Below are 56,839 nucleotides of genomic sequence, written 5' to 3' on the forward strand. Positions count from 1 at the left end.
TCGCCCATGACCCATATCGCCGTGCTCGGCAGCACGAACATGGACCTCGTCGCGTATGTCGCCAAGGCCCCGCAGCGCGGAGAGACCGTGACGGGACGGGAGTTCCGTACGATCCCCGGCGGCAAGGGCGCGAACCAGGCGGTGGCCGCCGCGCACGCGGGCGCCGACGTCTCCCTGGTCGGTGCGGTGGGCGCCGATTCCTTCGGCAGCCAACTCCGTTCCACGCTGGAGCACTTCGGCGTGAACACCGACCATCTGCGTACCACCGAGGGCCCCTCCGGCACCGCGCACATCGTGGTGGACGACGAGGGCGGCAACGCGATCGTCGTCATCCCCGGCGCCAACGGCACCGTCACCTCCCTCGCCCCCGGCGACGAGGGCCTCATCGCCAGCGCCGACGCGCTTCTCCTGCAGCTCGAGATCCCGCTCGAAGCCGTGCTCGCCGGCGCGGAGGCCGCCCGCAGACACGGCGTCCGGACGATCCTGACCCCGGCCCCCGCGCAGTTCCTGCCGCCCGAACTGCTCGCCGCCATCGACGTACTGGTGCCCAACCAGCACGAGGCCGCCGCGCTCACCGGCTTCACCGACCCGCGTGGAGCCGCCGCGGCACTGCTGGAACAGGTCCCGGAGGTCGTCGTCACCCTGGGCGCCGAGGGCAGCCTGTACGCGGCCCGGGGCGCCGATCCCATCACGGTGCCCGCGCCCAGGGTGACCGCCGTCGACTCCACCGGAGCGGGCGACACCTTCGTCGGCACCCTGGCGGTGGCGCTCGCCGAGGGCCGGGAGATGTCGGAGGCGATGGTGTGGGCGTCGGCCGCCGCCTCGGTGTCGGTGCAGCGGCACGGGGCGACCTCCTCGATGCCGTACCGCTCCGAGATCGACACCCGGGCCGGCGCGTGAACGGGCCCGGTGAGGGCGGCCCCCTCGACGGCCTGCGCGTCCTCGACCTCGCGACCCTGTTCGCCGGGCCGCTCGCCGCCACCATGCTCGGCGACTTCGGCGCGGAGGTCGTCAAGGTCGAACACCCCTCCCGGCCGGACCCGTCCCGGGGGCACGGCCCCTCGAAGGACGGCATCGGCCTGTGGTGGAAGCTCCTCGGCCGCAACAAGCGCACGATCACCCTCGACCTGTCGAAGCCCGGCGGCCGGGAGACCTTGCTCCGGCTCGCCGCCGACGCCGACGTGATCATCGAGAACTTCCGGCCGGGCACCCTGGAGAAGTGGGACCTGGGCTGGGCGGAGCTGTCCGCGGCCAACCCCCGGCTGGTCCTCGCCCGGGTCACCGCCTTCGGCCAGTTCGGCCCGTACGCGCACCGCCCCGGCTTCGGCACCCTCGCGGAGGCGATGAGCGGCTTCGCGGCGATCACCGGCGAGGCGGACACTCCGCCGACCCTGCCGCCGTTCGGCCTGGCCGACTCGATCGCCGGGCTGGCGACGGCCTACGCCGTGATGGCCGCCCTGCGGGCACGCGAGCGCACCGGAGAGGGCCAGGTGATCGACATGGCGATCATCGAGCCGATCCTGACCGTCCTCGGCCCGCAGCCGATCTGGTACGACCAGCTGGGCCATGTCCAGCCGCGCACCGGCAACCGCTCGGCGAACAACGCTCCCCGCAACACCTATCGCACCGCCGACGGCTCCTGGGTCGCGGTCTCCACGTCGGCGCAGTCCATCGCCGAGCGGGTGATGCGGCTGGTCGACCGCCCCGACGTGATCGACGAACCGTGGTTCGCGACCGGCGCGGACCGGGCCCGCCACGCCGACGTCCTGGACGGGGCGGTCGGCGCGTGGATCGCCGAACGCACCCGGGACGAGGTCCTCGCCGCCTTCGAGAAGGCCGAGGCGGCGATCGCACCGGTCCAGGACGTCCGGGACGTCATGAGCGACCCGCAGTACCAGGCCCTGGACACGGTCACCTGCGTCAACGACCCCGAACTGGGACCGCTGCGCATGCAGAACGTCCTCTTCCGGCTCTCCGCCACCCCCGGTGCCATCCACTGGGCGGGCCGTCCGCACGGCGCGGACACCGACGCCGTACTCGGTGAGCTCGGCCTGACGGCGCCCGAGATCGAGGCGCTGAGGGCGGAGGGGGCGCTGTGACCGCGGACCTGCTGCCCCTGACCTGGCTGTACGCGCCGGGCGACCGTCCCGAGGTGGTGACCAAGGCGCTGGCCTCCGGCGCGGACGTCGTCCTCGTCGACCTGGAGGACGCGGTCGCCCCGCACCGCAAGGAGTACGCCCGCTCCGCCACCGCCGACCTGCTCGCCGAGGCACCGCCCGTCCCGGTGCACGTCCGGGTCAACGCCCTCGACGGCCCCTTCTGCGACGCCGACCTGAAGACGCTCTCCCCGCTGCCCGGCCTGTCCGGGCTGCGGCTGCCGAAGGTGACCTCGCGCTGCGACGTCATGCGGGTGGCGGAGAACGCGCCCTCCGCCGACGGCGGCACGATCCCGCTCTACGCCCTGCTGGAGACGGCCCTGGGCATCGAGCAGGCGTACTCCATCGCCTCGTCCCATCGCGCGCTGCGCGGTATCTCGCTCGGCGAGAGCGATCTGCGGGCCGATCTCGGCGTCCGTGACGAGGCGGGCCTCGACTGGTCCCGGGCCCGCCTGGTCGTGGCCGCGCGGGCGGCGGGGCTGCCCCCGCCGGCCCAGTCGGTCTACCCCGACATCCGCGACGTCGAGGGCCTGGCCTCGTCCTGCGCACGCGGCCGCGCCCTCGGCTTCCTCGGGCGCGCGGCGATCCACCCCCGCCAGCTCCCCATCATCGAGCGGGCCTACCTCCCCACCCCGGCCGAGGTCGACTCCGCCGAGGCCGTCATCCGGGCGGCCGCCGCCGATCCGGGTGCGCAGGCCCTGCCGGACGGCCGGTTCATCGACGCGGCGGTGGTCACGGGTGCCCGCCGCACCCTGGCCCTCGCCCGGCGCCTGGCCTGAGAGCACGGGCCCGTACGCACGAAGGGGCGCCGCGTCCCGGACGCGGCGCCCCTTCGTGCGTACGTGTGTACGTGTACGGCTGGAGCTCAGCCCTTCTTGGCCGACCCGGCCTCGTCCCGCACCACGGATTCCGACTCGGCCTCCGCCTCGGGCTTCTCCCCGGGCTCCGTCACGGAGGCGGACGCGGTGGTCTCCGAGGACTTCGCGGACTCGGTGACGGTCTCCTTGCCGAGGTCGACGGACCCGCCGTCGGTCCCGGCCTCGCCCGCGTCCTCGCTCGTCCCGCCGTCCTCGGTCCTGCCCTCGGACTTGCCCTTGGTCTTGTCCTCGCCCTTGTCGTCGGCCGCGTCCTTTGCGGAAGCGGACTCGTCGCCCTCGGCGGCCGCGTCCTCCACGGCACCCGGCTCCACGATCTCCTCGCGCCCCGGACGCAGCCGGGCCGAGAGCACGAAGTAGAGCACCGCGAGGAGGAAGACCACCAGCGCGGTCCAGTCGTTCAGCCGCAGGCCCAGGATGTGGTGGGCGTCGTCGACGCGCATGTACTCGATCCAGCCCCGGCCGACGCAGTAGGCGGCGACGTACAGGGCGAAGGCGCGCCCGTGGCCGAGCTTGAACCGGCGGTCGGCCCAGATGACCAGGAAACCGACGCCGACGCACCACAGGGACTCGTACAGGAAGGTCGGGTGGTAGTAGCCGGGAACGCGGCCGTCCGTGGAGGACGTGATGTGCAGCGCCCACGGAACGTCCGTCGGCTTGCCGTACAGCTCCTGGTTGAACCAGTTGCCCCAGCGTCCGCACGCCTGGGCGAAGGCGATGCCGGGTGCCACGGCGTCGGCCCAGGCGGGCAGCGGGATACCGCGGCGGCGGCAGCCGATCCAGGCGCCCAGCGCACCGAGGGCGATGGCCCCCCAGATGCCGAGCCCGCCCTGCCAGACCTTGAAGGCGTCCACCCAGTCACGGCCCTCGCTGAAGTACAGCTCGTAGTCCGTGATCACGTGGTAGAGCCGGCCGCCGACGAGACCGAAGGGCACGGCCCAGACCGCGATGTCGGCCACCGTGCCGGTCCGCCCTCCCCGGGCGATCCAGCGCTTGTTGCCGAGCCAGACGGCCAGAAAGACGCCGATGATGATGCAGAACGCGTAGCCGCGCAGCGGAATGGGGCCGAGGTGCAGCACACCGTGCGACGGGCTGGGAATGTAGGCAAGTTCCATGGCAAGGTCGACGCTACCGTGCCGGACGCCACCCACGGCGGGCAGCCCCGCAACGGGTCCATAACGTGCGGCACCCCCGGCCCGTGGAAGGCGGGGGCGCCGGAGCCCGGTGACGGCTCAGCCCTTGTTGGCCGCCTCCACCATCTGCTTGAGCTTGGCGGGGGTCATCGACTGGTCCGTGTAGATGTTCTTGCCGCCCAGGAGCACGGTCGGGGTGCCCGAGAAGCCGCCGGCCTGGAACGCGGCGTGCGACTTCTGGACCCAGCTGTCATGGGTCCCGTCGTTGACGCACGCGCGGAAGGCCGGGGTGTCCAGGCCTTTGACCTTGCCGACGAGCTCGATGAGCTTGGCGTTGTCGGCGAAGGCGTCGTCGGTCTCCTTGGGCTGGTTCTCGTACAGCACGTCGTGGTAGTCGCGGAACTTCCCGGCGTCCTGGGCGCAGGCCGCCGCGTTGGCCGCCCTGAGGGAGCCGGTGCCGCCCATGTTCCCGTCGATCAGCCGGACGAGGTGGTACTCGGCCTTCAGCTGCCCGGAGTCGGTCAGTTCGCGGATCGTCGGACGGTAGGCCGCCTCGAAGGCCTGGCAGGCCGGGCAGCGGAAGTCCTCCCATACCGTGAGGGTCGACTTGGCGCCGTCCTTGCCGACGGGGATCGCGAGACTGTCCTTGCCGGTGGCGCCCGAGGGCGACACGACCGGGCCCGACGTGTCGCTCTTCTTGTCCTTGCCCGAGTTGGCGGCCACCACGCCGATCACGGCGGCCAGGCCGAGGACGCAGACCACCGACGCCCCCACGATCAGCGCGCGGCGGCGCTTGTCCGCGGCCTTCTGCTTCTCTCGCTCGACCGCCAGCCGCTCGCGGGCGTTGCGCTTTCCGTCACGGTTCTTCTCGCTCACATCCGGCAGAACGAACCGGGGAGGCGCAGCGCGCCTCCCCGGTCCAAGGTCCACTCGTTCGAGTGAGCGGATTGTCCGTTACGCACGGATCCGCGTGGCCGTGCCCGGGCGGATCCGCCCGGCCGTGCCCGCGGGCCCTCTCCGCGGCGTCACGCCGTCGTGCGCACGCCCTTCGCGAGGTCGGCCGCGAGTTCCCGTACGGCCACGAGGCCGGCGGCCTCGTCCGGCGCGTCCAGCATCCGCTTCACGAACGCCGAGCCGACGATCACGCCGTCGGCGAAGCCGGCCACCTCGGCGGCCTGCTCGGCGTTGGAGACGCCGAGGCCGACGCAGACGGGCAGGTCGGTGGTGGCCTTGGTACGGGCCACCAGGTCCTGAGCCTGGTTCCCGACCGACTCCCGGGTTCCGGTGACCCCCATCAGCGAGGCCGCGTACACGAAGCCGCTGCCGGCCGCGGTGATCTCGGCGAGCCGGGCATCCTTGCTGCTGGGCGCGACGACGAAGACGGTCGCGAGGCCGTGCTTGTCGGCGTGCTCCCTCCACAGCGCCGACTCCTGGACGGGCAGGTCGGGCAGGATGCAGCCCGCGCCGCCCGCCTCGGCGAGCTCGGCGGTGAAGCGCTCGACCCCGTAGCGGTCGATCGGGTTCCAGTACGTCATCACGAGGACGGGCTTGCCGGTGGCCTCGAAGGCCTCCCGGACGGTCCGCATGACGTCCGCGATCCTGACGCCGCCGCGCAGGGCGATGTCGTCGGCGGTCTGGATGACGGGGCCGTCCAGGACCGGGTCGCTGTGCGGCAGGCCGACCTCGACGACGTCGGCGCCGCCGTCGAAGACGGCCTTGACCGCCGCGATGCCGCCGTCGACGGTCGGGAACCCGGCGGGCAGGTAGGCGATGAGGGCGGACCGCCCCTCGGCCTTCGCACCCGCGAGGGTGTCGCTCAACAGCCGGATGTTGCCGCTCACTTGGCGTCCCCCTCGATCTCCGCGTTCTCGCTGTCGGCGTCCGCGGCGACGACCGCGTCGACGCCGTCGTCGTACAGGCCGAAGTAGCGGGCGGCCGTGTCCATGTCCTTGTCGCCGCGTCCGGACAGGTTGACGACGATCAGGCCGTCCTCGCCCAGCTCCCTGCCGACCTCCAGCGCCCCGGCGAGCGCGTGGGCGCTCTCGATGGCCGGGATGATGCCCTCGGTGCGGGAGAGCAGCCGCAGGGCCTGCATCGCCGCGTCGTCGGTGACCGCGCGGTACTCGGCCCGGCCGCTGTCCTTGAGGTAGGAGTGCTCGGGACCGATGCCGGGGTAGTCGAGTCCGGCCGAGATCGAGTAGGGCTCGGTGATCTGCCCCTCCTCGTCCTGGAGGACGTACGACCGCGATCCGTGCAGGATGCCGGGCTCGCCCGCGGTCAGGGTCGCCGCGTGCTCGCCGGTCTCCACGCCGTGCCCGGCGGGCTCGCAGCCGATCAGGCGTACCCCGCTGTCGGGGATGAAGGCGTGGAAGAGGCCGATGGCGTTGGAGCCGCCGCCGACGCAGGCGACGGCGGCGTCGGGCAGCCGTCCGGCACGCTCCAGGATCTGCCGGCGGGCCTCGACGCCGATGACCCGGTGGAAGTCGCGGACCATGGCGGGGAAGGGGTGCGGGCCGGCGACGGTCCCGAAGAGGTAGTGGGTGTGGTCGACGTTGGCGACCCAGTCGCGGAACGCCTCGTTGATGGCGTCCTTGAGGGTGCGGGAGCCGGACTTCACGGCGATGACCTCGGCGCCGAGCATGCGCATCCGGGCCACGTTCAGCGCCTGGCGCTGCGTGTCGATCTCGCCCATGTAGATGGTGCATTCGAGACCGAAGAGCGCGCAGGCGGTGGCCGTGGCGACGCCGTGCTGGCCCGCGCCGGTCTCGGCGATGACCCGGGTCTTGCCCATGCGCCGGGTGAGCAGGGCCTGGCCGAGCACGTTGTTGATCTTGTGCGAGCCGGTGTGGTTGAGGTCCTCGCGCTTGAGGAAGATCCGCGCGCCGCCGGCGTGTTCGGCGAAGCGCGGCACCTCGGTGAGGGAGCTCGGGCGTCCGGTGTAGTGGACGAGCAGGTCGTCGAGCTCGCGGGCGAACTCGGGGTCGGCCTTGGCCTTGTCGTACTCGACGGCGACCTCGTCCACGGCGGCGACCAGCGCCTCCGGGATGAACTTGCCGCCGAACGCGCCGAAGTAGCCTTCGGGGCTGGGCACTTGACCGTCGGGGTCGGGAATGAAGAACTCGCTGGGCATGCGGATACCTCGCAGGGGCGACAGCCCCGGTCACGGGATCGGACAGGGTCACGGAAACCGGACGCACCCGCGCTCCACCGGCACCGGGTACTCCCCCGGTGCCGCCGCCCGTCCTGCCGCCGTTCCGCCCGCGCGCCCGACGGACGTGCCGTCGCGGGACCGCCGAGTGCCGGATTCCGGCTCGGTCCCCGTGCGGGGTGGATACGGCCCGGTCCACGTGTGGCGTGGACTCTGCCCGGTCCCCGCGCTGCGGTGGACCAGGACGCGGCCGGGTTCACCCGTGCGGGTTACCGGGCCGGGAAGGGCGTGAGCGCGTGTACGCGCTCGGGCCATCGCATGCCGTTGACCTGACCCGGCTCGTCGCCGATGACGTAACGGACCCGGCGCCCGTGCACACGGCGTGCGGGCGCCCGGCAGCCGCGCGGCCGGCAGCCGCGGGCGAGGCGTGCGTAGGGGTCACGGGCCGCCGAGGGGACCGGGGGCACGGCGCCGGACGGCGCACCGGCGCGTTCGGCGTACGGGTCCACGGGGAGGTGCCCGACGGCCGGCGACGGGCTCGCGCCGTCGGTCCCGGGCACGGGTGATCCGGCCCGCGCCCGCGGGAGCGCGCCGGAAACAGTAGGCAGGGCCGACCCCGCGCGCGCCGGCACACCGTCGGGGCACCGGCCCGGACGGGGTACGGCGGGGGCGAGGGTCGGGGTGGACACCGGCGGGTCAGTCCCGTCCGTGCCGCAGGGCCGGGTGGGCGCCCGCCGCGACCAGGTCGGAGACGGCGGTCTTCGGGTCGCGGCCGGTGACGAGGGACTCGCCGACCAGGACCGCGTCGGCGCCCGCGTTGGCGTACGCGATGAGGTCGTGCGGCCCGCGGACACCGGACTCGGCGATCTTGACGAGGCCGTCGGGGATCTCCGGGGCGATCCGCTCGAAGGTCGAACGGTCGACCTTCAGCGTCTTCAGGTCACGCGCGTTGACACCGATGATCTTCGCGCCGGCGTCCACCGCGCGCTCGACCTCGTCCTCGTCGTGCACCTCGACCAGCGGGGTGAGCCCGATGGACTCGGCACGCTCGATGAGGGACTCCAGGGCGGGCTGCTCCAGGGCCGCGACGATGAGCAGGGCCAGGTCGGCGCCGTACGCGCGGGCCTCCCACAGCTGGTACGACGTGACGATGAAGTCCTTGCGCAGCACCGGGATGTCCACGCGGGCGCGGACGGCCTCCAGGTCGGCGAGCGAACCGCCGAAGCGGCGCTGTTCGGTGAGGACGGAGATGACGGCCGCGCCACCCGCCTCGTAGTCGGCGGCCAGGCCCGCCGGGTCCGCGATCGCGGCGAGCGCGCCCTTGGACGGGCTGGACCGCTTGACCTCGCAGATGACCTTGACGCCGTCACCGCGCAGGGCGGCCACGCCGTCCTTGGCCGCCGGAGCCTTCGCCGCGCGCTCCTTGAGCTCGTCGAGGCTGACGCGCGCCTGCCGCTCCGCGAGGTCGGCACGGACTCCGTCGATGATCTCGTCGAGCACACTCACGCGAGCGGCCCCCTTCCCTGCGGTGGACGGTTGAAGCGGTCGAGCCGCGACCCGGGTTCACCGTCCCTGACGGAAAAGTCGGGTCACTGCGATGGTATCCGGAGGAAGGCGTAGGCCTCGCATCCGGTTGACGCCGGTCCCACTACCTGGACATTTGTCATTTGATCAAGGATGCAGCCAGCCGCCGGACGGAAGATTCCGGACAACGGTGAAGACCAGCACCAACGCGCCCAGGCCCCACAGGTGGACCGGTCCGAGATCGAGCCGCGCCGGCCGTCCGCGCACCGCGCGGATCACCCAGACGGCCCACAGCACCGCGAAGGCCAGATACCCGCCGACGGCGAGCGCGTTGTCCGTGAGCGCCGCGGCCAGGTCCCCGTGCGCGAAGGCGTACGCGCTGCGCAGACCACCGCAGCCGGGACAGTACAGGCCGGTGAGGCGGAACAGCGGGCAGACGGGGTAGTGGCCCGGCTGATTGGGATCGACCGTCCCGACGTACGCGAAGGCCCCGGCGACGGCCGCGAGCAGCCCGCCGGGAACGGCGAGCCGCCGCAGGACACCCGTGTCCGGGCCGGTCCGCGTCACCCTCTGGATTTCGGCGTTCACGCAACGCATTCTGCCCCTCGCCCGGAACGGGCGCTCGCCCGGGTACGCGCAAGGCGGCCCCGGCGGGTGTGCCGGGACCGCCTTGCGCGCAGCCTCAGTGGGTCAGGCGTCGGCGCTCACGGTCGAACGCGCCGCGTTCGCGGGGTGCGGGGCGGCCTTCGGCTGGCCGAGGCCCATGCTGCGCATGACCAGGCCCACGACACCGCCGAGGGCGACGACGACCATGCCGGCCCAGAAGCCCAGCGGTTCGGCCTTGACCATGAAGGCACCCGCGACGCAGAAACCGATGAAGGCGATGATGACACCGGTCCAGGCGGCCGGGGTGTGACCGTGGCTGCTGCCCGCCATGACTTGCTCCTCGTTGCTGTATGCGTGTGTGAGTCGGACGCTCACCGCCCATTGTCCCGTACGCACGGGTCCGGTGTGAGCGGGGGGTCACTCCCGCGCGACGGTCCGGCCGGGGCGGGGCGCGGGAGCGGAGGGCGCCGGTCCCCCAGTGCCGCGGCAGGCGACGTTCGCCCCGTCGTGGCGCTAGGTCCCGGCCTGGTCGGGGCCGGTGGGGTCCTCGCCGCGGTCGAGGGCCTTCCAGAGGTCCTCTGGGCGGTCCGGGTCGACCGGCTTGGCCTTGCGGGGCCGGGGCCTGCCGTCCCGCTCGTAGCGGCCAGACATGGCGGGCCAGGAGCGGCCGTGGCGCAGCGCGAGCAGTCCGGCCAGAAGGATGAGCGCACCGCCCGCCGCGGCCACGTACGGCCAGAGGGTGTGGCCGATCCCGGCCGCGGTGGCGGCGGTGTTGCCGGAGGCCGCGGCGGCCCGCTCGTCGAGGGCGGAGCTGTCGCCCGCGCCGAGGACGGCGGCGACGACGATGCCCGCGCCGGAGAGCGCGAGCAGCGCGGAGACCAGGAGGCGGCCGGAGCGGCGGACGGCGAAGACGGCGACGAGCGCGGCGAGGCCGACTATCGCGAGCGCCGCGGGCACACCCGTGACGTCGCTGCCCTTGACGGTCAGCGGGAAGTCGCCGCCGGCCACGGTCGCGGTCCCCCTCGCCCAGCCCTGCCGGGTGGCGAGCAGGGCGACGGCCGCGCCGAGCGCGCCGCTCAGCAGGGTCACGGCAAGGCTGCGGCGGCCGGACCGGGCGGGTCCCGCGGCTTCGGATCGGGGGTGAGGTACAGCAGTCACAGACCCCACTATCGCCTGAACCCAGGGCGAACCGTCACCCGGGGTTGCGTGACCCTCGTCCTATCGGCCGCGCGGCGCCGGTGCCGCGCGGCCGCCGGACGGGGCCCGCGCACAGCCGGGACACAGCCGTCGTACAGGCCGGGTGCGGCCTGTACGACGAACGCCCGCCGGGACAGGCCCTAGCGCCCGAGCCGGTTGGCCGTGTGGACCGCGCGCAGGACGGCCGCCGCCTTGTTGCGGCACTCGTCGTCCTCCGCCTCGGGGACCGAGTCGGCGACGATGCCGGCGCCGGCCTGGACGTAGGCCGTGCCGTCGCGCAGCAGGGCCGTACGGATGGCGATGGCGGTGTCGGAGTCGCCGGCGAAGTCGAGATAGCCGACGCAGCCGCCGTACAACCCGCGCCGGGAGGGCTCCAGTTCGTCGATGATCTGCATCGCGCGGGGTTTGGGCGCACCGGAGAGCGTGCCGGCGGGGAAGCAGGCGGTGAGCACGTCGAAGGCCGTACGGCCCGCGGCGACCCGGCCGGTCACCGTGGAGACGATGTGCATCACGTGCGAGTACCGCTCGATGGACATGAAGTCGACGACCTCGACGGAGCCGGGTTCGCAGACCCGTCCGAGGTCGTTGCGCCCGAGGTCGACGAGCATGAGGTGCTCGGCGCGCTCCTTGGGGTCGGCGAGCAGTTCGTCGGCGAGGGCCTGGTCGTCCTGGACGGTCGCGCCGCGCGGCCGGGTGCCCGCGATGGGGTGCACCATGGCCTGTCCGCCCTCGACCTTGACCAGGGCTTCCGGGGAGGAGCCGACGACGTCGAAGCCGTCGAAGCGGAACAGGTACATGTACGGCGAGGGGTTGGTCGCCCGCAGGACGCGGTAGACGTCCAGCGCGCTGGCCGTGCAGGGGGTTTCGAAGCGCTGGGAGGGGACGACCTGGAAGGCCTCGCCGGCCCGGATGCGCTCCTTGATGTCCTCGACGGCGTCCTGGAAGTCGGGTCCTCCCCAGAGCGCGGTGTACTCGGGGAGTTCGGAGGGCGGGAGCGCCGCGGGCGGCTGGGACACCGCGCGCGAGAGGTCGGCCTCCATGGCGTCGAGACGGGCGACGGCGTCCGCGTACGCCTCGTCGACGCCGGTTTCCAGGTCGTTGTGGTTGATCGCGTTGGCGATCAGCTGGACCGAGCCGTCCCAGTGGTCCAGGACGGCGAGGTCGCTGGTGAGCAGCATGGTCAGCTCGGGCAGCTTGAGGTCGTCCCGCTCGCCGGGGCCGATCTTCTCCAGGCGGCGCACGATGTCGTAGCCCAGATAGCCGACCATGCCGCCGGTGAACGGGGGCAGCCCCTCGGTCCCCGGGGTGTGCAGCGCCTCGATGGTGGCGCGCAGGGCGGCGAGCGGATCGCCGTCCACGGGGACGCCGACGGGCGGGGTGCCGAGCCAGTGCGCCTGTCCGTCCCGCTCGGTGAGGGTCGCGGCGGAGCGGACGCCCACGAAGGAGTAGCGGGACCAGGACAGGGAGGTGCGGCCGTTCTCCGCGGATTCGAGCAGGAACGTGCCGGGGCGCTCGGCGGCCAGTTTGCGGTAGAGCGCGACCGGCGTGTCGCCGTCCGCGAGCAGTTTGCGGCTGACGGGGATGACACGGCGGTCGGTGGCCAGCTTGCGGAACGTCTCGAGGTCCATGGCGGCTGACCTTACTGATTCCCGGCCGGTGCGCCGGAATCGGCGCCCTCGGCCCGGTCGCCCGCGTCCTTCAGCAGCACATCGGCGTCGAAGCACGTGCGGGCGCCGGTGTGGCAGGCGGCGCCCACCTGGTCGACGCGCACCAGCAGGGTGTCGGCGTCGCAGTCCAGGGCCACGGATCTGACGTGCTGGAAGTGGCCGGAGGTGTCGCCCTTGACCCAGTACTCCCGGCGGCTGCGCGACCAGTAGGTGCAGCGGCCCGTGGTGAGGGTGCGGTGCAGTGCCTCGTCGTCCATCCAGCCGAGCATCAGCACCTCACCGGTGTCGTACTGCTGGGCGATGGCGGGGACGAGTCCGTCGGCGCTGCGCTTGAGGCGGGCGGCGATCTCGGGGTCCAGGCTGCTGGCAGGAGGCGTGCTGGTCATGCGTGCCATTGTGCCGCGCCGGGCCGTCGCTCCCGGCGGTTGTCCACAGGCCGGACCGGCGTGGTCGTCCACGGGCGGGGCGCGGCGCGTCCGGCGTGCTCTCCACTGGGCGGAGCGGGTGCCCGGCCGTAGGCTGGCTGCCATGTCGACCCATGCGAAGCGTGAACGGCTCCTCCTGGCCGATCTGTTGGAAGCAGTGGGACCGGACGCCCCGACCCTGTGCGAGGGCTGGAACAGCCGGGATCTCGCCGCGCACGTGGTGGTGCGCGAACGGCGCCTCGACGCCGCCGGCGGTGTCGTCGTCAAACAGCTCGCGTCCCGGCTGGAGCGGGTGATGGCGGAGTTCGCCGAGAAGCCGTACGAGGAGTTGATCCAGCTGCTCAGGACGGGGCCGCCGCGGTTCTCCCCGTTCTCCCTGAAGCAGGTGGACGAGGCGTCGAACGTGGTGGAGTTCTACGTCCACACCGAGGACGTGCGGCGCGCGCAGCCGGACTGGACGCCGCGCGAGCTGGACCCGGTGTTCCAGGAGGCCCTGTGGTCGCGCCTGGACCGTACGGCCCGGCTGATGGGCCGCGGTGCCCCGACGGGTGTGGTCCTGCGCCGCCCGAACGGCCAGACCACGGTGCTGAACAAGGGGACGCCGGTGGTGACGGTGACCGGCGAGCCCTCGGAGCTGCTGCTGTTCGCGTTCGGCCGGCAGAGCGTGGCGGACGTCGTGCTGGACGGCGACGAGGACGCGGTCACCAAGCTCCACGAGGCGAAGCAGCTGGGGATCTAGCGGCGTTCGCCGGCTGCCGTCAGTGGGGCAGTTCGGCTCGGCGCAGGTCCCGTACGCACAGGGTGAGGACCCCGCCGAGGCCGCACACGGCGGCGCTGGTGACGAAGACCGGTCCGGTGCCCCACCAGCCGATCGCGGCGGCGGTCACCGGCATGCTGAGCGGCGCGAGGCCCAGGCTGACGATGCCGGCGACGGCGCTGACCCGGCCCAGGTAGGCGGGGTCGGACTGGGTCTGGATCAGGGCTCCGCACAGGGCGCCGCTGAGCCCGGCGAGCAGTCCGACGACGAGGGCGACGCCGACGGCCCCGGCGACACCCGGCACGAAGGCGAGCGAACCGATCGCCACGGAACCGCCGAGGATGGCCACGGCGGCGACGGTGCCCGCGCGCGGGAGCCGGCCGCGCAGGGTCAGCAGCAGCGCGACGGCCCCCGCTCCGGTGCCGAACGCGGCGAGGACCCAGCCCATCCCGGACGCGCCCCAGCCGCGCCGGTCGGCGAGCAGGGTCAGTCCGACGTTCAGCGGCCCCACGAAGCCGAGGTCGCCGAGGGCGATGACGGCGATGAGCGGGGCGAGAACGCGGTGGCCGCGGATGTAGCGCAGACCGTCGCGCAGGTCGTGCCACGCGGTGCGTCCGGCCGGGTCCGGCGCCTCGTCCGGGGTCAGCGACCGCATACGTACGGAGATGAGCAGCGGCACCGACACGGCGATGAGCAGGCCGGCCAGCGCGAACGCCGTGGCCGCGCCGCCGAGGGCGACCGCGAGCCCGCCGAGCGGGGCTCCCAGCACGTTGGCGGAGCGGATCGCGAGTCCCCGCATGCCCTGCACCCGGGCGAGCTGGTCGCGGCCGGTGACCCGGGCGGGAAGGGCTCCCACGGCGGGCATGAACACGGCGTCGACGACGCCGAAGACGACGGCGACCAGGGCCAGCAGCCACAGCCCCGGGCTGGTCGCGAAGAGCAGTGCGGCGAGCGCCAGCACGGCCGTGCAGCGCACCGCGTCGCTGCCGATGACGACCTTGCGCGGCCCGAACCGGTCGGCGACCACTCCCCCGCCCAGCATCAGCAGGGCCCGCGGCACGGCGCTGACGGACATCACGAGCCCCGCCTGGGAGGGGCTGCCGGCCTGGACGGCGGCCCAGGACAACGCGATGTAGTAGACGTTGTCGCCGATCATCGACGAGGTGTAGGCCCCGAGCCAGCGCAGCACGTTGCCGTCGCGGTGAGCGGGCCTGGCGGGAGCCCGGTCGGTGTCCTGGGCGGGGCTCGGTATGACGGTCGCGGTCACGGGGCCGGGTCCTTTCGGGGCGGACGTGCTCTCGGGATCAGGCACGGAACGGGAATCCGTAGAGGTGCAGCGCGACGTTCTCGCGCCCTTCGGTGTCACCTGCCGCTTCGTCCGCGCGGCCCTTCTCGTCGTACTTGCGGATGACGGCGAGCAACTCGGCCTGCAGAGAGGCCAGTTCGGCCGCCGTCAGCCGCAGGTTGCCCTCCGCGTCGGCGACGGCGTCGTTCCACTCCGTCGGCCAGGTGGCCCGTTCGTCGAGGTAGCGCCGGTAGAGCTCGGTGCGCTGGTCGAGATAGAGCCGGGTGAAGGCGAGGTGGGCGACCTCCTTCTCCGGCGCGTCCCGGAAGTCGGCGCCCCGGACGCTGACGCCGTCCGACGCCGGCTGCCACCAGCGCTCGCGCCCGTCTCCGCTGCGCGGCTCGGCCTCCTCGATCAGCCCGTGATCGGCGAGTTTGCGCAGGTGGTAGCTGACGAGCGAGGGGGCCTCGTCGACCTGCCCGCCCAACTGCGAGGCGGTGGCGGCGCCCGCGACGAGCAGAGCCCTGTACAGCGTCATCCGCAGCGGGTGCCCCAGGGCCTTGAGGGTGCCCACATCGGTGATCCGGCGGTTCTCCTGGCTCGGCATGCGGTCCACCGTAGATGTGAAGGAAAAGTTGCGCAACTAAAATTGCGCAACTTTCATTTCACATCCCGGCCGAGATGAGACGAGACGAGACGAGGCAGGGCGAAGGCGAGACGAGGCAAGGCAAGGCAAGGTGAGGTGAGGCAGAGCGAGGCGACCGGCGGAACCGCGGAGCCCTCACGGATCGAGCAGGGCGTGCGCCGCCAGGGCCAGGGACAGTTCCACGACGTCCGCGGGCCGGGTCAGGGAGCGGCCGGTGAGCTGTTCGCAGCGGCGCAGCCGGTTCAGGACGGTGTTGCGGTGGCAGTAGAGGCGACCCGCGGCCCGCTGGGCGGAGCCGTCGCAGGCGAGCCAGACCGTCAGCGTGTCCAGCATGATGTCCCGGTCGGACAGGTCGAGCCGCAGCAGCGGCCCGAGAACCCGCTCGGACAGTGCCGCGCCGAGGACCGGCGCGGAGACGACGAGCGCGGCGGGCAGATGCTCCTCCAGCACGACGGTTCCGCCGGAGCGCGGGCAGGCCCGTAACGCCGTGTCGGCCAGCCGGCGGGCGTCACCGATCGCCACGAGCCCCTCCACGACCGGACTCACCCCGACGCGGGCCGCCGGTGGGACGGTCAGCCGGCGGGCGACCTCCCCCGCGTCCACGTCGGGCCCGTGCGTCCCGGGGCGCTCCCCGCCCCGGCCGTCCGCGCCACCTTGGGCGCCCCCGGCCCCCGGGGGCGGTGCCGGACCGGGGTCCGTGCCGAGGGGACCGTTCTCGTGGTCGCGGCCGGGCCGGTCCCCGCCCCCGGAGCGCTCGCCGAGCAGGACGATGCCGTAACCGCCCTCGCTGTCCCGGTCGCGGTACCAGAGGGTCCGCAGGCCCGAAAGGCGAACCCGGCCGGGTCCGTCGGCGAAGGCCCGGCCGGCGGGCAGCCGGACCAGCACCACCGCGTACCGGCCCTGGCCGGGAAGCCCCAGGGCGGCGGCGGTGGCCGGCAGATCGGCGATCCGGGCGGTGCCGTCGAGGAGCGCGGCCGTCATCAGCCGCAGCCGGTTCTCCCTGCGCCACATCAGTTCGCGCTCGGTCTGACGGTAGGCGTCGGCGGCGACGGCGCAGTGGTCGTCGACGAAGTTCCAGACGTCGGCGGCCACGTGCACGAGCAGGCGCGCGTCGGCGGGATGGCGCCGGGTCGTCTCGTCGACGAGTTCCTGCCAGATCATGCCGCCGCCCAGCCGGAAGGCGCGCAGCAGCGCGTCCAGCGGAAGGCCGCCCTCGGCACGGGCCCTGCCGATGGCCCAGGAACAGCGGCGCGCCTCCTCGCGCAGCGCACCGGGCCGGATCAGGGACCCGACGTTGAGCCGCAGCGAGCGCCGCACCTCGTCGCGGACGCTCTCCGCGTCCGCCTCCACGGCCGCGCGGTACGCGGGTTCGCGCTCCACCAGGAGGTCGACCAGGCGTTCGCCGAGCTCGGGCAGCCCCGCCAGCAGGGCCCGGGCGGCGCGGTGCAGCACCGCGAGCACCTCCGCGTCGAGGGCCGGGCGGGCGGCCGGTGCCGGGGACCGCGCTCCGGGCCGGTACCGGACGTGGGCGGGTACGAGGTGCTGCATCGCTGTCCTCCACCGGAGTCGGCTCGGTCCGGGCGGCCCGGGCGGCCGACACGCGGCACACGGGCGCTCGGGACCTCCTGATCCCGCAGGATGACATACCGCCCAGTCGGTACCTAGGGGCGTGCGCCGGTCTTCTCGGCCCGGCCCACCGGACGGGACGCGTCCCCGACCGGACACGGCCCGCACCCGGCGGCGAAGGCTGCCCGGGTGCGGGCCGTGATGCGGGCCGTGAAAGGCATCGGCCTGGTGTCAGCGGACGGGGTGCCCGGCCTCGCGCAGGGTCTCCTTGACCTCACCGATCCGCAGATCGCCGAAGTGGAAGACGGACGCGGCCAGCACCGCGTCGGCGCCCGCCCCGACGGCCGGCGGGAAGTGGTCGAGCCGGCCCGCGCCACCGCTGGCGATCAGCGGAACGGTGACGTGCTTGCGTACGGCCTCGATCATCTCGATGTCGTAGCCGTCCTTCGTGCCGTCGGCGTCCATCGAGTTGAGCAGGATCTCGCCCGCGCCCAGCTCGGCGGCCCGATGCGCCCACTCGACGGCGTCGATGCCGGTGCCCTGACGACCGCCGTGGGTGGTCACCTCGAAGGAACCGCCCTCGGTCCTGCGCGCGTCCACCGACAGCACGAGCACCTGCCGCCCGAACCGCTCCGCGATCTCGCGGATGAGCTCGGGGCGGGCGATGGCGGCCGTGTTGACGCCGACCTTGTCGGCGCCGGCCCGCAGCAGCTTGTCGACGTCCTCGGCGGTGCGGACACCGCCGCCGACCGTCAGGGGGATGAAAACCTGCTCGGCCGTGCGGCGCACCACGTCGTAGGTGGTCTCACGGTTGCCCGAGGACGCGGTGATGTCCAGGAACGTGAGCTCGTCGGCGCCCTCGGCGTCGTACACCTTCGCCATCTCGACGGGGTCGCCCGCGTCGCGCAGGTTCTGGAAGTTGACGCCCTTGACGACCCGGCCGTTGTCCACGTCCAGGCAGGGGATCACTCGGACCGCCAGGGTCATGACTGCGCTTCTCCCTGTTCTGTGAGGTCCTCGCCGGACCGTTCTGTGGGGTGCGGGTCGGAACGGAACGCCTCCACCTCGACCTCGACCACCAGACGCGAGTCCACCAGACCCGCGACGATGATCATGGACGCGGCGGGGCGGACGGTGTCGAAGAGCGTCTTGTGGGCGCGGCCGACGGCCTCCACGTCCCGGGCGTGGGTGATGTACATCCGCGTACGGACGACGTCGTCGCGGCCGAGGCCGAGCTGCTCCAGCGCCGCGAACGCGGCGCCGAAGGAGTTGACCGCCTGCTCGTACGGGTCGCCCTCGGCGATCTGGCCGTCGACGACGGAGGTGCAGCCGGACACCAGCACCAGGCCGTTCGGCAGCTCCACCGCGCGGGAGTAACCGAAGACGTCCTCCCAGGGTGCCCCGGTCGTGACGCGCCGTACGGAACTCACCGGGCTACCGCCGCCAGGGCCTCTTCGAGGGTGAACGCCTTGGCGTACAGGGCCTTGCCGACGATCGAGCCCTCGACGCCGAGCGGCACGAGGTCGGCGATGGCCCGCAGGTCGTCCAGCGAGGACACGCCGCCGGAGGCGACCACCGGGCGGTCGGTCGCCGCGCACACATTGCGCAGCAGTTCCAGGTTCGGGCCCTGGAGCGTGCCGTCCTTGGCGATGTCGGTGACCACGTAACGGGCGCAGCCCTCGGAGTCGAGGCGCGCCAGCGTCTCGTAGAGGTCCCCGCCGTCGCGGGTCCAGCCGCGGCCGCGCAGGGTCGTGCCGCGGACGTCGAGGCCGACCGCGATCTTGTCGCCGTGCTCGGCGATGACCTTGGCGACCCAGTCGGGGGTCTCCAGGGCGGCGGTGCCGAGGTTGACGCGGGTGCAGCCGGTGGCGAGGGCGGCGGCGAGGGTGTCGTCGTCGCGGATGCCGCCGGACAGCTCGACCTTGATGTCCATCGCCTTGGTCACTTCGGCGATCAGCGCGCGGTTGTCGCCGGTGCCGAACGCGGCGTCCAGGTCGACGAGGTGCAGCCACTCGGCGCCGGCGCCCTGCCAGGCGAGGGCGGCCTCCAGCGGGGAGCCGTAGGAGGTCTCGGTCCCGGACTCGCCGTGCACGAGACGGACGGCCTGGGCGTCGCGGACGTCGACGGCAGGGAGGAGTTCGAGCTTGCTCACAGTGTTCCGATCCAGTTGGAGAGGAGCTGGGCTCCGGCGTCGCCGGACTTCTCGGGGTGGAACTGGGTGGCCCACAGGGCGCCGTTCTCGACGGCCGCCACGAAGGGCTTGCCGTGCGTGGACCAGGTCACCAGGGGGGCGCGCAGCAAGGGGTTGCCGACTTCCAGCGACCAGTCGTGGACGGCGTAGGAGTGGACGAAGTAGAAACGCGCGTCGGCGTCGAGGCCCTCGAAGGCCTGCGAGCCCTCCGGGGTGTCGACGGTGTTCCAGCCCATGTGGGGCACGACGTCGGCCTCCAGGGGTCCGACCGTGCCCGGCCACTCGTCGAGGCCCTCGGTCTCCACGCCGTGCTCGATGCCGCGGGTGAAGAGGATCTGCATGCCGACGCAGATGCCCATGACGGGGCGTCCGCCGGACAGCCGGCGGCCGATGATCCAGTCGCCGCGCGCCTCCTTGAGGCCCTGCATGCAGGCGGCGAAGGCGCCGACGCCCGGCACCAGCAGTCCGTCGGCGTTCATCGCGGCGTCGAAGTCGCGGGTGATCTCGACCTCGGCGCCCGCGCGGGCGAGGGCGCGCTCGGCGGAGCGTACGTTCCCGAAGCCGTAGTCGAAGACGACGACCTTCTTGGACTCGCTCAACTCCACACCTCCAGCCGCATGACGCCCGCGACGAGGCACATCGCGGCGCCGATGGAGAGCAGCACGACAAGGCTCTTCGGCATGTCCTGCTTGACGAAGGAGTAGATCCCTCCGGCGAGGAAGAGACCGACGACGATGAGAATGCTGGAAAGGCCTGTCACAGTGCGCCCTTAGTGGAGGGGAGGATGCCGGCTGCGCGCGGGTCGCGCTCGGAGGCGTAACGCAGGGCCCGGGCCAGCGCCTTGAACTGGCACTCCACGATGTGGTGCGCGTTGCGTCCGTAGGGGACGTGCACGTGCAGGGCGATCTGGGCCTGGGCGACGAAGGACTCCAGGATGTGCCGGGTCATCGTCGTGTCGTACTCGCCGATCATCGGCGCCATGTTCTCGGGCTCGGTGTGCACGAGGTAGGGGCGGCCGGACAGGTCGACGGTCACCTGGGCGAGGGACTCGTCCAGCGGGACGGTGCAGTTGCCGAAGCGGTAGATGCCCACCTTGTCGCCGAGGGCCTGCTTGAAGGCGGCGCCGAGCGCGAGGGCGGTGTCCTCGATGGTGTGGTGCGAGTCGATGTGCAGGTCGCCCTCGGTCTTGACGGTCAGGTCGAACAGACCGTGCCGGCCGAGCTGGTCGAGCATGTGGTCGTAGAAGCCGACGCCGGTGGCCACGTCGACCTTGCCGGAGCCGTCGAGATCGATCTCGACGAGGACCGACGTCTCCTTCGTCACCCGCTCCACGCGTCCTACGCGGTTCATGCGCTCTGCTCCTTCGGGGATGCGGGGTTCTCCCCCGCAGAGCCCAGTAGTTCACGTACCGCGTCGAGGAACGCGTCGTTTTCCTTCGGGGTGCCGGCGGAGACCCGCAGCCACCCCGGTACGCCGTTGTCCCGGACCAGGACACCCTGGTCGAGGATCCGCTGCCAGGCCGCGTGGGTGTCGGCGAACCGGCCGAACTGCACGAAGTTCGCGTCCGACTCGGTCACCTCGTAGCCCATCGCGCGCAGCTCGGTGACCAGCCGGTCCCGTTCGGCCTTCAGCTGCTCCACGTAACCGAGCAGGGTGTCGGTGTGCTCCAGGGCGGCCAGCGCGGTCGCCTGCGTCACGGCCGACAGGTGGTACGGCAGCCGGACGAGCTGGACGGCGTCCACGACCGCGGGGGCGGCGGCGAGGTAGCCGAGGCGCAGTCCGGCCGCGCCGAAGGCCTTCGACATCGTCCGGGAGACGACGAGATTCGGCCGTCCTTCGAGCAGGGGCAGCAGCGACTCGCCGTGGCTGAACTCGATGTAGGCCTCGTCGACCACGACCATGGACGGCTTCGCCGCCTGCGCGGCCTCGTAGAGCGCGAGGACCGTCTCGGGCGGGACGGCGTTGCCCGTGGGGTTGTTGGGGCTGGTGATGAAGACGACGTCGGGCCGGTTCTCGGCGATGGCCCGCTCGGCGGCGACGAGGTCGATGGTGAAGTCCTCGCCCCGCGGGCCCGAGATCCAGGCCGTGCCCGTGCCCCGCGCGATGAGCGCGTGCATCGAGTACGACGGTTCGAAGCCGATCGCGCTGCGACCGGGGCCGCCGAAGGTCTGGAGCAGTTGCTGGATGACCTCGTTGGAGCCGTTGGCGGCCCAGACGTTCTCGAGGCCGACGGGGTGCTTGCCGGTCTTCGTCAGATAGGCGGCCAGCTCGGTGCGCAGCTCCACCGCGTCCCGGTCGGGATAGCGGTTGAGGCCGCGGGCGGCCTCGCGGACCCGCTCGGTGATCCGCTCGACGAGCGGCTCGGGCAGCGGGTACGGGTTCTCGTTGGTGTTCAGGCGTACGGGGACGTCGAGTTGGGGTGCGCCGTAGGGGGTCTTGCCGCGCAGCTCGTCCCGTACGGGGAGATCGTCGATGCCAGTCACTTGCCCTCGGGTACCTTCCAGCCGCGCGACACTTGTTCGTCTCCGACAAACCTTGCCTTGACCGCCGCGCCGTGCGCGGGCAGGTCCTCCGCCTCCGCCAGCGTCACCACGTGATGGGCGACGTCGGCGAGCGCGTCCTTCGTGTAGTCGACGATGTGGATGCCGCGCAGGAAGGACTGGACGGACAGGCCCGAGGAGTGGCAGGCGCATCCGCCGGTGGGCAGGACGTGGTTGGAACCCGCCGCGTAGTCGCCGAGCGAGACCGGGGCCCACGGGCCGACGAAGATCGCTCCGGCGTTCCTGACCCGGTCGGCGACCGCCGCCGCGTCCGCGGTCTGGATCTCCAGGTGCTCGGCGCCGTACGCGTCGACGACCTTGAGTCCCTCCTCGACGCTGTCGACGAGGACGATCGCGGACTGCCGGCCGGTCAGGGCCGGGACGATCCGGTCGTCGATGTGCTTGGTGGCCGCGACCTGCGGCTCCAGTTCCTTCTCCACCGCGTCCGCGAGGGCCGGCGAGTCGGTGACCAGGACGGCGGCGGCGAGCGGGTCGTGCTCGGCCTGGCTGATCAGGTCGGCGGCGACGTGCGCCGGGTCGGCGGTGTCGTCCGCGAGGACCGCGATCTCGGTCGGGCCGGCCTCGGCGTCGATGCCGATCCTGCCGGTGAAGTAGCGCTTGGCCGCGGCGACCCAGATGTTGCCCGGTCCGGTGACCATGTCGGCCGCGGGGCAGGACTCGGTACCGTGCGCGAACATCGCGACGGCCGTGGCGCCGCCGGCCGCGTACACCTCGTCGATGCCCAGCAGCGCGCAGGCGGCGAGGATCGTCGGGTGCGGAAGGCCGCCGAACTCCTTCTGCGGCGGGGAGGCCAGCGCCATGGAGGGGACGCCCGCCTCCTGTGCCGGGACGGCGTTCATGATCACGGACGAGGGGTACACCGAGCGGCCGCCGGGCGCGTACAGCCCGACCCGGCCGACCGGCACCCACTTCTCGGTGACCGAGCCACCGGGCACGACCTGCGTGGTGTGCGTCGTACGGCGCTGTTCGCGGTGGACGAGACGGGTGCGCCGGATGGACTCCTCCAGGGCCGCGCGCACGGCGGGGTCGAGCTGTTCCAGGGCGTCGGCGAGGGCCTCGGCCGGAACCCGCACGGACGTGAGCCGTACTCCGTCGAACTTCTCCGCGTAGTCGATCAGTGCCGCGTCTCCCTGATGGTGCACGGCCTCGCAGATCGGTCGCACCTTCTCCAGGGCGGCCGAGACGTCGAAGTCGGCTCGGGGCAGCAGGTCGCGCAGGGCGGGGCCCTCGGGGAGGGTGTCGCCGCGCAGATCGATTCGGGAGATCACGGACTCAATTCTCTCAGACGGCGGCAGGGCGCCGGACGCCCGTATCAATGGCTGATACAAGCCACCTTCGCCTCCCGTGCGTGATCCCCTTCACCAGGAGCGTTCGGGTCGTCACTGAGCGGGCATTGCACGGACGTACGAACCCACGGGTAGGCCGGGAAGGGAGTGACGTGCCGTGACCGAGGGTGCCGGTCTGCGCACCGGGGACCTGCCGGACGAGCTGACCGCCGCCGAGGCCGGGATGTGGCAGGCGTTCCGCAACGGCAGCGTGTACGACCTGCGCAGCGGGGACACGACCGTCGACGATCCGCACGGCGGCCATCCCTGGGGACCCGAACGCAGCGTCCGGGCCCGGATAGTGGCCTGGCTGCTGCTCGACGGGCCGCCCGCCCTCCAGGGCCGGGTCGCGTCCCTGAAGCTGACGGGCGTACGGATCACCGGTGTGCTCGACCTCGCGGGCGGCACGGTGGTGCCGTACGTGGAGCTGAAGGGGTGCCGGTTCGAGAAGGAGGTGCTGCTGCCGGAGTCCCGGTTCACCACGCTGCGCCTGGAGAACTGCGCGGTGCCCCGGCTGGAGGCGGCCCGGCTGCACACCGAGGGCGATCTGCATCTGCCGCGCTGCCACTTCCACAACGGGGTACGGCTGACCGACGCGCACATCGGCACGGATCTGCTGCTCAACCAGGCCGTGGTCTACCGGGACCGGCGCGGGCGTTCGATCACCGGCGACGGCATGATGGTCGGACAGGACCTGCAGGCCGAGATGCTGGAGTCGCACGGCGAACTCAGCCTGCGCAGCGCGACGGTCGGCGTGTCGCTGAGCCTGCGCGGCAGCAGGCTCAGCAATCCGTACACCCGGCTCGCCCTCAACGCCCCCCAGCTGACGGTCAACCGCACGCTCTACATGACCCCGGCGGGCCTCGGCAATCCGCTGATGACCAGCGGCACCACCCCGGCGCGCGGCACCCTGGTGCAGCGGTTCGAGTGCCAGGGCGGGATCCGTCTGGACGACGGACGCTTCGGTGACGCGGTCGACTTCGACCGGGCCCGCTTCACCTTCGGGGACGACCAGGAGCTGTCGCTGCTGCGGGTCCAGACGCCCGAACTGCGCTTCCTCGGGGAGCGGCCCGAGCGCGGCAAGGTCGTGCTGTCCGGCGCGCGGGTCGTCAACCTGGTCGACCGGGCGTCCAGCTGGCCGGGCCCCGGCAGCCTGCACATGGGCGGCTTCACGTACGAGAACCTGGTCCCGCAGGGCGCCTTCCCGCTGACCCGGCGCCTGGAGTGGGTGGCGGCGTCCACCGCCGAGTACGCACCGGAGCCCTACGAGCGGCTCGCCGCCGTGCTGCGCGACTCCGGCGAGGACGAGGACGCCCGCGAGGTGCTGCTCGCCAAGCAGCGCCGCCGCCGCGAGACCCTGCCGCTGGCCGCCAAGTTCTGGGGCTACGCCCAGGACTGGACGGTCGCCTACGGGTACCGCCCCGGGCGCGCCGCCCTGTGGATGGCGGTGCTGTGGGCCGCCACGTCGGTCGCCTTCGCGCACGCCGACCACCGGCCGGTCAACGGCGGGCACCCCGCGTGGAACGCCTCGCTCTACGCCCTGGATCTGCTGCTGCCGGTCATCGACCTGGGTCAGGCCGGGAACTGGCAACTGCGGGGCGGCTGGCAGTGGATGGCCGCGGTGGTGGTCCTCCTCGGCTGGATCCTGGCGACGACGGTGGCCGCCGGAGCCACCCGGCTGCTGCGCCGCGGCTGACCCCGGAGCACCTCGCTTCCACCAGGGCGCCGCGCTGCCACCGGGGGGCGTACGGCGGGCACCGGGCGGCACGGCGGACACCGGAGCCGCACGGCGCGCACCGGCGGCACGGCGTGGAGGTCCGCCGGTCCGGGCCTCGTACCCCCTCCCGTGCGCCGGTTCGAGCCTCTCGCGCCCCTCCGGCGCACCGGCCCGAGACCTGCACGCCCCTCCGGCACGCCGGTCCGAGCCCCCTCTCACGGCCCGTGCACACCGGACCCACACAACCCCTTTACCCGTCCTTGACCGCGCGGCGCACAACCAAACGGCATTTACGAAAGCGTCACCGAGCACCTCTGGCACAGCTCCGACCTGCGGTTTTCAATGGTCGTCACCATGGCACTACTGAGCGCACTCCTCCGTACCGCCCGCATGGCACGGAACACCTCGCGCCTCGCCGCCGGCCTGCCGGCCGACGAGGAGGTGCTGCTGGACGCCCCCGACCACCGGCTCGGCCCCGTACTCGTCGCGGCGGCCCGCGGTGAGTACGCCCCCGCGGCCGAACTCCTGGCCACCACCCGCAAGTCCGCCGAGTGGGAGGACCGGGACCGGTACGCGATGCGTCTCGCCACCTTCGCCCGCTCCCGCGACGCATGGCTCAGGCGGTGGCAGGCGGACGACCCGCACGACCCGGACGCCCTCCTCGTCAGGGCCGAGCTCGCACTGCGCCGCGGATGGGAGTCGCCCGCACGGGTGGAACTGCTGCGCGAGGTCGCTCCGCTGATCATGTCCGCCGCCGAGGCCGATCCGCACGACCCGGTGCCGTGGCGGATCGCGCTCGACCACGCCCGCGGCACCAACGCCGGGCACACCGAGTTCGAGGGGCTGTGGGCCCAGGCCGTCCGGCGTTCCCCGCACCACTACGGCTGTCACGTGGCCGCGCTCCAGTACCTCTCCGCCGCCTGGTACGGCTCGCACAGCGAGTGCTTCGACTTCGCCGAGCCCGCGGCGCAGGACGCGCTGCCCGGCTCCCTGGTCCAGGCGCTGCCGGTGCGCGCGGCCTTCGCCTATCTCACCGAGGGCGGCGGTCCCCAGGTGCCGCGCGAGCGCCTGGACGCCGCGGCCGACCTCGCGATCTCGGTCTCCGCGGCCTACGCCGCCGCCGACCCGTGGCCCGCCGAGGTGCGCAACCTGCTGACGTACGTCCTGGTCCGGCTGGAGCGCTGGCAGGACGCCCTGGAGCAGCTGCGGCTCATCGGCCCGTACGTGACCTCGTTCCCCTGGGCCAGGATCTCCGACGACCCCCTCGGCCAGTACCTGGAGCTGCGCGACGGAGTCCGTCTGGAGGTCGCCTCGGGGCTTCCGCTGCGCGACCACGCGCCCCGCCGGCCGCTGTGGAGCGGGCACGGCGGACTCGTCCGCCCCGTCGACCATTAGGCTTTCCCGTCGTGACCACCGTCCGGCTCCCGCTCTTCCCCCTGAACTCGGTGCTGTTCCCCGGGCTCGTGCTTCCTCTGAACGTGTTCGAGGAGCGCTATCGCGCCATGATGCGCGATCTGCTCAAGACACCCGAGGACACGCCCCGGCGCTTCGCCGTCGTCGCCGTCCGCGACGGCCATGAGGTCTCGCCCAGCGCGCCCGGCATGCCCGACCCGGCGGCCGTCCCCGACCGCGGGCCCGCCGCCGGATTCGGTGACGATCCGCTCAAGGCCTTCCACGAGGTGGGCTGCGTCGCGGACGCGGCCACCATCCGGGAGCGCGCCGACGGCAGCTTCGAGGTGCTGGCGACCGGCACGACACGGGTCCGGCTGCTGTCGGTGGACGCCTCGGGGGCGTTCCTGACGGCCGAGCTGGAGGAACTCCCGGAGGACCCGGGGGACGAGGCCGGAGCGCTCGCCGAGGGGGTCCTGCGCGCCTTCCGCCAGTACCAGAAGCGGCTGGCCGGAGCGCGCGAGCGTTCGCTGTCGACCGGCGCGGACCTGCCGGACGAGCCGGCGGTCGTCTCCTACCTCGTCGCCGCCGCAGTGATGCTGGACATCCCGGCCAGACAGCGGCTGCTGCAGGCCCCCGACACGGCCTCGCGGCTGCGCGAGGAACTGAAAGTGCTGCGCGCCGAGACGGCCATCATCCGTAATCTGCCGTCGTTGCCCGCGTCGGACCTGACGCGCGGCCCGACCAGCCTGAACTGACGCTTGCGAGAAGACCGATGGCCAAGAAGGCGAAGAAGCAGTCCGGCGGCACGCCCGCCACGGTGGCGCTGACGGAGGCGGGCGTCCCGTTCACCGTCCACGCCTACGAGCACGATCCCGCCCACCCGTCCTACGGCGAGGAGGCGGCCGAGGCGATGGGCGTGTCGCCGGAGCGGGTCTTCAAGACCCTGGTGGCGGACGTGGACGGCGCGCTCGTGGTCGCGGTCGTCCCGGTGGCGGGCTCCCTCGACCTCAAGGCCCTCGCCACGGCCGTGGGCGGCAAGCGGGCGGCCATGGCCGACCCCGCGGCGGCCGAGCGCACGACCGGGTACGTCCGCGGTGGCATCTCGCCTCTCGGCCAGCGCAAGAGGCTCCGCACGGTGCTGGACTCCTCGGCCTCCGGGCACGCCACGATCTGCGTCTCGGCGGGCCGCCGCGGCCTGGAGGTCGAACTCTCCCCCGCCGACCTCGCGCAGCTCACGGAGGCGGTGTCCGCGCCCGTCGGACGGACCTGACCCGCCGCCCGCCCGGCGGCGGCACCCGGACCGTCGGCGCCGGCCCTCGCCGTACCGATGCCGCCCGCCCGGCGGCGCCCGTCGTACCGATGGCGGGCTCTCGACGACGGCGGCCGTCACGGTCTGCGCGGCCCCTCGACGGATGCCTCCCCTTCGGTTAAGCACGAGGGGCATGTCGAAGAGAACGCGGAAACGCAAGTGGCGCATCAAGAAGGGCCGTTCCAACCACGGTCGCCGTCCCGCCTGACCCACGCCCCGCAGCGAAGGGCCGGCCGGACAGCCGATCTCCCGGCGTCCGGCCGGCCCTGACCCACCGAAGCCCGAGTACGGCCCGAAGCCCGTACGGCAGGCCCTAGGCGGCCGGAGGTCCCGGCGGCGTCGCCGGGTGGGGGTGCTGCTGGTAGGGATCGGGGTCCCGGGGGCCGAACAGGGCCATGAGGCCGAGGTGGACCACCAGGGCGCTCAGGGACCACGCCAGCAGCGCGCCCTTGGCCCCGAGCTTCAGCGGCGCGGAGAACGTGACGCCCTTGCCGACGGCCTTGGCGTGCGCGACCACGTTCTGCGGGGGTCCGAGCCAGATCCCGACCCGCCAGGCGAGCAGCGATCCGAGCAGGCCGCCCAGGGCGAGCCCGATCACCAGGGGCACCCCGCCACGCCGTCGCAGAAGGAACACGACCAGGGCGCTCACCGCGCCGAAGCCCAGCGCGAGCAACGTGAACGTCCCGTCGACGCCGATCGCCTGCTCGCCCTCGGTGTCCTTGAGGTACACCGCGGTGGCGTCCGCGACCAGCGGGACATGCGGCGTCAGCCACGCCCAGAGCACCCCGAGCAGAGCCCCCGCGAGCGCGACCGCGACCGTGATCACGGCGGCCTCCCGCAGTTCGGTCTTCATCCCGGGTCCGTCCTGTCCGTAGGAGACCTCGTACGCGCCCGGGTACACGGGATAACCCGCCGGGCCGGGAGCGGGCTGGGTCTGCCAGGCGGGGTACGGTTCCCGCCGGTCCTCGGGGGACTGTTCGTGCGGCGGCGGAGGTGGAGTCAGCGGAGCGGTCACCCTGCCATCGTGCCAGGCCCCGCCGACGGCCGCGTCACCGGACGGCAGCCCGGCGGTAGGCCCAGGCCGCCAGAGCCAGCGAGAGGGCCCCGACTCCGGCGCAGACGGCCAGATCACCGAGGACGACGGCCCAGTCGGGACGGGCCCCGAAGGTGCGGGCGAAGGCCTCGACGCCGTAGGTCGAGGGCAGCAGGTCCCGCAGGTACTGCACCGGGGCCGGCATCCGGTCCGCCGGGAGGACGCCCAGCAGCAGGGCCGCGGACATGCCCAGCTGGCCGAGCAGGGTGGCGAGCTCGGGCCGCGGCGCGAGCAGTCCGAACGCGGCCCCGAGCCCGGCGAGCGCGGCACCCGCGAGCGGGACGACCGCGGCCAGCACCCACAGATGGGCCAGCGGCAGCCCGAAGAGCAGGCACCCGAAGACGGCGGTGACGACGGTGCCGGGCACCGTGAAGGAGGCGTACGCGGCCGCGGCCCCGAGCACCACGGCCGCCGGCGGCACCGGCAGCGTCGCGTAGTGGTCGAGCCCGCCGCTCGCCCGCAACTGCCCGAAGTACTGCGCGAGCAGGTTGAGGGCGACGAAGGCGACGACCAGGACCGTGGACCCGGCGACCACGGCCCGGGCCTCGGTGCCGCCGTCCACCACCCCGCGCATCATGACCATGATGCCGAGGGACTGGAAGGTCGCCACGAACAGCAGCGGGATCCGGGCGACGCGGGCCCGGGAGAGCTGCGCCCGGTACACGGCGGCCAGCGAGGGCACGAGCCGCGCCCGCGGCCCCAGCTCCGCGGCCGCTCCGGCGTCCCCGGCCAGGGGCAGCGCGCCGCCCGGCAGGACTCCAGCGGGTACGGCACTCACGTCGAACTGCTCCCCTTCGTCGGCAGCCGTCCTGTTCCGCTCACGTACGACGCCCCTCTCCCGTACGGATTCCACGCCCTGGGCACTCACGCCTTCACCAGTCCCTGCGTCGCGTGGCCGCCGAGGGCCAGATACACGTCCTCCAGGCTCGGCGTGGCCAGCGTGAAGTCGTCGAGCGCCGCGAAGGCGGCTCCGCCGGTGACCGTGGCCACGGCCGTGCGGGCCTCCTCGGGCGCGAGCCGCAGCGTCCAGCGGCGGCCCGACTCGACGGCGCGGGCCCGCAGCGCGGCGACCTCGGGAACGTGCAGCGGGGCGCTCTCGCGCCAGACGAGTTCGACCCGGACCTCGCCCGCGACCTGTTCCTTGAGTCCGGCCGGGGTGTCGCAGGCGATGATCCGCCCCTCGTCGAGGACGGCGACCCGGTCGAGGACCGTCTCGGCCTCGATGACGTTGTGGGTGACGAGCAGGACCGTGGCGCCCTGTTCCGCGCGGCGCCGGTCGACGGCGGCCCACACGGCGCGCCGGGCGACGGGGTCCATTCCGGTGGTGGGCTCGTCGAGGACCAGCAGCGGGCGCCGCCCGACGAGCGCGGCGGCGAAGCAGGCCAGTCGGCGCTGTCCGCCGGAGAGCTTCTTCAGGGGGCGGGAGGCGATCGGGGTCAGGCCCAGTTCGTCGAGGACGGCGTCCCGTTCGGCCCGCGCCGCGCGGAGGTCGAGCCCGCGCAGCCGCCCGGTCGTCTCGGCGGCGAGGGACACGGTCAGCTCGTCCAGGGCGGTGGACTCCTGTCCGAGGTAGGCGAGGATGCGGGCCGCCCGCTCGGGGTGGCGCACGATGTCGTGCCCGAGGATCTCGACACTGCCGCTGTCGGGGCGCATCAGCCCGGTCAGCTGGCGCACGAGGGTGGACTTGCCGGCGCCGTTCGGCCCGAGCAGGCCGAAGATCTCGCCGCGGCGGATGTCCAGACGGACCCCGTCGGTGGCCCTGACCTCGGGTGCCGCCGGGGTGCCGCGCCGGCCGCGGACGGCCGGATAGGTCTTGGTGAGATCTCGCACGGCGCACACGACATCGCCCCTGTGCCCCGTCGGTGCTGCCTGTGCCGTGCGCGTACTCACGAAGGACGAGAGTACGTGGTCCGGGGCCCTGTCATGCGACCGGGCCGGTGACGCCCCCCGGACGAGGGCCTCCGCGGGCCTTTCACGGACGGCCTCGGGTCACCCCGCCGGGCGCGTGCCCCACTTCCCCGCCGGGCTCGCGCTTCGCCCCCGACCGCCGCGTGCCTCGCCCTCCGCCCGGCGCGCACTTCACGCCCCGCCGGGCGCGTACCTCACACCCCTGACGGGCGCGTGTCTCACTCCCCGACGGGCGCGTGCTCCGTCGCGGTGCGCACATCGATCTCCCGCCAGAATCCGGCCCGGATCGCATAGCGGTCGTGCTCGTCGATCTGGTCGTCCTTGTGCGCGAGCAGGCCGAAGCGGGCCGCGTAGCGCAGCAGCTCGCCGTCCACCCGATGGGGGACCCGCGGGTACATCGCCGACAGTTTCTGCAGATGGCTCGGGTCGGTGAGGCGCTCCATCCAGCGGCGGGCGAAGACCTGCCCGACCTCGTACGGGTCGCCGCCGACCGTGGTGATGTCCTCCTCGCGGTCGGCCCAGCGCTGCTCGGCGGAGGTGAGCTGGGCGAGCGTGGGCAGCGCGGCGGCCTCCGGGGACTCCATGGTGCCGCCGGGACGGTCGACCCAGCCCTTGTCCGAGGACCAGCGCAGTGTCGCGTTCGCGGGGTGCTGGGCGGGCTGGGTACCGGGTCCGCGGAGCGCGGCCAGGTCCTTCGGGGTGGGGACCCCCTTGGGGGAGGGCACCCGCTCCTGGGCGCCGTTCTGCGCCTCGGCCGCCTGGTGGTGCTCGGTCTCCTGGACGGACCGGTCGGCCGCGGCGGCGAGCGCCGACTCGGGCAGCGGTGCGGAGAGGATCGCGGCGATCTCCGGGCGGGGCGCCGGCGGCGGGGCGCAGATCCCGCCGATCTCCTTGGCACGGACCGCCTTGATGATCCAGGCGCGGTCGAGGACCCGCCGTTCGTCGGCCTCGGCCACCAGGTCCTCGGACTGGTTGTAGTCGCCGTCCGCGGCCTGCACGGCCCACAGGTGTACGGCCACGCCGTGCTCCTTGGCGGCCATCATGCCCGGCAGCAGGTCCCCGTCGCCGGTCACGAGGACGATGTCGGAGCAGGCGCGGTTGCGCGCCAGCTCGGTCAGCTCGGCGTGCATGGCGGCGTCCACGCCCTTCTGTGCCCACCGTCCGTCGCTGCGGGTCAGCGCGCCCAGGCGCACCGTCACCCGCGGCATCACGCGCAGCCTGCGGTGCTCGGGCTGCGGTACACGGTCGGGGGCGCCGTCGAACCAGTAGATGCGCAGCAGGGGCCGTTCGGTGTCGGACTCGGCGCGCTCGCGCAGACCCTGGATGAGGGCGGTGTGGTCGACGGTGATCCGGGATCGCGAAGGCTCCCCGGCGAGGAGACTGGCGGCGGCCCCGAGCAGATACCCGGCGTCCACCAGGACGATGCAGCGGTCCACGCGGTCCACCCTCTTTCCGGGAGGTTTGCTTCGGGCTTCCTTGGAGTCTGCCCGACCGTGCGGAGGTTAACGGCCGGAACTCGATCTTCGGCGTGGCGGATCGGAAGAACACCTGACGACAGGTCTTATTACGCACGGTAATTCTACGAAATGCGCTGCTTGTCAGCCTATGTGAATCTGGTCGCGGCCCTGGCCCCTAGATCCCCCACAGGAGGCAGATCACCATGGCCAAGAACAAGAATCGCAAGCAGGGCGGCCAGCAGGACCGCTCCTCGCAGGCAGAGCGTGCGCAGGAGCATGCACAGCGGTCGTCGGCGCAGGCACAGCAGTCGCCGATGTCGCAGGCCCAGGGCAGCCCCGCTGATGTTGCCCGTAAGCATCAGAGGCGTTTCGGCCACAACTGAGGCCGTGGCGCGGGCCGTTGAGGCCCAGACACGCACCGAGGGGCGCATCCCGTACAGGATGCGCCCCTCGGTGCGTCGGTATGTCCCGGCCGGCTCCGCCGGTCCGTGCGGTCGTCAGCCGGCCAGGCAGGCCGGGCCGAGCAGCACCTTCAGATCGCCGAAGAGCGCCGGGTCCGGCTTCACCCGGTGCCGGTCGAGCCGCAGCACCGTGGTCCTGCTCGGGCCCTGGAGCCGGATGCGGACCTCGCTCTCACCCTTGTGGTGGCTGAGGATCTCACCGAGACGGCTGACCATCGGCGGGGTCACCTTCAGCGCCGGGATGGTGAGGATCACGGGAGCGTTGGTGCCCGCGTTCGACAGGTCCGGCACCTGGAGTTCCATCGCGACCAGCCGGGGCACGTCCTCGCGCTTGTCGAGGCGTCCCTTGACGAAGACGACCGCGTCCTCGACCAGTTGGGTCGACACCAGCTGGTAGGTCGCGGGGAAGAACATGCACTCCATGGAGCCCGCGAGGTCCTCCACGGTGGCGATCGCCCAGGCGTTGCCCTGCTTGGTCATCTTGCGCTGCAGGCCCGAGATGATGCCGCCGATCGTGACGACCGCGCCGTCCGCGTGCTCGCCGCCGGTCAGCTGGGAGATGCCCGCGTCGGCCTTGTCGGACAGGACGTGCTCCAGCCCGAAGAGCGGGTGGTCGGAGACGTACAGGCCGAGCATCTCCCGCTCCTGGGCGAGCAGGTAGGCCTTGTCCCACTCGTCGGTGGTGAACTCGACGTCGAGCCCGAAGCCGGGCTCGCTGGTGTCCTCGTCCCCCATGCCGCCGAAGAGGTCGAACTGGCCCTCGGCCTCCTTGCGCTTGACCGCCACCACGTTGTCGATCATCGGCTCGAACTGCGCGGTGAGGCCCTTGCGGGTGTGCCCCATCGTGTCGAACGCGCCCGCCTTGATCAGCGACTCTGTGGTGCGCTTGTTGCAGGCGACCGCCTCGACCTTGTCGAGGTAGTCGGGGAAGGAGGCGTACTTCCCCTTGGCCTTGCGGCTGCGGATGATCGACTCCACCACGTTGGTGCCGACGTTGCGGACGGCCGAGAGGCCGAAGAGGATCACGTCGTCGCCCTGCGCGGCGAAGTTCTGCTCGGACTCGTTCACGTTGGGCGGCAGCACCTTGATGCCCATGCGCCGGCACTCGTTGAGGTAGACGGCCGACTTGTCCTTGTCGTCCTTGACGGAGGTCAGCAGCCCGGCCATGTACTCGGCGGGGTGGTTCGCCTTCAGGTAGGCGGTCCAGTACGAGACCAGGCCGTACGCGGCCGAGTGCGCCTTGTTGAAGGCGTAGCCGGCGAACGGGACCAGTACGTCCCACAGGGCCTGGATCGCCTCGTCGCTGTAGCCGTTCTTCTTCGCGCCGGCCTGGAAGATGGTGAAGTTCTTCGCCAGCTCGTCGGGCTTCTTCTTGCCCATCACGCGGCGCAGGATGTCGGCCTCGCCGAGCGAGTAGCCCGCGATGATCTGCGCGGCCTTCTGCACCTGCTCCTGGTAGACGATCAGGCCGTAGGTGACCGCGAGGACCTCTTCGAGCGGCGCCTCCAGCTCCTTGTGGATCGGCGTGATCTCCTGGAGCTTGTTCTTGCGCAGCGCGTAGTTGGTGTGCGAGTCCATGCCCATCGGGCCGGGACGGTAGAGCGCGGAGACGGCGGAGATGTCTTCGAAGTTGTCGGGCTTCATCAGGCGCAGCAGCGAGCGCATGGGGCCGCCGTCGAACTGGAAGACGCCGAGGGTGTCGCCGCGCTGGAGCAGTTCGAAGGTCTTCGGATCGTCCAGAGGCAGGGCCAGCAGGTCGAGATCGATGCCCTTGTTGGACTTCACCATCTTGACGGCGTCGTCCATGATCGTCAGGTTGCGCAGGCCCAGGAAGTCCATCTTCAGCAGGCCGAGCGACTCGCACTGCGGGTAGTCCCACTGGGTGATGGTCACGCCGTCGGTGTGCCGCACCCAGATGGGCGCGTGGTCGACGATGGGCTCGCTGGACATGATCACGCCGGCCGCGTGCACGCCCATCTGCCGGACCAGGCCCTCGACGCCCTTGGCGGTGTCGATGACCTTCTTCACGTCCGGTTCGTTCTCGTACATCCCGCGGATCTCGCCCGCCTCGCTGTAGCGCGGGTGCGAGGGGTCGGTGATGCCGTTGAGGTCGATGCCCTTGCCGAGGACGTCGGCGGGCATCGCCTTGGTGAGCCGGTCGCCCATCGCGTACGGGTAGCCCAGCACGCGCGCCGAGTCCTTGATCGCATTCTTGGCCTTGATCTTGCCGTAGGTGCCGATCATGGCGACCTTGTCGGATCCGTACTTCTCCGTCACGTACCGGATCACCTCGACGCGCCGACGCTCGTCGAAGTCGATGTCGACGTCGGGCATGGAGATGCGCTCGGGGTTGAGGAAGCGCTCGAAGATCAGGCCGTGCGGGATCGGGTCGAGGTCGGTGATGCCCATGGCGTAGGCGACGATCGAACCGGCTGCGGAGCCTCGGCCGGGGCCGACCGCGATGCCCTGCTTCTTGGCCCACATGATGAAGTCGGCGACCACGAGGAAGTAGCCCGGGAACCCCATCGAGATGATGGTGTCCATCTCGTACTCGACCTGCTTCATCCGGTCTTCCGGGATGCCGCCGGGGAAGCGGCGCTCCATGCCGCGCATGGTCTCCGCCCGGAACCAGGTGACCTCGGTGTAGCCGTCCGGGATGTCGAACTTCGGCATGAGGTTCTTCGCCTCGAACATGCCGGTCGTGTCGATCTGCTCGGCCACCAGGAGGGTGTTGGCGCAGCCCTCCTGCCAGGCGTCCGAGGAGTCGATCGCGTACATCTCGTCCGTGGACTTCAGGTAGTAGCCGGTGCCGTCGAAGCGGAAGCGGTCCGGGTCGGAGAGGTTCTTGCCGGTCTGGATGCACAGCAGCGCGTCGTGCGCGGTCGCCTCGTGCGCGTACGTGTAGTGCGAGTCGTTCGTCACCAGCGGCGGGATGCCGAGCTTCTTGCCGATCTCCAGGAGCCCGTCGCGGACCCGGCGCTCGATCTCGATGCCGTGGTCCATCAGCTCCAGGAAGTAGCGCTCCTTGCCGAAGATGTCCTGGTACTCGGCGGCCGACTTCAGGGCCTCGTCGAACTGGCCGAGGCGCAGCCTCGTCTGGAGTTCGCCGGAGGGGCAGCCGGTGGAGGCGATGAGCCCCTCCGACCACTGGGAGATCGTCTCCTTGTCCATCCGGGGCCACTTCTGGAGCCAGCCCTCGGCGTAGGCGTCCGAGGAGAGCTTGAAGAGGTTGTGCAGACCCGTCCGGTTCGCCGCCCAGATCGTCTTGTGCGTGTAACCGCCCGAACCGGACACGTCGTCGCGCTTCTGGTGCGGCTGGCCCCACTGGATCTTGCGCTTGTTGCGCCGGGACTCCGGGGCGACGTAGGCCTCGATGCCGATGATCGGGGTGACGCCGGCCTTCTTCGCCGTGTGGAAGAAGTCGTAGGCCCCGTGGAGGTTGCCGTGGTCGCTCATCGCGATGTGGGTCATGCCCATGTCGTTGCACGCGTCGAACATGTCCTTGAGCCGTGCGGCACCGTCCAGCAGCGAGTACTGGGTGTGGACGTGCAGGTGCGTGAACGGCGGCTTCGACACGGTTTCGGCCTCCAGGAAGAACCATCGGTTACAGGCTGCGGACAGTCTGGGGGGTCAGCGTCGAAGTCTATGCCGCGGGACTGACACCCGGCGGAGGATCATCCGTACCGTCGTACGGGTTCCGGTGCCCGGGGTGTGCGTTCGCCACCGGAACCCGGGCACTCCCGCGTATGTTCGTCCGTTGGAAGTGGACGGACCCTTTGTCCCGGGGCGGCGCGCCCGTCCCGTCATGTCATGCACCACCTGCACCAGGAGGCACCCAGCGATGTCGGTTCCGCAGCTCAGCGCCGAGCGACGCGGCGAGCAGATCCTCGCCGTCTTCGACACCGCCTTCGGCGAGCTCCTGGCCGCCGACCCGGCCGCGTTCCGGGTGAAGTTCCGCAAGATGGCGGCCTCCGCCTTCGCGTTCTACCGCGGCACGGCTGCGCTCTTCTACCACGACCTCGACCAGGACAAGCGGGGCGGCCCGTACCTGGACGAGCGCACCTCGCGCGTGTGGATCCACGGCGACCTGCACGCCGAGAACTTCGGCACGTACATGGACGCCCAGGGCCGTCTGATCTTCAACGTGAACGACTTCGACGAGGCCTATGTGGGCCCCTTCACCTGGGACCTCAAGCGCTTCGCCGCCTCCGTGGCCCTCATCGGCTACGCGAAGGCGCTCAGCGACGAGCAGATCACCGAGCTGGTGCGGGTCTACGCGGCCGCCTACCGCGAGCGCATCCACGCCCTGGCCACCGGCGCCAAGAACGACGAGGTGCCGCCCTTCACGCTGGACACCGCCGAGGGCCCGCTCCTGGACGCGCTGCGCGACGCCCGCTCCCTGACCCGCTTCGGGCTCCTGGAGTCGATGACCGAGATCCGCGACTTCGAGCGCCGCTTCGCGCCGGGCGGCGGTTCCATCGAGCTGGACGCCGCCACCCGCTACAAGGTCCTCGCGGCCTTCGACGGCTACCTGGAGACGCTCCCGGAGTCCTCGCTGACCCGCCCGGACTCGTACCGCGTGAAGGACGTCGTGGGCCGCCGCGGCATCGGCATCGGCTCGGCCGGCCTGCCGTCGTACAACATCCTCCTGGAGGGCAACAGCGACGCCCTGGAGAACGATGTGGTGATCTACATCAAGCAGGCCCAGACCCCGGCCGTCTCCCGGCACATCACCGACTCCGCCATCCGCGGCTACTTCCGGCACGAGGGCCACCGCACGGTGATCTCGCAGCGCGCCCTGCAGGCGCACGCCGACCCGTGGCTGGGCTGGACCGAGCTGGACGGCGCGGGCCAGCTGGTCGCCGAGGTCTCTCCGTACGCGGTGGACCTGGACTGGGGCGACATCGACGACCCCGAGGAGATCGCCTCGGTGGTCGCGGACCTCGGCCGGTCCACGGCCACGATGCACGCGGCGGCGGACGACGAGAGCGGCCACTCGGAGCTGGTGCCCTTCTCCACGGAGCGGGCCATCGACGCGGCCATCGCGGCCGACGAGGACGGCTTCGCCGACCTCCTGGTGGACTTCGCGCACAGCTACGGCTCGCGGGCGCGCGGTGACCACCAGATCTTCGTGGACCTGTTCCGCAACGGGCGGATCCCGGGACTGTAGGGCGCGCGGCCGGCCGCGGGGTCGCACGCCCCGCGACCGGCCGCCCCACGACGCTTCCGTCACACACAGGAACCCTTTAGGGGACTCTTACGGGAGGGCGTGGGAGACTCACCTCCGCTATGGACGTATCCGGGACCCAGCTCAGAGCCGCGCGCGCGGCCGTGTTCACGGCTGTCGTCGTGACGCTCTCCGCCGCGTCGCACGTGCTGCTGTCCCGGATGCCGCTGCCGCTCACCACCGTGGCCGCGATCAGCACCGCCGTCTTCGCGCTGTCCTTCGCGCTCGCGGGCCGCGAGCGCGGCTTCGGCCGCATCGCCGCCCTGCTCGTCCCGCTGGAACTGGCCGCCGACACCGTGTTCACGACGGGCCAGCACGTCTGTTACGGCAGCGCGGGCGGTCCGGTCACGGGCCCGCTGCGCTCGGTCGGCCTCGACGTGCTGTGCGGCGGCGGCAGTGTGGGGACCCCGCTGTCCCGGGTGACCGGCGGCGCCCCCGACCGTGCCGCCGCCCTGCTCGCGCACGCCGACCCGGCCGCCGCCTGGCTGCTGCTCGGCGCGCACGTCGCCGTCGGCCTGCTCGCGGCCGCGTGGCTGCGCCGGGGCGAGCGCGCCCTGGACCAGCTGCTGCGCGCGGTGGCCGCCTCGACCTTCCGGCCGCTGCTGCTCGCGGTCGCCGCGGTGACCGCACCGCTCGCCCCGGCCCGTCCGCTGCCGCGCACCGCGCCCCGGCCGGCCGCCGCCCGCGCTCTCCTGCTCGTGCACTCCCTGGGACGCCGCGGACCGCCCCGCCGGACCGTTCTCGCCTGATCCGGCCCGCATCCGGGCCACCCTGTGCGAACGGACGAACGTTCCCCGGAACCGCACTGAGCACCAGCAGTCCCCCTTACGTATTCCGCGTACCACGTTGTGCGCGTCCCCGATGGAGAACACCACTATGAGCAAGCGGAACAGCCAGGCGTCGAAGACGGCGGCGCGCGAGAGGCTGCGCCTGGAGCGCGAGCGCCAGGCCAAGCGCGACAAGATCAAGCGCCAGGCGATCGTGGCCGGTTCCCTCGTCGCCGTCCTCGCGATCGCGGGCGGCATCGGCTACGCGGTCGTGCAGAACAACAAGCCGTCCCAGTGGGAGGCCGTCGCGAGCGACAAGGTGGTCGCCCCGGCCAACACGACGGGCAAGGACGGCACGACCGTCGTCATCGGCAAGGACACCGCGAAGAAGACCCTCAAGCTGTACGAGGACCCGCGCTGCCCGATCTGCGCCTCCTTCGAGCAGACCGTCGGCCCGACCGTCCAGAAGGACCTCGACGCCGGCAAGTTCAAGATCCAGTACATCGGCGGCACGTTCCTCGACGGCGACTCCGACAAGAACGGCAAGATCTCGATCGGCTCCCGCGGCGAGGGCTCGAAGAACACGATGAGCGCGATGGGCGCCGCGCTGAACGTGAGCCCGGAGGCGTTCCTGGAGTACAAGAGCGCGCTCTACTCGGCGAAGTACCACCCCGACGAGACGACCGACAAGTTCAAGGACGACGCCTACCTCATCAAGGTCGCGAACACCGTCCCCGCGCTCAAGAACAACACCGGGTTCCAGAACGCCGTCAAGAACGGCACGTACGACGCCTGGGCGCTGGCCATGTCCGAGACCTGGAACACCAACAAGGACGGCGTCACCGGCACGCCGAGCCTGGTGATGGACGGCAAGAAGGTCACCGGCCCGGACGGCAACGCGCCGATGACGGTCGCCAACTTCAACACGGCGATCGACGCGGCCCTCAAGGGCTGACCCACCGGCGCCGCGGCGCCCCCGGACCGCACCGGGAGCGGGGGCCGGCTCCGGCGACCTGTGTGACCCGAGTGACCTGAGCGGCGAAAAGCCGAAGAGCGGGCGAACTTTTCCGGTTCGCCCGCTCTTGGCTTGTACCGATCGGTAACCTCATCGCCCGTGACCAGTCGACACAGATCAACCAACTCCGGGGACGCCCTCAACTCCCGCGCCCCGCGCCGCCGTACGGTCGTCAAGGCCGCGGCCGCCACCGCCGTCCTCGCCGCCCCGCTCGCGGCCGCACTGCCCGCCCGCGCCGCCGAGGCGCCCGCCTTCCTGCACGGAGTCGCCTCGGGCGACCCGCTGCCCGACGGCATCCTGCTGTGGACCCGGGTGACGCCCGGCGCCGACGCGATACCCGGCTCCGGGATCGGCCCGGACACCGAGGTGAGCTGGACCGTCGCCCGGGACAAGGCGTTCACGTCCGTCGTCGCCACCGGTTCCACCGTCGCGACGGCCGCCTCCGACCACACGGTCAAGGCCGACATCCGTGGTCTGGCCCCGGCCACCGACTACTGGTTCCGCTTCTCGGCGGGCGGCACCGACTCACCGGCGGCGCGTACCCGCACCGCGCCGGCGGCCGACGCGGCCGTGCCGGGCCTGCGCTTCGGCGTGGTCTCCTGCGCCAACTGGGAGGCCGGCTACTTCTCGGCGTACCGCCACCTCGCGGCCCGGGGCGACCTGGACGCCTGGCTGCACCTCGGCGACTACATCTACGAGTACAAGTCCGGCGAGTACGGCACCCGCGGCACGGTCGTACGGCCGCACTCCCCCGCGAACGAGATCCTCACCCTCGCCGACTACCGCACCCGGCACGGCCGTTACAAGACCGACCCGGACCTCCAGGCCCTGCACCACAAGGCGCCGGTCGTCGCGATCTGGGACGACCACGAGTTCGCCGACAACTCCTGGTCGGGCGGCGCGGTCAACCACACCGAGGGTGCCGAGGGCGCCTGGTCGGACCGTCAGGCGGCCGCGAAGCAGGCCTACTTCGAGTGGATGCCGGTCCGTCCGGCCATCGCCGGCACCACCTACCGCAGGCTGCGCTTCGGCAAGCTCGCCGACCTCGCCCTGCTCGACCTGCGCTCCTTCCGGTCGCAGCAGGCGTCCACCGCCAGCGGTTCGGTCGACGACCCGGACCGTACGATCACCGGCCGCGCCCAGCTCGACTGGCTGAAGGCCGGGCTCAAGTCCTCCGACACCGCCTGGCGTCTGGTCGGGAACTCGGTGATGATCTCGCCGTTCGCCGTGGGCTCCCTCTCCGCCGACCTGCTCAAGCCGCTCGCCAAGCTGCTCGGGCTGCCGCAGGAGGGCATCGCCGTCAACACCGACCAGTGGGACGGCTACACCGACGACCGCCGCGAACTGCTCGCGCACCTGCGCTCCAACGCGATCCGCAACACGGTCTTCCTGACCGGTGACATCCACATGGCGTGGGCCAACGACGTGCCGGTGGACGCCGGCACGTACCCGCTGTCCCCCTCCGCCGCCACGGAGTTCGTGGTCACCTCGATGACCTCCGACAACCTCGACGACATCGTCAAGGTCCCCGAGGGAGTCGTCTCGGCGGTCGCCTCCCCGGTCATCCGCGCGGCCAACCGCCATGTCCACTGGGTCGACACCGACCGCCACGGCTACGGCGTCCTGGACGTCACCGCCGACCGCGCCCAGATGGACTACTACGTGATCTCCGACCGGGCGAACCCGAACGCGACCTCGTCCTGGGCCCGTTCGTACCGCACCCGCAGCGGCACGCAGACGGTGGAGCGGACGTACGACCCGGTGTAGGCCCCGGGCTACAACGAGTCGAGGAAGCCGAGTGCCACCTTCCAGGTGGCCTCGGCGGCCTCGGCGTCGTAGTCCGGCAGGTCCGGGTCCGTGTAGAGGTGGCCGGCTCCCGCGTAGCGGTAGATCTCCACGTCGGCTCCGGTTCTCTGCATCTGCAGATACCAGGCGCTCAGCCAGTCGTCCGTCTCGAACTGGTCGGGCTCGGCGACGTGCAGCTGGACCGGCAGGTCGTCCACGGACGCGCTCTCGGCGATGTCCGAGGTGCCGTGCAGCAGGAGCAGCCCGCGGGCCTTCTCGTCGCCGAGGGCCAGGGTCTGGCCCACCGAGGCGCCGAGGGAGAAGCCCGCGTAGACCAGGCCGCGCTCCGAGTAGGGCGCGGCGGCCAGGACCGCCCGCTTGAGCAGCTCGTCCTTGCCGATCCCGTCGCTGAAGGCCATGCCCTCCTCGACGGTCTCGAAGGTGCGTCCCTCGAAGAGGTCGGGGGTCCACACCTCGTGGCCCGCGGCCCGCAGCCGGTCCGCCGCCGCGCGCACCGCCGGCCGCAGGCCGTAGGTCGAGTGAAAGAGCATGATGTTCATGGACTCCATGGTGCCAGCCGGCACCGACAGCACCGGTCCGGCCGTCCCGCGGGGGAACGGAGCCGGCGGCCGGGCGCCCCGGAACGAGCCCCCTGGGATACCCCGTTCCGCCCCGAGAACACATGTTCATGACGCCGACGGCCGGTTAGCTTCTCAGGCATGGAGAACGTACTGCGCCCGGTGATCGTCGTCGGTGGCTCGGTCGTCCTCACCCTGCTCATCGGATGGTCCGTCGACCGTCTGTTGCGCCGGGCCGACGACCGGCACAGCGAGCCGTCCCTGTGGGGTCTGCTCCGCCGCGGCCGTGTCCCCTTCCAGCTGGTCCTGTTCGCGGCCCTGCTCAGAGGCTCCTACGACCAGGCGCGGCTCCTGGTCGAGCACCGGGTCGGCATCGGCCGGACGCTGACCCTGATCCTCATCGGCGCCGCCGCCTGGCTGGTGGTGAGCATCGCCACGGCGGTCGTCGAGACGTCGTACAGCCGCTACGCGAACGCCCACCGCGACCCGGCCCGGATCCGCCGGGTCCGCACCCAGGTCACCCTGATCCAGCGGGTGGTCACCGCGGTCGTCGGCGTCGTCGCGGCCGCCGCGATGCTGCTCACCTTCCCCGCGATGCGGGCGGCCGGCGCCTCGCTGCTGGCCTCGGCAGGGGTCCTCGGCATCGTCGCCGGTGTCGCCGCCCAGTCCACGCTCGCGAACCTCTTCGCCGGTCTGCAGATCGCCTTCGGCGACATGGTGCGGCTCGGCGACACGGTGGTGGTCGACGGCGAGTGGGGCACGGTCGAGGAGATCACCCTCACGTTCCTGACGGTGCGGACGTGGGACGAGCGCCGGATCACCATGCCGGTGTCGTACTTCACCTCGAAGCCGTTCGAGAACTGGTCGCGCGGCACCCCCCAGATGACCGGCATCGTCTTCCTGCACCTCGACCACTCCGCCCCGGTGGAGGCGATGCGCGGGAAGCTGCGCGACATCCTGCGCGAGTGCCCGGCCTGGGACGGCCGCGACCACGGCCTCGCCGTCACCGACTCGACGCCCAACACCATGCAGGTGCGCGCCCTGGTCACCGCGAAGGACGCGGACGACATCTGGACGGTACGGGTCACGGTCCGCGAGCAGCTGATCCGCTGGCTGGCGGAGCAGCACCCCTACGCGCTCCCCCGCGTCAACACCGCCGAGGCGGCGCTCCCCCGGCAGAACCCGCGTCCGGACCGCGCGGAACCGAACGCGGCGGCGGCCCGTGCGAACCACGCCCACCACCCCCACGAACCACCCCGCACCGGCCCGGGCCGCGCCTGAGCCCGGGCGGCGCATCCGGCGCCGGGTGAACGCACCCGGCGCCGGTGGCACAGGGGCGCCGGCGGACGCGCCGGCAGGCGTCAGCGGAGGCTGCGGACGTCGAGGTGTCTCAGGACGCGGTCCACGATCTCCGGGTCGGCGCCGGGCTCGTTGCGCGCGGACAGCACCTCGTGCCGGGCCGCGCTCATCATCTCCCCCTGGATCCGCCGCATCCGCTTCATCCGCCGGACCCGCTGCACATGCGCCTCGCGCCGCTCCTCGTCCCCCATGTCGGGGCTGATCCGCACACCGATCTCGAAGGCCCGGCGCAGCAGTTGCTCGGAGACCTCCTCCGGCAGCTCCTCCACCTCCTCGATCTCGCGCAGCCTGCGCCGCGCGGCCTTGGCGGCCCGTACCGCGAGCTCCTTCTCGAAGGCCTTCTCGACGTCCTCGTCGGCCCGCACCCCGAGTCTCCTGACCAGCCACGGCAGGGTGAGCCCCTGGAGCACCAGGGTCGCCATGATCACCCCGAAGGCGATGAACACGATCTCGTCCCGGTCGGGGAACGGTGACCCGTCGTCCATCCTCAGCGGAATGGCGAGCGCCAGGGCCACGGAGGCGACCCCGCGCATCCCGGCCCACCACATGACCACGGTCTCGCGCCACGAGGTCGGGATCTCCTCGTCGTAGTCCCGCTTGGCGTGCAGGCGTTTGGTCAGCCAGGTCGCGGGCAGCAGCCAGGCCAGCCGTACGAGCACGACCACCACCACGATCGTGGCGGCCCAGCCGAGCATCTCCGCCCAGCGTCCCGCCGCCGTACGGATCGCGTTGTGCAGTTCGAGGCCGATGAGCCCGAACGCGACCCCGGTGACGAGCGTGTCCACCACCTCCCACACGGTCGCCCCGGCGAGCCGGGTCGCGACGTCGTCGGCGTCGGTGGCGTACTCGGCCAGGAACAGCGCGGTGACGAGCACGGCGAGCACGCCCGATCCGTGCAGTTCCTCGGCCAGCACGTACGCGGCGTACGGCACCAGCAGGGTGAGGCCGACCTGGAGGGGGGCGTCGCCGACCAGGGTCATCAGTTTGTTCGCGGCCCATCCGAGGGCCAGTCCGACGGCGAGCGCGACGACGGCGGAGAGCACGAAGTCGAGTCCGGCCCGCCAGGGCGAGAAGCTGCCGCTGACCGCGGCGGCGATCGCGACGTGGTACAGCACGATCGCCGTCACGTCGTTGAAGAGCCCCTCCCCCTCCAGGATCGACACCAGGCGGCGCGGCAGCCCGAGCTGTCCCGCGACGGCGGTCGCGGCGACCGGGTCCGGGGGTGCCACGAGAGCGCCGAGCGCGAAGGCGGCGGCGAGCGGCAGGCCCGGCACGATCGAGCTCGCGACGCCCGCGACGGCCAGCGTGGTGACGAACACCAGGGCCACGGCGAGCAGGAAGATCGGGCGTCTGTTCGCGGCGAACTGTCGCCACGAGGTGCGGCGCACCGCGGCGTACAGCAGCGGCGGCAGCAGCGCGGGCAGGATCAGTTCCGGCGGGATGTCCACGTTCGGGACGAAGTCCAGCACGGCCAGCACCATGCCGAGCAGGGTCACGAGGACCGGAGAGGGAAGCCCCCACCGCTCTCCGAGCGGGACGCTGACCACGGCCCCGAGCAGCAGCACGAACAGCAGGGCCAACTGATCCACGGTCAGCGCTCCGGCGGGGTCTAGACGATCAAAGGCGATCCAGACCCCAAGCGTGCCACGCGGCTACGGCGATCCCCGGCTCACAGCGCCTTGCGCATCGCGCGGTGCGGCATTCCCGCGTCCGCGAACTCCGGACCGTAGGCCACGTACCCGAGCCGTTCGTAGAACCCCAGCGCGTGGGTCTGCGCGTGCAGGTCCACCGCGGCCAGCCCCCGCGCGCGTGCGGCGGTCTCGATGGCCCGCACGAGCGCGGCGCCGACGCCGAGCCCGCGCGCCTCGCGGGTCACGGCGAGCCGCCCGAGCGAGCCGACGGCCGGATCCCCGCCGACCTTCGCCGCGGCCGCCTCGCCCTGGAGGAGACGCCCGGTGCCGAGCGGCACGCCGTCCTCGCGGATCGCCAGCACGTGCAGGGCGCCGGGGTCGTACGCGTCGTACTCGATGTCCTCGGGCACGCCCTGTTCGCCGACGAAGACGTCCTTGCGCACCGCGAAGCAGGCCTCGCGGTCTCCGGCGTGCTCGGCGACGCGCACCTCGTACACACCCGCCGGGGAGGCGCCCGCCGCCCCGTCCGTACCGCCGCTCACGCCCAGCTCTCCTCACGGACCTTGTCGAGCGCCCGCTGGAGGTCCTCGGGGTAGTCGCTCTCGAACTCCACCCACCGGCCGTCCGCGGGGTGCTCGAAGCCGAGCCGCACCGCGTGCAGCCACTGGCGGGTGATGCCGAGGCGCTTGGCGAGCGTGGGGTCCGCGCCGTAGGTCAGGTCGCCGACGCAGGGGTGGCGGTGGGCGGACATGTGGACGCGGATCTGGTGGGTGCGCCCGGTCTCCAGCTTGATGTCGAGCAGGGAGGCGGCGCGGAACGCCTCGACCAGGTCGTAGTGCGTGACGGAGGGCTTGCCCTCGGCCGTGACCGCCCACTTGTAGTCGTGGTTCGGGTGGCGTCCGATGGGCGCGTCGATGGTGCCGCTGGTCGGGTCCGGGTGGCCCTGCACGAGCGCGTGGTAGCGCTTGTCGACCGTGCGCTCCTTGAACTGGCGCTTGAGCGAGGTGTACGCGTGCTCCGACTTGGCGACCGTCATCAGGCCCGAGGTGCCCACGTCCAGGCGGTGGACGATGCCCTGGCGCTCCGCGGCGCCGGAGGTCGAGATGCGGTAGCCGGCGGCCGCGAGACCGCCGATGACGGTCGGTCCCGACCAGCCGGGGCTGGGGTGGGCGGCCACACCGACGGGCTTGACGATCACGAGCACGTCGTCGTCGTCATGGACGATCTCCATGCCCTCGACGGGCTCGGCGACGATCTGCACGGGCGCCGGGGCCCCGGGCATCTCGACCTCGAGCCAGGCGCCGCCGTGCACGCGCTCGGACTTGCCGACGACCGATCCGTCGATCGTCACCTTGCCCGCCGCGGCGAGCTCCGCGGCCTTGGTACGGGAGAAGCCCAGCATGCGGGAGATGGCGGCGTCGACACGCTCGCCCTCCAGGCCGTCGGGCACGGGCAGGGTGCGGATCTCGGGAATCGTACTCACCCGTCGAGTATGCCGGACGGCTCGGACACCGCCGGACCACAGCCCGAACGCCCGTGCCCGCTCCGGACCGCCACGAGGCGCCGTACGGGCCGCGTGACGGGCCCCGGACGGGCCTCCGACGAGTCGAGTCAGTCCTTGTGGACCGTGCCGTCCGGGTCCAGGCCCCGGAAGGACAGCAGCACGATCAGGATGCCGCCGCAGACGATCGCCGAGTCGGCGAGGTTGAAGACGGCGAAGTGCTTGGGTGCGATGAAGTCCACGACCGCGCCCTCGAAGACGCCGGGCGAGCGGAAGACGCGGTCGGTCAGGTTGCCGAGCGCGCCGCCCAGCAGCAGGCCGAGCGCGATGGCCCACGGCACGCTGTAGAGCTTGCGGGCGAGCCGGGCGATCACGACGATCACCGCCGCCGCGATCACCGTGAAGATGACCGTGAACGCCTGGCCGAAGCCGAAGGCCGCGCCCGCGTTGCGGATCGCCTCGAACTTCAGCCAGTCCCCGGCGATGTCGATCGAGTCGTGGTGCTCCAGCTTCGCCACCACGATCATCTTGCTGACGAGATCGAGGGCGTACGCCAGTACGGCCACCGTGAAGAGCACGGCGATCCTGCGCTTGCCCCTGGGCCGCTCGGCCGGGGCCGGCGCGTCGGCGCCGGACCGGTCGCCGGACGCCGCGTTCCCGCCGGACTGTTCCGGTTCGGCCCCCGCCGCCCCTGGAATGTCCGGCGTACCGATGATGCGCTCCGCCTCTGCCACGTGAGTGAGTCCCTCGACCTAGGTTCCTGACTGAGGACGAGGGTACGGCACCCGCTCACGGGCCCCGCTGCTCAGGAGCGCCCACCGCGGCGAGGCGGCGGCGCTCCCGCGCGGCGTCCGGGGCTCAGTGCCTGCGCTCCTGCTTCTGCTTGCACGCGACGCACAGGGTGGCGCGCGGAAAGGCCTGCATCCGGGCCTTTCCGATGGGATCGCCGCAGTTCTCGCACAGCCCGTAGGTGCCCGCGTCGAGGCGCTCCAGAGCGTGCTCGGTCTGCTCCAGCGTTTCGCGCGCGTTCGAGTTCAGCGCCATCTCGTGCTCGCGTGTGATGTTTTTCGTACCGGTGTCCGCCTCGTCGTCTCCGGCGCCGTCGCCGGAGTCGCGCATCAGGCCCGCGAGCGCCTCCTCGGACGAGGAGATCTCGGCGCGCAGCCGCAGCACCTCCGACTGGAGCTCCGCGCGGGCCGCCCCCACCTCCTCCGGCGTCCAGGGGGCCTCCCCCGGCCGCACCGCGAGCTCCCCGGGCTCCACGGCGGCGATCCTCGCCTTCGGTACCGCGGTGGCCTTCTTCGCGGCCGTGGCCGCGCCACGGGTCTTCTTCGCAACCACCGTCGTGGCTCCCGTCGTCTTCGCGGCCTCGGCCGCGCCCTGGGCCGCCGAAGCGGCCGTCCTCCTGGCCGTCCTCCTGGCCGTACCGGTGCTCTTCCTCGCCGCGCCCGTGCTCTTCTTCGCCGCGGACGCCGCGGACGCGGTGGACGCGGTGGACGCGGTGGACGCCGCGGACTTCCCGGATCCCGGTTTCCCCGCCGTCGCCGCCGTCGCCGTCGCCGTCTTCCCGGCGGCCGCCCTGCCTGCGCCGGTCTTCCCGGCGGCCGTCTTCCTGCCCGTGGTCTTCGTGGACGCCGTCCCGGAGGCGGCCGCTCCTGTCCCGGCCGACTTCGCGGGCGTCGTCCTCGCGGCCGGTGCCGCCGCCCCGGAGGCCGTCTTCACCGGCTTCACCCTGGAGGTCGCGGAGGCCGCCCGCTCGTTCTTCTTCCCACCCGCGTCCCTGGCCGCCGCACTCGTGGATCTGCCCGACGCCGACTGCTGTACGGCGGTCTTCTTCGCCACCATGGCCGCGGCCCCTTCACATATTGTGATCTTGCTCGCGAATCGTGCTGGGACGATAAATCGACTTCCGGCCCGCGGCAACGGGGCCGCCCACGATCCGCCCTCCGCGCGAGCCCCGCGCGGGGAGTCTGCCTCCGTTGTGCCCAGCTCCCCGCCGGGTAATCCGCCGGGACGGGCGTCCCGGGATCCGGACGCGCGCGCCTGGCCATTCGGGTCACCGCGCAGGCCACGGCGGCGACCCGGGAAAACCGGTCGGCCGCCGTCCCCGGGGCGCCGTACACTGGGCGCAGCGAGAAGCGTGGATGGGGACGAGTAGCGGCGTACGCGGCCAGGAGCGACCCGGGGACGGTGGAAGCCCGGGGGCGAGCGCGACGCGAAGATCACCCCGGAGCCGCCGGCAGAACACCCCTGTGGGGCCAGTAGACCCGGCATCGCGACCCCAATGAGGGGGCTCACCGGCGCGAACGGCGCGCCGGAGGGCCAAGGAGGGTGGTACCGCGGGAGCGCGCCGCACACGGCGTCCGTAGCAAGACGGCTCTCGTCCCTCCGACGGAAGGCAGAAAGTCCGTTGGAGGAAGCTCGCCGATGACAGCGCCGACGTACCGCCAGGTGCCCGCCCAGGTCGACCTGCCCGCCCTCGAGCACGCCGTGCTCGACTTCTGGCGTGAGCAGAAGATCTTCGCCAAGAGCCTCGAGCAGTCCGAGGGCCGGCCGGAGTGGGTGTTCTACGAGGGCCCGCCCACCGCCAACGGCATGCCGGGCGCCCACCACATCGAAGCGCGCGTCTTCAAGGACGTCTTCCCGCGCTTCCGGACCATGCGCGGCTACCACGTGGCCCGCAAGGCCGGCTGGGACTGTCACGGCCTCCCGGTGGAGCTGGCGGTCGAGAAGGAGCTCGGCTTCACCGGCAAGCAGGACATCGAGGCGTTCGGCATCGCCGAGTTCAACGACCGGTGCCGCGAGTCCGTGACCCGCCACACCGACGCGTTCACCGAGCTGACGAACCGCATGGGCTACTGGGTCGACCTCGAGGACGCCTACCGGACCATGGACCCCGAGTACATCGAGTCCGTGTGGTGGTCGCTCAAGGAGATCTTCAACAAGGGCCTGCTGGTCCAGGACTACCGCGTGGCGCCCTGGTGCCCGCGCGACGAGACGGGCCTGTCCGACCACGAGCTGGCCCAGGGCTACGAGACGATCGTCGACCCCTCCGTGTACGTCCGTTTCCCGCTCACCTCCGGTCCGCTGGCCGGCCGTGCCGCGCTCCTGGTGTGGACGACCACCCCGTGGACGCTGGTGTCCAACACCGCGGTCGCCGCCCACCCGGGTGTCACCTATGCCGTCGTGACGAACGGCGAGGAGCAGCTCGTCGTCGCGCAGCCGCTCGTCGAGAAGGCGCTCGGCGAGGGCTGGGAGACCACGGGCGAGTCCTTCACGGGTGCCGAGATGGAGCGCTGGACGTATCAACGTCCGTTCGAGCTCGTCGAGTTCCCCGAGCCCGCCCACTTCGTCGTCAACGCCGAGTACGTGACGACCGAGGACGGTACGGGTCTGGTCCACCAGTCCCCCGCCTTCGGTGAGGACGACCTCAAGGTCTGCCGCTCGTACGGCCTCCCGGTGGTGAACCCGATCCGCCCGAACGGCACCTTCGAGGAGAGCGTCCCGCTCGTGGGCGGGGTCTTCTTCAAGAAGGCGGACGAAAAGCTCACCGAGGACCTCCAGAGCCGCGGCCTGCTCTTCAAGCACGTGCCGTACGAGCACAGTTACCCGCACTGCTGGCGCTGCCACACCGCGCTGTTGTACTACGCGCAGCCCTCCTGGTACATCCGCACCACGGCCGTCAAGGACCGTCTCCTGGAGGAGAACGAGGGGACCAACTGGTTCCCGGAGTCGGTCAAGCACGGCCGCTTCGGCGACTGGCTGAACAACAACATCGACTGGGCGCTCTCGCGCAGCCGTTACTGGGGCACCCCGCTGCCGCTGTGGACCTGCGAGGAGGGCCACCTCACCTGTGTCGGCTCGCGCGCGGAACTGTCCGGGCTGACCGGCACCGACCAGTCGGAACTCGACCCGCACCGCCCGTACATCGACGCGGTGACCTTCCCCTGCCCCGAGGGCGGCTGCGGCCTGACGGCGACCCGCGTGCCCGAGGTCATCGACGCCTGGTACGACTCGGGTTCGATGCCGTTCGCGCAGTGGGGCTACCCGTACAAGAACAAGGAGATCTTCGAGAGCCGCTACCCGGCCCAGTTCATCTCCGAGGCCATCGACCAGACGCGCGGCTGGTTCTACACGCTGATGGCCGTCGGCACCCTGGTGTTCGACAAGTCCTCGTACGAGAACGTCGTGTGCCTCGGCCACATCCTCGCCGAGGACGGCCGCAAGATGTCCAAGCACCTGGGCAACATCCTGCAGCCGATCCCGCTGATGGACCAGCACGGCGCCGACGCGGTGCGCTGGTTCATGGCGGCCGGCGGCTCCCCGTGGGCAGCCCGGCGCGTGGGCCACGGCACCATCCAGGAGGTCGTCCGCAAGACGCTCCTCACGTACTGGAACACCGTCGCCTTCCAGGCGCTGTACGCCCGCACCAGCGACTGGGCGCCCAGCGAGGCCGATCCGGCTCCGGCGGACCGTCCGGTCCTGGACCGCTGGCTGCTCTCCGAACTCCACGCGCTCACCGACCAGGTGACGCAGGCTCTGGAGGCGTACGACACCCAGCGTGCCGGAAAGCTCCTGTCGGCCTTCGTCGACGACCTCTCGAACTGGTACGTGCGCCGCTCCCGCCGCCGCTTCTGGCAGGGTGACAAGGCCGCGCTGCGCACGCTGCACGAGGTCGTGGAGACGGTCACGCGGCTGATGGCCCCGCTGACCCCGTTCATCACGGAGCGGGTGTGGCAGGACCTGGTCGTCCCGGTCTCCCCGGACGCCCCCGAGTCCGTGCACCTGTCGACCTGGCCCGAGGCGGACCTGTCCGTCATCGACCCGGAGCTGTCGCGCCAGATGGTGCTCGTGCGCCGGCTCGTCGAGCTCGGCCGGGCCACGCGCGCGGAGTCGGGCGTCAAGACCCGTCAGCCGCTGTCGCGCGCGCTGATCGCGGCGACCGGCTTCGCGACGCTCGACCCCGAGCTGCACGCGCAGATCACCGAGGAACTGAATGTGAGTTCCCTCGCGTCGCTCTCCGAGGTCGGCGGTTCACTGGTCGACACCACCGCGAAGGCGAACTTCCGCGCGCTGGGCAAGCGCTTCGGCAAGGGCGTCCAGGATGTGGCGAAGGCCATCGCCGGGGCCGATGCCGCGGCCCTGTCCCTCGCGCTGCGCGAGGGCACCGCGTCGGTCGAGGTCGGCGGCGAGACCGTCACCCTGGCCCCGGACGAGGTCATCATCACAGAGACCCCCCGTGAGGGCTGGTCGGTGGCCTCCGACTCCGGCGCGACGGTCGCGCTCGACCTGGAGATCACCGAGGAGCTGCGGCAGGCGGGCCTCGCCCGTGACGCGATCCGGCTGATCCAGGAGGCCCGCAAGAACAGCGGCCTCGACGTCGCCGACCGCATCGCGCTCCGCTGGACCTCCACGGACCCGGCGGTCGTCGCGGCGCTCGGCGAGCACGCCGGCCTCATCGCCGACGAGGTCCTCGCGACGGACTTCGCCCAGGGCGAGGCCGACGGCACGTACGGGGAGCCGTTCACCGACGAGGGCCTGTCCCTGGTGTTCCGCCTCCGCAAGGCGTAGCGAAGGCGGCCCGACCGCAGCGAAGGCCCGGGGCCACCAGGAGATCCTGGTGGCCCCGGGCCTTCGCCGTACTCCGGCGCCGCACGGAACGGGTGCCTCCTCCGTGGCCCGGCGCCCGCACGGAACCGGGTCTCCTCCGTGACGGCGGCGCACGGAAACGCCGTACGGGCCCGTGCGGGGCGTCCGGCCCCCGTGCGGCGCCAAGACCTGCGCTACCCGTACGAGCGCCCCCTGGCCCCCGTACAGGCCTCTGGCGGGCGCGCAAAAGGGCGAGGCCCCCGGAATCCGGGGGCCTCGCCCTGAATGCTGCCGACGCCTAAGGCGTGACGGCCGCCGTCAGTTGTCGTCCTCGTCGATGAGGAACCCGCGCATCGGCGAGGGCGCCTGCTGCATCGGCGACGGGCCCTGAGGCCGCACCGGAGCCATCGGCTGGGTCATCGCGGGCGACATCTGCTGCTGCCCGCCGTAGGACGGTCCGCCCTGCGACGGTCCGCCCATGCCCGGGTTGCCGCCGTAGGACGGCGCACCGGCACCCGCGGGAGCCATCGACGGCGCGGAGGACGCCGGCAGGGACGCGGCGGCCGGGGTGCGCGGCGGGGCGAGCGAGTCGTCCGCCTGCGTCTCCAGCTGGCGCAGCTGCGACTCCAGGTAGGACTTCAGACGCGTGCGGTACTCGCGCTCGAAGCCGCGCAGGTCCTCGACCTTGCGCTCCAGCGTGGCGCGGGCGGACTCCAGGGAGCCCATCGCGACGCGGTGCTTCTCCTGCGCGTCCCGCTCCAGGGCGTCGGCCTTGGCACGGGCGTCGCGCTCCAGACCCTCGGCGCGGCTGCGGGCCTCACCGACGATCTTGTTGGCCTCGGAGCGAGCCTCGGCGATCGCCTGGTCGGCGGTCTGCTGGGCCAGCGAGAGGACACGGGCGGCACTGTCGCCACCGGGGCCCTGCTGCGGCATCTGCTGACCGGGGCCGCCCATGGGACCACCCATCGGGCCGCCCATCGGACCGCCCATGGGGCCACCCATGGGACCGCCCATGGGGCCACCCATCTGCTGCATCTGGCCGGGACCGCCCTGGCCCATGGGGCCACCCATCTGCTGCATCTGGCCGGGACCGCCCTGGCCCATGGGGCCCTGACCCATCGGACCCTGACCCATGGGGCCCTGGCCCATCGGACCCTGACCCATCGGACCCTGGCCCATGGGGCCCTGACCCATCGGACCCTGACCCATCGGGCCCTGACCCTGCTGACCACCCTGACCGCTGGGGCCTGCGGGCAGCGCGGGAGCGCCGCTCGGCAGCTGGGGCGGACCGCCCATGGGACCACCCATGGGACCGCCCATGCCCTGCGGCGGACCCGATATCCCCGCGGGCACAGGAGCGCCGGGCCCTCGCATACCCTGCGGCGGGCCCTGCTGGTCCTGCTGCTCGGGCGGTTTGCGCATACCCTGCTGCTGCTGGTTCTGCGCGGCCGCGCGCGTGGCCGCGGCCAGCTTGGCGCGCAGGTCCTCGTTCTCGCGGAGCAGGCGGGTCAGTTCGGCTTCGACCTCGTCGAGGAAGGCATCGACCTCGTCCTCGTCATAGCCTTCTCGGAGGCGGACGGTCGTGAACTGTTTGTTCCGCACGTCCTCGGGGGTCAACGGCATCTCTTCACCTCAACGTAGTCGTCGGCATTCGGCAAGACCGTATCGTTCACATCGCTCACATCAGGCTCTGCGTAAGTCTGATCAAGATGAAGACGATGATCATCAGTACGAAGAAGGACAGGTCAAGCGCCACGCCCCCGAGACGCAGCGGCGGAATGAACCGCCGCAGAAGCTTGAGCGGTGGATCGGTGACAGTGTAGGTGGCCTCCAGAACGACCACCATCGGCTTGCCAGGTTGCCATGAGCGGGCGAACTGGAAGACGTAGTCCATGACCAGCCGGAAAATCAGCACGATGAGGAAGCACATCAGCGCGATGTAGAAGACCTGCCCGACCACGCTCATGATCCGTGCTTCCCTCTCCCCTGTTTCCCTGCGGTGTTCCCGGTACTGCGTCTCAGCTCTGGTTGAAGAACCCGCCCTCTGCGATGCGAGCCTTGTCCTCCGCCGTGACATCGACGTTAGCAGGCGACAACAGGAACACCTTCTGCGTCACCCGCTCGATGCTGCCGTGGAGACCGAACACCAAACCGGCGGCGAAGTCGACAAGTCGCTTCGCGTCAGTATCGTCCATCTCCGTCAGGTTCATGATCACCGGGGTGCCCTCGCGGAAGTGTTCCCCGATGGTACGGGCCTCGTTGTAGGTCCGGGGATGCAGCGTGGTGATCCGGTACGGCTCTCGTTCCGACACGACCTTGGGCATGATCACCGGGGCGTTCTTCTCCAGGCTCTGACGTTCTTGTGTGATGGACGCCACGGGGGCGATGCGCGCCGGACGCCCGGACTCCGCGGCGAGCGAGGCGGAATGCGGCACCGGATCACGAGGCACCGAGGGCTGTACCACTCGTACCGATTCATCCCTTTGGGACGAGTGCGCCTGGTGTGACTGATGCGGCGGTTCGTGCCGTCGCCGGTCCCGCTCGGGCTCCGGGTCGAGCTCGGGCTCGAAGTCGTCGTCGGGGTCGAATCCTCTGCCGTCGTACCCATCGTCCTCCACGAGGCCGAGGTAGACCGCCATCTTGCGCATCGCGCCGGCCATGCTCTGAGTCCTCCGCTCTGTGGTGGATCGGCTGACGAATTGCCAAGTGCCCGCGATCCACGAGGTCGTTATGCCCGCATTTGGCGGTAATGACCATATTTTCTGCTGTGGTCCGACTTCTTGGCGACGTTACCGGAGGCCGGGTCGGACTCCGAGTACCGCAGTACCGACGCGTACATGTGTCGCTCCGGCTGCCACAGCCTGTTCGAGATCCGAGCTCATCCCTGCCGAGACCATGTTCGCAGCCGGATGGGCGCGGCGCACGGCAGTCGACAAATCCATCAGCCGCTCGAACGCCTGTTGTTGACGCCCTGCATAGGTACCGGTGAGCGGAGCGACGGTCATCAGCCCGTCGAGCCGGAGTCCCGGGGAGCGCGCGACGAGGTCGGCCAACTCCTCGACACCGCCCACCCCCACGCCACCCCGCTCGCCCCGGCCGCTCTCCTGCGCGTCCAGCGCGACCTGGATCAGGCACCCCACTTCGCGTTCCGCCCGCACCGCTTCCTTGGAGAGAGCCGTGACAAGACGGGAACGGTCGACGGACTGCACGAAATCCGCGTAACCGACCACAGAGCGCACCTTGTTGGTCTGCAATTGTCCGACAAAATGCCACAACAAGGACAGATCCGAGCACTCCGCGCTCTTGGGTGCGGCGTCCTGGTCCCGGTTCTCGGCCACGTGACGCACACCGAGTTCCGACAGGATCCGCACATCAGTGGCGGGATAGGTCTTGGTGACCACGATCAGGGTCACCTCTTCGCGCTTGCGCCCGGCGGCCGTGCACGCCGCCGTGATGCGCTCTTCCACTTTCGCCAGGTTCGCGGCGAGTTGAGCCTTACGGTCTGTCATGCCCCATCAGTCCAGCCAGACATATCCCGCGAGCCGCCCGGTGGTGCGGTCCCGTCGGTACGAGAAGTGGTCCCCCGATTCGAGCGTGCACACCGGCGACTGCTCCCGGTCGCGCACTCCGAGCCGTTCGAGCTGCGCGTGCACCCCTGCGGTCACGTCGACCGCGGGTGTCCCCCAGCTCGTCTCGGCGTACGCCGCCGGCTCGACGGCGGCGACCTCGGCGCGCATCGCGTCCGGCACCTCGTAGCACCGTCCGCAGACGGCGGGTCCGGTGCGGGCGACGATCCTGGCCGGATCGGCGCCGAGTTCCACCATGGCCCGTACGGCCGCGGGAACCACGCCGGCGACCATGCCGGGCCGTCCCGCGTGTGCGGCGGCAGCCACGCCCGCGACGGGGTCGGCCAGCAGGACGGGTGTGCAGTCGGCGGTGAGAACGGCGAGCGCGAGCCCGCGGCGCGCCGTGACGACCGCGTCGACGGCGGGGATCTCCGAGGCGCCCCAGGGCTCCTCGACGACCGCCACGTCCGGCCCGTGCACCTGGTTCATCCAGACGACCCGGGCCGGGTCGAGCCCGAGCGCCTTCGCGGCGAGTTCCCGGTTGGCGCGCACGGCGGCGGGGTCGTCGCCGACCGCTCCGCCGAGGTTGAGCTCCTCGTACGGAACGGCGCTCACCCCGCCCCACCTGTCGGTGAAGGCGAAGTGGGCGCCGTTCACGGTGCTCGCTGCGGAGCGCTGTCCTATCACTTCAGGAAGTCCGGCACGTCCAGCTCCTCGGCCGCGCTGTCCGAGTAGGAACGGGACGGCGGGACCGGCGGGGACACCGGCAGCTCGCTGACCGGCTCCGGGGCGGGCTCGGGAGCGGGCTCCTTCGGCGTGACGCTGCCGAGCGTCCCGAAGGACGGGCGGCTCTCCGCGGGGCGCGGGGCGACCTGCTCGTCGCGCCGGGCCGCGGCCGAGCCGAGGACGTTCTCCCGCTTGGCCGGCGGCTGCCCGCCGTCGAAGCCGGCGGCGATGACGGTGACCCGCACCTCGTCGCCGAGGGCGTCGTCGATGACCGCGCCGAAGATGATGTTGGCCTCGGGGTGCGCCGCCTCGCTGACCAGCTGGGCGGCCTCGTTGATCTCGAACAGGCCGAGGTCGGAGCCGCCGGAGATGGACAGCAGGACGCCGCGGGCGCCGTCGATGGAGGCTTCCAGCAGCGGCGAGGAGATGGCCATCTCGGCCGCCGCCACCGCGCGGTCGTCGCCGCGGGCGGAGCCGATGCCCATGAGTGCCGAACCGGCCTCGGACATGACGGACTTGACGTCGGCGAAGTCGAGGTTGATCAGACCGGGCGTGGTGATCAGGTCGGTGATGCCCTGGACACCGGAGAGCAGGACCTGGTCCGCCGACTTGAAGGCGTCGAGGACGGAGACCTGGCGGTCCGAGATCGACAGCAGCCGGTCGTTCGGGATGACGATGAGGGTGTCGACCTCTTCG

At 72.0% G+C, this 56,839-nt stretch carries 55 protein-coding genes (2 of these 55 cut by a window edge); 16 read left to right on the forward strand and 39 right to left on the reverse strand.

From position 1 onward, the window contains the following. The 4 genes in view from ACH4S8_RS18850 to ACH4S8_RS18865 are tightly spaced (each overlapping or abutting the next) and all read left to right on the forward strand, a layout consistent with a single transcriptional unit that may run on beyond the window. On the forward strand, window positions 1-10 hold the final stretch of the coding sequence (locus tag ACH4S8_RS18850) for an ADP-ribosylglycohydrolase family protein (protein ID WP_398395292.1). It extends 1,355 nt beyond the left edge of the window; the window shows 10 of its 1,365 coding nt (coding positions 1,356-1,365); its start codon lies beyond the left edge, outside the window; the stop codon is at window positions 8-10. Further along, window positions 7-900, forward strand: a complete 894-nt coding sequence (rbsK, locus tag ACH4S8_RS18855) for a ribokinase (protein ID WP_398395294.1) — start codon at window positions 7-9, stop codon at window positions 898-900. The genes ACH4S8_RS18850 and rbsK overlap by 4 nt, the downstream gene beginning before the upstream one ends. Beyond that, window positions 897-2,099, forward strand: a complete 1,203-nt coding sequence (locus ACH4S8_RS18860; protein WP_398395296.1) for a CaiB/BaiF CoA transferase family protein — start codon at window positions 897-899, stop codon at window positions 2,097-2,099. The genes rbsK and ACH4S8_RS18860 overlap by 4 nt, the downstream gene beginning before the upstream one ends. Then, window positions 2,096-2,935 (forward strand): HpcH/HpaI aldolase/citrate lyase family protein, encoded by an 840-nt coding sequence (locus ACH4S8_RS18865; RefSeq protein ID WP_398395298.1) that lies wholly within the window; start codon window positions 2,096-2,098, stop codon window positions 2,933-2,935. Before ACH4S8_RS18860 ends, ACH4S8_RS18865 begins: the two co-directional genes overlap by 4 nt. An 86-nt stretch (window positions 2,936-3,021) precedes the next feature. Here ACH4S8_RS18865 and lgt read toward each other — a convergent pair whose 3' ends face one another. The 11 genes from lgt to hisI all read right to left on the reverse strand — a co-directional run bounded on the left by lgt (window position 3,022) and on the right by hisI (window position 12,692). After that, the gene (gene lgt / locus ACH4S8_RS18870; protein WP_398395300.1) at window positions 3,022-4,146 is read right to left on the reverse strand and encodes a prolipoprotein diacylglyceryl transferase; all 1,125 of its coding nucleotides are present in this window, start codon (window positions 4,144-4,146) and stop codon (window positions 3,022-3,024) included. Window positions 4,147-4,263: 117 nt separating this feature from the next. Beyond that, window positions 4,264-5,040 carry a DsbA family protein gene (locus ACH4S8_RS18875; RefSeq protein WP_398395302.1) on the reverse strand — a complete coding sequence of 259 codons (777 nt, stop codon included), beginning with the start codon at window positions 5,038-5,040 and terminating at the stop codon, window positions 4,264-4,266. A gap of 149 nt (window positions 5,041-5,189) precedes the next feature. Further along, complete coding sequence (gene trpA, locus ACH4S8_RS18880; RefSeq protein WP_398395304.1) at window positions 5,190-6,005, reverse strand: tryptophan synthase subunit alpha; 816 nt, start codon at window positions 6,003-6,005, stop codon at window positions 5,190-5,192. Beyond that, window positions 6,002-7,294, reverse strand: coding sequence for a tryptophan synthase subunit beta (gene trpB / locus ACH4S8_RS18885; protein ID WP_398395306.1), 1,293 nt, complete (start codon window positions 7,292-7,294; stop codon window positions 6,002-6,004). The genes trpA and trpB overlap by 4 nt, the downstream gene beginning before the upstream one ends. A gap of 287 nt (window positions 7,295-7,581) precedes the next feature. Beyond that, window positions 7,582-7,779: a tryptophan biosynthesis modulator TrpM gene (trpM, locus tag ACH4S8_RS18890; protein WP_398395898.1), complete on the reverse strand. Its 198-nt coding sequence runs from the start codon at window positions 7,777-7,779 to the stop codon at window positions 7,582-7,584. A gap of 229 nt (window positions 7,780-8,008) precedes the next feature. After that, window positions 8,009-8,818 (reverse strand): indole-3-glycerol phosphate synthase TrpC, encoded by an 810-nt coding sequence (gene trpC / locus ACH4S8_RS18895; RefSeq protein WP_398395308.1) that lies wholly within the window; start codon window positions 8,816-8,818, stop codon window positions 8,009-8,011. A gap of 165 nt (window positions 8,819-8,983) precedes the next feature. Next, a complete protein-coding gene (locus ACH4S8_RS18900; protein ID WP_398395310.1) occupies window positions 8,984-9,433 on the reverse strand; it encodes a DUF2752 domain-containing protein in 450 nt (149 codons plus the stop codon). Between the two features lie 93 nt (window positions 9,434-9,526). Further along, a complete protein-coding gene (locus ACH4S8_RS18905) occupies window positions 9,527-9,772 on the reverse strand; it encodes an HGxxPAAW family protein (protein ID WP_398395312.1) in 246 nt (81 codons plus the stop codon). 183 nt (window positions 9,773-9,955) lie between these two features. Beyond that, window positions 9,956-10,609 carry a TIGR02234 family membrane protein gene (locus ACH4S8_RS18910; protein WP_398395314.1) on the reverse strand — a complete coding sequence of 218 codons (654 nt, stop codon included), beginning with the start codon at window positions 10,607-10,609 and terminating at the stop codon, window positions 9,956-9,958. Window positions 10,610-10,779: 170 nt separating this feature from the next. Further along, on the reverse strand, window positions 10,780-12,267 hold the full coding sequence (locus ACH4S8_RS18915) for an anthranilate synthase component I (protein WP_398395316.1): 1,488 nt from the start codon (window positions 12,265-12,267) through the stop codon (window positions 10,780-10,782). Between the two features lie 11 nt (window positions 12,268-12,278). Beyond that, entirely contained in the window at window positions 12,279-12,692 is a 414-nt protein-coding gene (gene hisI, locus ACH4S8_RS18920; RefSeq protein WP_398395318.1) for a phosphoribosyl-AMP cyclohydrolase, read from the reverse strand. A gap of 142 nt (window positions 12,693-12,834) precedes the next feature. Between hisI and ACH4S8_RS18925 the strand changes: the two genes are divergently transcribed. Further along, window positions 12,835-13,470, forward strand: a complete 636-nt coding sequence (locus ACH4S8_RS18925) for a TIGR03085 family metal-binding protein (protein WP_398395320.1) — start codon at window positions 12,835-12,837, stop codon at window positions 13,468-13,470. A gap of 19 nt (window positions 13,471-13,489) precedes the next feature. Here ACH4S8_RS18925 and ACH4S8_RS18930 read toward each other — a convergent pair whose 3' ends face one another. From ACH4S8_RS18930 to hisD, 11 genes are all read right to left on the reverse strand, one after another. Beyond that, window positions 13,490-14,755, reverse strand: a complete 1,266-nt coding sequence (locus tag ACH4S8_RS18930; protein ID WP_398395322.1) for an MFS transporter — start codon at window positions 14,753-14,755, stop codon at window positions 13,490-13,492. A 37-nt stretch (window positions 14,756-14,792) separates the two neighbouring features. After that, window positions 14,793-15,380 (reverse strand): helix-turn-helix domain-containing protein, encoded by a 588-nt coding sequence (locus ACH4S8_RS18935; protein WP_398395324.1) that lies wholly within the window; start codon window positions 15,378-15,380, stop codon window positions 14,793-14,795. A 174-nt stretch (window positions 15,381-15,554) separates the two neighbouring features. Further along, the gene (locus ACH4S8_RS18940) at window positions 15,555-16,967 is read right to left on the reverse strand and encodes a helix-turn-helix domain-containing protein (RefSeq protein ID WP_398395326.1); all 1,413 of its coding nucleotides are present in this window, start codon (window positions 16,965-16,967) and stop codon (window positions 15,555-15,557) included. A 249-nt stretch (window positions 16,968-17,216) separates the two neighbouring features. Continuing rightward, entirely contained in the window at window positions 17,217-17,972 is a 756-nt protein-coding gene (hisF, locus tag ACH4S8_RS18945; RefSeq protein WP_398395328.1) for an imidazole glycerol phosphate synthase subunit HisF, read from the reverse strand. After that, the gene (locus tag ACH4S8_RS18950) at window positions 17,969-18,415 is read right to left on the reverse strand and encodes a RidA family protein (protein WP_398395330.1); all 447 of its coding nucleotides are present in this window, start codon (window positions 18,413-18,415) and stop codon (window positions 17,969-17,971) included. The genes hisF and ACH4S8_RS18950 overlap by 4 nt, the downstream gene beginning before the upstream one ends. After that, window positions 18,412-19,137 (reverse strand): bifunctional 1-(5-phosphoribosyl)-5-((5-phosphoribosylamino)methylideneamino)imidazole-4-carboxamide isomerase/phosphoribosylanthranilate isomerase PriA, encoded by a 726-nt coding sequence (gene priA / locus ACH4S8_RS18955; protein ID WP_398395332.1) that lies wholly within the window; start codon window positions 19,135-19,137, stop codon window positions 18,412-18,414. Before priA ends, ACH4S8_RS18950 begins: the two co-directional genes overlap by 4 nt. Further along, window positions 19,134-19,781 (reverse strand): imidazole glycerol phosphate synthase subunit HisH, encoded by a 648-nt coding sequence (gene hisH / locus ACH4S8_RS18960; RefSeq protein ID WP_398395334.1) that lies wholly within the window; start codon window positions 19,779-19,781, stop codon window positions 19,134-19,136. Before hisH ends, priA begins: the two co-directional genes overlap by 4 nt. Then, on the reverse strand, window positions 19,772-19,936 hold the full coding sequence (locus ACH4S8_RS18965) for a hypothetical protein (RefSeq protein ID WP_037623340.1): 165 nt from the start codon (window positions 19,934-19,936) through the stop codon (window positions 19,772-19,774). The genes hisH and ACH4S8_RS18965 overlap by 10 nt, the downstream gene beginning before the upstream one ends. Beyond that, entirely contained in the window at window positions 19,933-20,526 is a 594-nt protein-coding gene (gene hisB, locus ACH4S8_RS18970) for an imidazoleglycerol-phosphate dehydratase HisB (protein WP_037623339.1), read from the reverse strand. The genes ACH4S8_RS18965 and hisB overlap by 4 nt, the downstream gene beginning before the upstream one ends. After that, window positions 20,523-21,659: a histidinol-phosphate transaminase gene (locus ACH4S8_RS18975; RefSeq protein WP_398395337.1), complete on the reverse strand. Its 1,137-nt coding sequence runs from the start codon at window positions 21,657-21,659 to the stop codon at window positions 20,523-20,525. Before ACH4S8_RS18975 ends, hisB begins: the two co-directional genes overlap by 4 nt. After that, window positions 21,656-23,005, reverse strand: a complete 1,350-nt coding sequence (gene hisD / locus ACH4S8_RS18980; protein ID WP_398395339.1) for a histidinol dehydrogenase — start codon at window positions 23,003-23,005, stop codon at window positions 21,656-21,658. The genes ACH4S8_RS18975 and hisD overlap by 4 nt, the downstream gene beginning before the upstream one ends. Before the next feature lie 175 nt (window positions 23,006-23,180). On the opposite strand from hisD, the gene ACH4S8_RS18985 reads away from it, so the two are divergent. The 4 genes from ACH4S8_RS18985 (at window position 23,181) to ybaK (ending at window position 27,441) form a co-directional block, all read left to right on the forward strand. Next, complete coding sequence (locus tag ACH4S8_RS18985; protein ID WP_398395341.1) at window positions 23,181-24,758, forward strand: oxidoreductase; 1,578 nt, start codon at window positions 23,181-23,183, stop codon at window positions 24,756-24,758. 363 nt (window positions 24,759-25,121) lie between these two features. Continuing rightward, window positions 25,122-26,174: a hypothetical protein gene (locus ACH4S8_RS18990; RefSeq protein WP_398395343.1), complete on the forward strand. Its 1,053-nt coding sequence runs from the start codon at window positions 25,122-25,124 to the stop codon at window positions 26,172-26,174. An 11-nt stretch (window positions 26,175-26,185) separates the two neighbouring features. Continuing rightward, complete coding sequence (locus tag ACH4S8_RS18995; protein ID WP_398395345.1) at window positions 26,186-26,926, forward strand: LON peptidase substrate-binding domain-containing protein; 741 nt, start codon at window positions 26,186-26,188, stop codon at window positions 26,924-26,926. Between the two features lie 17 nt (window positions 26,927-26,943). Next, window positions 26,944-27,441: a Cys-tRNA(Pro) deacylase gene (ybaK, locus tag ACH4S8_RS19000; protein ID WP_398395347.1), complete on the forward strand. Its 498-nt coding sequence runs from the start codon at window positions 26,944-26,946 to the stop codon at window positions 27,439-27,441. 352 nt (window positions 27,442-27,793) lie between these two features. Here the strand turns inward: ybaK and ACH4S8_RS19005 are convergent, their stop codons facing one another. The 4 genes from ACH4S8_RS19005 to ACH4S8_RS19020 form a co-directional block, all read right to left on the reverse strand. Next, window positions 27,794-28,495 (reverse strand): AAA family ATPase, encoded by a 702-nt coding sequence (locus ACH4S8_RS19005; protein WP_398395349.1) that lies wholly within the window; start codon window positions 28,493-28,495, stop codon window positions 27,794-27,796. A 34-nt stretch (window positions 28,496-28,529) separates the two neighbouring features. Beyond that, the gene (locus ACH4S8_RS19010; RefSeq protein ID WP_398395901.1) at window positions 28,530-29,351 is read right to left on the reverse strand and encodes an ABC transporter permease; all 822 of its coding nucleotides are present in this window, start codon (window positions 29,349-29,351) and stop codon (window positions 28,530-28,532) included. A gap of 86 nt (window positions 29,352-29,437) precedes the next feature. Continuing rightward, window positions 29,438-30,412 (reverse strand): ABC transporter ATP-binding protein, encoded by a 975-nt coding sequence (locus ACH4S8_RS19015; RefSeq protein WP_398395903.1) that lies wholly within the window; start codon window positions 30,410-30,412, stop codon window positions 29,438-29,440. A gap of 287 nt (window positions 30,413-30,699) precedes the next feature. Next, a complete protein-coding gene (locus ACH4S8_RS19020; protein ID WP_398395351.1) occupies window positions 30,700-31,917 on the reverse strand; it encodes an NYN domain-containing protein in 1,218 nt (405 codons plus the stop codon). 224 nt (window positions 31,918-32,141) lie between these two features. Here ACH4S8_RS19020 and ACH4S8_RS19025 point away from each other — a divergent pair, with 224 nt between their 5' ends. Continuing rightward, a complete protein-coding gene (locus ACH4S8_RS19025) occupies window positions 32,142-32,321 on the forward strand; it encodes a hypothetical protein (RefSeq protein WP_037623327.1) in 180 nt (59 codons plus the stop codon). A 114-nt stretch (window positions 32,322-32,435) separates the two neighbouring features. Here ACH4S8_RS19025 and dnaE read toward each other — a convergent pair whose 3' ends face one another. Beyond that, window positions 32,436-35,975 carry a DNA polymerase III subunit alpha gene (gene dnaE, locus ACH4S8_RS19030; RefSeq protein ID WP_398395354.1) on the reverse strand — a complete coding sequence of 1,180 codons (3,540 nt, stop codon included), beginning with the start codon at window positions 35,973-35,975 and terminating at the stop codon, window positions 32,436-32,438. 265 nt (window positions 35,976-36,240) lie between these two features. Between dnaE and ACH4S8_RS19035 the strand changes: the two genes are divergently transcribed. The 4 genes from ACH4S8_RS19035 to ACH4S8_RS19050 all read left to right on the forward strand — a co-directional run bounded on the left by ACH4S8_RS19035 (window position 36,241) and on the right by ACH4S8_RS19050 (window position 41,175). Continuing rightward, window positions 36,241-37,569 (forward strand): DUF2252 domain-containing protein, encoded by a 1,329-nt coding sequence (locus ACH4S8_RS19035; RefSeq protein WP_398395356.1) that lies wholly within the window; start codon window positions 36,241-36,243, stop codon window positions 37,567-37,569. A gap of 119 nt (window positions 37,570-37,688) precedes the next feature. Then, window positions 37,689-38,375: a hypothetical protein gene (locus tag ACH4S8_RS19040; protein ID WP_398395358.1), complete on the forward strand. Its 687-nt coding sequence runs from the start codon at window positions 37,689-37,691 to the stop codon at window positions 38,373-38,375. Window positions 38,376-38,502: 127 nt separating this feature from the next. Beyond that, window positions 38,503-39,348: a thioredoxin domain-containing protein gene (locus ACH4S8_RS19045; protein ID WP_398395360.1), complete on the forward strand. Its 846-nt coding sequence runs from the start codon at window positions 38,503-38,505 to the stop codon at window positions 39,346-39,348. Between the two features lie 159 nt (window positions 39,349-39,507). Further along, a complete protein-coding gene (locus ACH4S8_RS19050; protein WP_398395362.1) occupies window positions 39,508-41,175 on the forward strand; it encodes an alkaline phosphatase D family protein in 1,668 nt (555 codons plus the stop codon). An 8-nt stretch (window positions 41,176-41,183) separates the two neighbouring features. Here ACH4S8_RS19050 and ACH4S8_RS19055 read toward each other — a convergent pair whose 3' ends face one another. After that, window positions 41,184-41,753, reverse strand: coding sequence for a dienelactone hydrolase family protein (locus ACH4S8_RS19055; RefSeq protein ID WP_398395364.1), 570 nt, complete (start codon window positions 41,751-41,753; stop codon window positions 41,184-41,186). Window positions 41,754-41,912: 159 nt separating this feature from the next. Here ACH4S8_RS19055 and ACH4S8_RS19060 point away from each other — a divergent pair, with 159 nt between their 5' ends. Continuing rightward, on the forward strand, window positions 41,913-43,052 hold the full coding sequence (locus ACH4S8_RS19060; RefSeq protein ID WP_398395366.1) for a mechanosensitive ion channel family protein: 1,140 nt from the start codon (window positions 41,913-41,915) through the stop codon (window positions 43,050-43,052). An 80-nt stretch (window positions 43,053-43,132) separates the two neighbouring features. Here the strand turns inward: ACH4S8_RS19060 and ACH4S8_RS19065 are convergent, their stop codons facing one another. The 5 genes from ACH4S8_RS19065 to ACH4S8_RS19085 form a co-directional block, all read right to left on the reverse strand. Beyond that, window positions 43,133-44,719: a Na+/H+ antiporter gene (locus ACH4S8_RS19065; RefSeq protein ID WP_398395368.1), complete on the reverse strand. Its 1,587-nt coding sequence runs from the start codon at window positions 44,717-44,719 to the stop codon at window positions 43,133-43,135. An 80-nt stretch (window positions 44,720-44,799) separates the two neighbouring features. Next, a complete protein-coding gene (locus ACH4S8_RS19070) occupies window positions 44,800-45,258 on the reverse strand; it encodes a GNAT family N-acetyltransferase (RefSeq protein ID WP_398395905.1) in 459 nt (152 codons plus the stop codon). Window positions 45,259-45,299: 41 nt separating this feature from the next. After that, the gene (locus ACH4S8_RS19075; RefSeq protein WP_398395370.1) at window positions 45,300-46,244 is read right to left on the reverse strand and encodes an RluA family pseudouridine synthase; all 945 of its coding nucleotides are present in this window, start codon (window positions 46,242-46,244) and stop codon (window positions 45,300-45,302) included. 128 nt (window positions 46,245-46,372) lie between these two features. Beyond that, complete coding sequence (gene lspA, locus ACH4S8_RS19080; protein WP_398395372.1) at window positions 46,373-46,996, reverse strand: signal peptidase II; 624 nt, start codon at window positions 46,994-46,996, stop codon at window positions 46,373-46,375. Window positions 46,997-47,120: 124 nt separating this feature from the next. Beyond that, complete coding sequence (locus ACH4S8_RS19085) at window positions 47,121-48,107, reverse strand: TraR/DksA family transcriptional regulator (protein ID WP_398395374.1); 987 nt, start codon at window positions 48,105-48,107, stop codon at window positions 47,121-47,123. Between the two features lie 582 nt (window positions 48,108-48,689). Between ACH4S8_RS19085 and ileS the strand changes: the two genes are divergently transcribed. Beyond that, on the forward strand, window positions 48,690-51,833 hold the full coding sequence (gene ileS / locus ACH4S8_RS19090) for an isoleucine--tRNA ligase (RefSeq protein ID WP_398395376.1): 3,144 nt from the start codon (window positions 48,690-48,692) through the stop codon (window positions 51,831-51,833). A gap of 336 nt (window positions 51,834-52,169) precedes the next feature. On the opposite strand, the gene ACH4S8_RS19095 is transcribed toward ileS, so the two are convergent. The 6 genes from ACH4S8_RS19095 to ftsZ form a co-directional block, all read right to left on the reverse strand. Next, window positions 52,170-53,474, reverse strand: a complete 1,305-nt coding sequence (locus ACH4S8_RS19095; RefSeq protein WP_398395378.1) for a DivIVA domain-containing protein — start codon at window positions 53,472-53,474, stop codon at window positions 52,170-52,172. 55 nt (window positions 53,475-53,529) lie between these two features. Continuing rightward, complete coding sequence (locus ACH4S8_RS19100) at window positions 53,530-53,817, reverse strand: YggT family protein (RefSeq protein WP_037623312.1); 288 nt, start codon at window positions 53,815-53,817, stop codon at window positions 53,530-53,532. A gap of 52 nt (window positions 53,818-53,869) precedes the next feature. After that, window positions 53,870-54,511, reverse strand: a complete 642-nt coding sequence (locus ACH4S8_RS19105; RefSeq protein WP_398395381.1) for a cell division protein SepF — start codon at window positions 54,509-54,511, stop codon at window positions 53,870-53,872. 129 nt (window positions 54,512-54,640) lie between these two features. Beyond that, window positions 54,641-55,360, reverse strand: coding sequence for a YggS family pyridoxal phosphate-dependent enzyme (locus ACH4S8_RS19110; RefSeq protein WP_398395383.1), 720 nt, complete (start codon window positions 55,358-55,360; stop codon window positions 54,641-54,643). Window positions 55,361-55,366: 6 nt separating this feature from the next. Beyond that, on the reverse strand, window positions 55,367-56,104 hold the full coding sequence (gene pgeF, locus ACH4S8_RS19115) for a peptidoglycan editing factor PgeF (RefSeq protein WP_398395385.1): 738 nt from the start codon (window positions 56,102-56,104) through the stop codon (window positions 55,367-55,369). Next, window positions 56,101-56,839, reverse strand: the 3' portion of a protein-coding gene (gene ftsZ / locus ACH4S8_RS19120; RefSeq protein ID WP_398395387.1) for a cell division protein FtsZ. Its footprint extends 455 nt past the window's final position; the window shows 739 of its 1,194 coding nt (coding positions 456-1,194); its start codon lies off the right edge, out of view — the gene reads right to left on this strand; its stop codon occupies window positions 56,101-56,103. The genes pgeF and ftsZ overlap by 4 nt, the downstream gene beginning before the upstream one ends.

It is taken from the genome of Streptomyces sp. NPDC021080 (assembly GCF_044333225.1).
Lineage (GTDB): Bacteria > Actinomycetota > Actinomycetes > Streptomycetales > Streptomycetaceae > Streptomyces.

Bases quoted from the DNA above. Each gene is read 5' to 3' on its own strand.
- ileS (WP_398395376.1), top strand. From the start codon at position 48,690: ATGACAGCGCCGACGTACCGCCAGGTGCCCGCCCAGGTCGACCTGCCC.
- ACH4S8_RS18915 (WP_398395316.1), bottom strand. From the start codon at position 12,267: ATGGACCTCGAGACGTTCCGCAAGCTGGCCACCGACCGCCGTGTCATC.
- ACH4S8_RS19100 (WP_037623312.1), bottom strand. From the start codon at position 53,817: ATGAGCGTGGTCGGGCAGGTCTTCTACATCGCGCTGATGTGCTTCCTC.
- rbsK (WP_398395294.1), top strand. From the start codon at position 7: ATGACCCATATCGCCGTGCTCGGCAGCACGAACATGGACCTCGTCGCG.
- ACH4S8_RS19095 (WP_398395378.1), bottom strand. From the start codon at position 53,474: ATGCCGTTGACCCCCGAGGACGTGCGGAACAAACAGTTCACGACCGTC.
- ACH4S8_RS19085 (WP_398395374.1), bottom strand. From the start codon at position 48,107: ATGGTGGCGAAGAAGACCGCCGTACAGCAGTCGGCGTCGGGCAGATCC.
- ACH4S8_RS18900 (WP_398395310.1), bottom strand. From the start codon at position 9,433: ATGCGTTGCGTGAACGCCGAAATCCAGAGGGTGACGCGGACCGGCCCG.
- ybaK (WP_398395347.1), top strand. From the start codon at position 26,944: ATGGCCAAGAAGGCGAAGAAGCAGTCCGGCGGCACGCCCGCCACGGTG.
- ACH4S8_RS18990 (WP_398395343.1), top strand. From the start codon at position 25,122: ATGGTCGTCACCATGGCACTACTGAGCGCACTCCTCCGTACCGCCCGC.
- ACH4S8_RS19045 (WP_398395360.1), top strand. From the start codon at position 38,503: ATGAGCAAGCGGAACAGCCAGGCGTCGAAGACGGCGGCGCGCGAGAGG.
- ACH4S8_RS19025 (WP_037623327.1), top strand. From the start codon at position 32,142: ATGGCCAAGAACAAGAATCGCAAGCAGGGCGGCCAGCAGGACCGCTCC.
- ACH4S8_RS19040 (WP_398395358.1), top strand. From the start codon at position 37,689: ATGGACGTATCCGGGACCCAGCTCAGAGCCGCGCGCGCGGCCGTGTTC.
- ACH4S8_RS19055 (WP_398395364.1), bottom strand. From the start codon at position 41,753: ATGAACATCATGCTCTTTCACTCGACCTACGGCCTGCGGCCGGCGGTG.
- ACH4S8_RS19110 (WP_398395383.1), bottom strand. From the start codon at position 55,360: ATGACAGACCGTAAGGCTCAACTCGCCGCGAACCTGGCGAAAGTGGAA.
- ACH4S8_RS19035 (WP_398395356.1), top strand. From the start codon at position 36,241: ATGTCGGTTCCGCAGCTCAGCGCCGAGCGACGCGGCGAGCAGATCCTC.
- ACH4S8_RS18935 (WP_398395324.1), bottom strand. From the start codon at position 15,380: ATGCCGAGCCAGGAGAACCGCCGGATCACCGATGTGGGCACCCTCAAG.
- ACH4S8_RS19060 (WP_398395366.1), top strand. From the start codon at position 41,913: ATGGAGAACGTACTGCGCCCGGTGATCGTCGTCGGTGGCTCGGTCGTC.
- hisB (WP_037623339.1), bottom strand. From the start codon at position 20,526: ATGAACCGCGTAGGACGCGTGGAGCGGGTGACGAAGGAGACGTCGGTC.
- hisF (WP_398395328.1), bottom strand. From the start codon at position 17,972: ATGACCCTGGCGGTCCGAGTGATCCCCTGCCTGGACGTGGACAACGGC.
- ACH4S8_RS18940 (WP_398395326.1), bottom strand. From the start codon at position 16,967: ATGCAGCACCTCGTACCCGCCCACGTCCGGTACCGGCCCGGAGCGCGG.
- hisI (WP_398395318.1), bottom strand. From the start codon at position 12,692: ATGACCAGCACGCCTCCTGCCAGCAGCCTGGACCCCGAGATCGCCGCC.
- trpB (WP_398395306.1), bottom strand. From the start codon at position 7,294: ATGCCCAGCGAGTTCTTCATTCCCGACCCCGACGGTCAAGTGCCCAGC.
- ACH4S8_RS19105 (WP_398395381.1), bottom strand. From the start codon at position 54,511: ATGGCCGGCGCGATGCGCAAGATGGCGGTCTACCTCGGCCTCGTGGAG.
- ACH4S8_RS18905 (WP_398395312.1), bottom strand. From the start codon at position 9,772: ATGGCGGGCAGCAGCCACGGTCACACCCCGGCCGCCTGGACCGGTGTC.
- lgt (WP_398395300.1), bottom strand. From the start codon at position 4,146: ATGGAACTTGCCTACATTCCCAGCCCGTCGCACGGTGTGCTGCACCTC.
- ACH4S8_RS18925 (WP_398395320.1), top strand. From the start codon at position 12,835: ATGTCGACCCATGCGAAGCGTGAACGGCTCCTCCTGGCCGATCTGTTG.